The sequence below is a fragment of the Qingrenia yutianensis genome, assembly GCF_014385105.1.
GTDB lineage: Bacteria > Bacillota > Clostridia > UMGS1810 > UMGS1810 > Qingrenia > Qingrenia yutianensis.
In genome coordinates, this window is sequence record NZ_JACRTE010000009.1 from 1 (window position 1) to 57,671 (window position 57,671).

At 43.9% G+C, this 57,671-nt stretch carries 41 protein-coding genes (1 of these 41 running past the window's edge); 26 read left to right on the plus strand and 15 right to left on the minus strand.

Going from position 1 to position 57,671, the window contains the following annotated elements; all coding sequences use genetic code 11:
* From rpmE (H8706_RS08120) to H8706_RS08165, 10 genes are all read left to right on the plus strand, one after another.
* Positions 1–96 (plus strand): 50S ribosomal protein L31 (gene rpmE / locus H8706_RS08120; RefSeq protein ID WP_262432252.1); only part of this gene is annotated, 96 nt, incomplete at its 5' end.
* Positions 59–208, plus strand: coding sequence for a hypothetical protein (locus H8706_RS08125; protein ID WP_262432204.1), 150 nt, complete (start codon positions 59–61; stop codon positions 206–208). The genes rpmE (H8706_RS08120) and H8706_RS08125, both read left to right, overlap by 38 nt.
* A 90-nt stretch (positions 209–298) precedes the next feature.
* Entirely contained in the window at positions 299–502 is a 204-nt protein-coding gene (gene rpmE / locus H8706_RS08130; protein ID WP_178348307.1) for a 50S ribosomal protein L31, read from the plus strand.
* 195 nt (positions 503–697) lie between these two features.
* Positions 698–1,390 carry a response regulator transcription factor gene (locus H8706_RS08135; protein ID WP_178348308.1) on the plus strand — a complete coding sequence of 231 codons (693 nt, stop codon included), beginning with the start codon at positions 698–700 and terminating at the stop codon, positions 1,388–1,390.
* The gene (locus tag H8706_RS08140) at positions 1,387–2,787 is read left to right on the plus strand and encodes a sensor histidine kinase (RefSeq protein ID WP_262432205.1); all 1,401 of its coding nucleotides are present in this window, start codon (positions 1,387–1,389) and stop codon (positions 2,785–2,787) included. Before H8706_RS08135 ends, H8706_RS08140 begins: the two co-directional genes overlap by 4 nt.
* Before the next feature lie 37 nt (positions 2,788–2,824).
* Positions 2,825–4,678, plus strand: coding sequence for an efflux RND transporter periplasmic adaptor subunit (locus H8706_RS08145; protein WP_262432206.1), 1,854 nt, complete (start codon positions 2,825–2,827; stop codon positions 4,676–4,678).
* A 30-nt stretch (positions 4,679–4,708) separates the two neighbouring features.
* The gene (locus tag H8706_RS08150; RefSeq protein ID WP_178348311.1) at positions 4,709–5,446 is read left to right on the plus strand and encodes an ABC transporter ATP-binding protein; all 738 of its coding nucleotides are present in this window, start codon (positions 4,709–4,711) and stop codon (positions 5,444–5,446) included.
* Positions 5,443–6,627 (plus strand): ABC transporter permease, encoded by a 1,185-nt coding sequence (locus H8706_RS08155; RefSeq protein WP_262432207.1) that lies wholly within the window; start codon positions 5,443–5,445, stop codon positions 6,625–6,627. The genes H8706_RS08150 and H8706_RS08155 overlap by 4 nt, the downstream gene beginning before the upstream one ends.
* 31 nt (positions 6,628–6,658) lie before the next feature.
* Entirely contained in the window at positions 6,659–8,968 is a 2,310-nt protein-coding gene (locus tag H8706_RS08160; protein ID WP_262432208.1) for an S-layer homology domain-containing protein, read from the plus strand.
* A gap of 172 nt (positions 8,969–9,140) precedes the next feature.
* The gene (locus H8706_RS08165; RefSeq protein ID WP_178348314.1) at positions 9,141–10,316 is read left to right on the plus strand and encodes a glycoside hydrolase family 130 protein; all 1,176 of its coding nucleotides are present in this window, start codon (positions 9,141–9,143) and stop codon (positions 10,314–10,316) included.
* A 63-nt stretch (positions 10,317–10,379) separates the two neighbouring features.
* On the opposite strand, the gene H8706_RS08170 is transcribed toward H8706_RS08165, so the two are convergent.
* Positions 10,380–11,735 carry an aminopeptidase gene (locus tag H8706_RS08170; RefSeq protein WP_262432209.1) on the minus strand — a complete coding sequence of 452 codons (1,356 nt, stop codon included), beginning with the start codon at positions 11,733–11,735 and terminating at the stop codon, positions 10,380–10,382.
* 136 nt (positions 11,736–11,871) lie between these two features.
* Between H8706_RS08170 and H8706_RS08175 the strand changes: the two genes are divergently transcribed.
* Positions 11,872–12,510, plus strand: coding sequence for a DUF975 family protein (locus H8706_RS08175; protein WP_262432210.1), 639 nt, complete (start codon positions 11,872–11,874; stop codon positions 12,508–12,510).
* A gap of 56 nt (positions 12,511–12,566) precedes the next feature.
* Here the strand turns inward: H8706_RS08175 and dut are convergent, their stop codons facing one another.
* The 11 genes from dut to H8706_RS08230 form a co-directional block, all read right to left on the minus strand.
* Entirely contained in the window at positions 12,567–13,007 is a 441-nt protein-coding gene (gene dut / locus H8706_RS08180; RefSeq protein WP_262432211.1) for a dUTP diphosphatase, read from the minus strand.
* Positions 13,008–13,030: 23 nt separating this feature from the next.
* Complete coding sequence (locus H8706_RS08185) at positions 13,031–14,899, minus strand: ABC transporter ATP-binding protein (protein ID WP_262432212.1); 1,869 nt, start codon at positions 14,897–14,899, stop codon at positions 13,031–13,033.
* Positions 14,900–14,911: 12 nt separating this feature from the next.
* Entirely contained in the window at positions 14,912–16,627 is a 1,716-nt protein-coding gene (locus H8706_RS08190; protein ID WP_262432213.1) for an ABC transporter ATP-binding protein, read from the minus strand.
* Complete coding sequence (gene ybaK / locus H8706_RS08195) at positions 16,624–17,106, minus strand: Cys-tRNA(Pro) deacylase (protein ID WP_262432214.1); 483 nt, start codon at positions 17,104–17,106, stop codon at positions 16,624–16,626. Before ybaK ends, H8706_RS08190 begins: the two co-directional genes overlap by 4 nt.
* A 133-nt stretch (positions 17,107–17,239) precedes the next feature.
* On the minus strand, positions 17,240–18,376 hold the full coding sequence (dnaJ, locus tag H8706_RS08200) for a molecular chaperone DnaJ (protein ID WP_262432215.1): 1,137 nt from the start codon (positions 18,374–18,376) through the stop codon (positions 17,240–17,242).
* Positions 18,377–18,774: 398 nt separating this feature from the next.
* Positions 18,775–20,634 carry a molecular chaperone DnaK gene (gene dnaK, locus H8706_RS08205; protein WP_262432216.1) on the minus strand — a complete coding sequence of 620 codons (1,860 nt, stop codon included), beginning with the start codon at positions 20,632–20,634 and terminating at the stop codon, positions 18,775–18,777.
* 47 nt (positions 20,635–20,681) lie between these two features.
* Entirely contained in the window at positions 20,682–21,233 is a 552-nt protein-coding gene (gene grpE / locus H8706_RS08210; RefSeq protein ID WP_262432217.1) for a nucleotide exchange factor GrpE, read from the minus strand.
* 15 nt (positions 21,234–21,248) lie between these two features.
* Positions 21,249–22,274, minus strand: coding sequence for a heat-inducible transcriptional repressor HrcA (hrcA, locus tag H8706_RS08215; RefSeq protein ID WP_178347494.1), 1,026 nt, complete (start codon positions 22,272–22,274; stop codon positions 21,249–21,251).
* A gap of 256 nt (positions 22,275–22,530) precedes the next feature.
* Positions 22,531–23,952 (minus strand): NADPH-dependent glutamate synthase, encoded by a 1,422-nt coding sequence (gene gltA, locus H8706_RS08220; protein WP_262432218.1) that lies wholly within the window; start codon positions 23,950–23,952, stop codon positions 22,531–22,533.
* 1 nt (position 23,953) lies between these two features.
* A complete protein-coding gene (locus H8706_RS08225) occupies positions 23,954–24,808 on the minus strand; it encodes a sulfide/dihydroorotate dehydrogenase-like FAD/NAD-binding protein (RefSeq protein ID WP_178347496.1) in 855 nt (284 codons plus the stop codon).
* Between the two features lie 163 nt (positions 24,809–24,971).
* Positions 24,972–26,189 carry an iron-containing alcohol dehydrogenase gene (locus H8706_RS08230; protein ID WP_262432219.1) on the minus strand — a complete coding sequence of 406 codons (1,218 nt, stop codon included), beginning with the start codon at positions 26,187–26,189 and terminating at the stop codon, positions 24,972–24,974.
* A 172-nt stretch (positions 26,190–26,361) separates the two neighbouring features.
* Here H8706_RS08230 and pyk point away from each other — a divergent pair, with 172 nt between their 5' ends.
* From pyk to H8706_RS08245, 3 genes are read left to right on the plus strand one after another with little or no spacing between them, the layout of a single operon-like run.
* The gene (gene pyk / locus H8706_RS08235; RefSeq protein ID WP_178347498.1) at positions 26,362–27,795 is read left to right on the plus strand and encodes a pyruvate kinase; all 1,434 of its coding nucleotides are present in this window, start codon (positions 26,362–26,364) and stop codon (positions 27,793–27,795) included.
* 18 nt (positions 27,796–27,813) lie between these two features.
* Entirely contained in the window at positions 27,814–28,914 is a 1,101-nt protein-coding gene (locus H8706_RS08240) for a sodium ion-translocating decarboxylase subunit beta (protein ID WP_178347499.1), read from the plus strand.
* A 21-nt stretch (positions 28,915–28,935) separates the two neighbouring features.
* Positions 28,936–29,070, plus strand: a complete 135-nt coding sequence (locus H8706_RS08245; RefSeq protein WP_262432220.1) for an oxaloacetate decarboxylase — start codon at positions 28,936–28,938, stop codon at positions 29,068–29,070.
* A 66-nt stretch (positions 29,071–29,136) separates the two neighbouring features.
* Here the strand turns inward: H8706_RS08245 and H8706_RS08250 are convergent, their stop codons facing one another.
* A complete protein-coding gene (locus H8706_RS08250) occupies positions 29,137–30,315 on the minus strand; it encodes a glycoside hydrolase family 130 protein (RefSeq protein ID WP_262432221.1) in 1,179 nt (392 codons plus the stop codon).
* Positions 30,316–30,341: 26 nt separating this feature from the next.
* On the minus strand, positions 30,342–32,630 hold the full coding sequence (locus H8706_RS08255; protein ID WP_262432222.1) for a helix-turn-helix domain-containing protein: 2,289 nt from the start codon (positions 32,628–32,630) through the stop codon (positions 30,342–30,344).
* 299 nt (positions 32,631–32,929) lie between these two features.
* On the opposite strand from H8706_RS08255, the gene H8706_RS08260 reads away from it, so the two are divergent.
* The 5 genes from H8706_RS08260 (at position 32,930) to H8706_RS08280 (ending at position 42,534) form a co-directional block, all read left to right on the plus strand.
* Complete coding sequence (locus tag H8706_RS08260) at positions 32,930–33,886, plus strand: ABC transporter permease (protein WP_262432223.1); 957 nt, start codon at positions 32,930–32,932, stop codon at positions 33,884–33,886.
* 1 nt (position 33,887) lies between these two features.
* A complete protein-coding gene (locus H8706_RS08265; protein ID WP_262432224.1) occupies positions 33,888–34,769 on the plus strand; it encodes a carbohydrate ABC transporter permease in 882 nt (293 codons plus the stop codon).
* A 74-nt stretch (positions 34,770–34,843) separates the two neighbouring features.
* On the plus strand, positions 34,844–36,367 hold the full coding sequence (locus H8706_RS08270; RefSeq protein WP_262432225.1) for an extracellular solute-binding protein: 1,524 nt from the start codon (positions 34,844–34,846) through the stop codon (positions 36,365–36,367).
* 24 nt (positions 36,368–36,391) lie between these two features.
* A complete protein-coding gene (locus tag H8706_RS08275; RefSeq protein WP_262432226.1) occupies positions 36,392–40,105 on the plus strand; it encodes a DUF6273 domain-containing protein in 3,714 nt (1,237 codons plus the stop codon).
* 20 nt (positions 40,106–40,125) lie between these two features.
* Positions 40,126–42,534 carry a hypothetical protein gene (locus tag H8706_RS08280; RefSeq protein WP_262432227.1) on the plus strand — a complete coding sequence of 803 codons (2,409 nt, stop codon included), beginning with the start codon at positions 40,126–40,128 and terminating at the stop codon, positions 42,532–42,534.
* Between the two features lie 29 nt (positions 42,535–42,563).
* Here the strand turns inward: H8706_RS08280 and H8706_RS08285 are convergent, their stop codons facing one another.
* Complete coding sequence (locus H8706_RS08285; RefSeq protein WP_262432228.1) at positions 42,564–42,743, minus strand: hypothetical protein; 180 nt, start codon at positions 42,741–42,743, stop codon at positions 42,564–42,566.
* A 25-nt stretch (positions 42,744–42,768) separates the two neighbouring features.
* Here H8706_RS08285 and H8706_RS08290 point away from each other — a divergent pair, with 25 nt between their 5' ends.
* The 7 genes from H8706_RS08290 to H8706_RS08320 all read left to right on the plus strand — a co-directional run.
* Positions 42,769–43,584, plus strand: a complete 816-nt coding sequence (locus tag H8706_RS08290) for a GDSL-type esterase/lipase family protein (protein WP_262432229.1) — start codon at positions 42,769–42,771, stop codon at positions 43,582–43,584.
* Positions 43,585–43,714: 130 nt separating this feature from the next.
* Positions 43,715–46,780 carry a hypothetical protein gene (locus H8706_RS08295; protein ID WP_262432230.1) on the plus strand — a complete coding sequence of 1,022 codons (3,066 nt, stop codon included), beginning with the start codon at positions 43,715–43,717 and terminating at the stop codon, positions 46,778–46,780.
* A gap of 18 nt (positions 46,781–46,798) precedes the next feature.
* Complete coding sequence (locus H8706_RS08300) at positions 46,799–48,430, plus strand: S-layer homology domain-containing protein (RefSeq protein WP_262432231.1); 1,632 nt, start codon at positions 46,799–46,801, stop codon at positions 48,428–48,430.
* A gap of 11 nt (positions 48,431–48,441) precedes the next feature.
* On the plus strand, positions 48,442–51,108 hold the full coding sequence (locus tag H8706_RS08305) for an S-layer homology domain-containing protein (protein ID WP_262432232.1): 2,667 nt from the start codon (positions 48,442–48,444) through the stop codon (positions 51,106–51,108).
* 12 nt (positions 51,109–51,120) lie between these two features.
* Entirely contained in the window at positions 51,121–55,329 is a 4,209-nt protein-coding gene (locus tag H8706_RS08310) for a DUF6273 domain-containing protein (RefSeq protein ID WP_262432233.1), read from the plus strand.
* A 57-nt stretch (positions 55,330–55,386) separates the two neighbouring features.
* Positions 55,387–56,505 (plus strand): family 43 glycosylhydrolase, encoded by a 1,119-nt coding sequence (locus H8706_RS08315; protein WP_262432234.1) that lies wholly within the window; start codon positions 55,387–55,389, stop codon positions 56,503–56,505.
* 54 nt (positions 56,506–56,559) lie between these two features.
* Positions 56,560–57,671 carry the 5' portion of a glycoside hydrolase family 28 protein gene (locus H8706_RS08320; protein WP_262432235.1) on the plus strand. The gene runs 256 nt beyond the window's last position, so the window shows 1,112 of its 1,368 coding nt (coding positions 1–1,112); its start codon is at positions 56,560–56,562; the stop codon falls past the right edge of the window.

A 57,671-nucleotide genomic window follows, 5' to 3' on the forward strand; every position in this document is an offset into this window, starting at 1 on the left:
TCGAAATGTCATCCTTTCTATACCGGAAAACAGAAGTTGGTTGACACCGGCGGACGTGTTGAAAAGTTCAGAAAGAGATTTGGTATGGACAAATAATGTTTTGTTTTTCAAAACAAATAAAGATGCGTCTTTTGTGCTTTCCGACATAGAGTCAACGCTCGAAAACACCGCGCACGACTATATTATAAAGAGATTTTTAAAAAAATAGCGATATTTTAAAAATAATGCTTGCTTTTTTAAAAAGTTTGTGATATACTAATTATTGCTTATTTGTAAATGTATGAAAGAGGTGAAACAAATGAAGGAAGGAATTCATCCCGAATATAAAACCGCTGTTGTAAAATGTGCTTGCGGTGAAACGTTTGAAACACGTTCTACAAGAGAAAAAATCAATGTTGAAATTTGCTCGAAATGTCATCCTTTCTATACCGGAAAACAGAAGTTGGTTGACACCGGCGGACGTGTTGAAAAGTTCAGAAAGAGATTTGGTATGGACAAATAATGTTTTGTTTTTCAAAACAAATATTGTATTTTTTATTATTAAAAAGCGATTTAAAGGAAATTGGCAAAAGAGTTCTTTGCCAATTTTTTTTAATTTTATCACGTTTTTATCACAAAAGTGTATTATCATAACGCTTGGAAAAATGCAGACTTGGTTTTAAAAATCAGGCGCAATTACCGAAAGGCGGTGAACAAAATGAAAAGAATTCTCGTTGCGGACGATGAAGAAAAAATCAGAGAAGTTATTAAAGAATACGCGCAGTTTGAGGGATATGAAGTTGCCGAGGCGGAAAACGGTATGGAAGCGGTTGAAATGTGCCGTCAAAACGATTTTGACGCCGTTGTGCTCGATGTTATGATGCCAAAGCTTGACGGTTTTTCGGCGTGCAAGGAAATCAAAAAGCTTAAGGATATTCCTGTTTTAATGCTTTCTGCACGCGGTGAGGAATACGACAAACTTTTCGGCTTTGAAATAGGCATAGACGACTATGTTGTAAAGCCGTTTTCGCCCAAAGAGCTTATGGCTCGTCTTAACGTTATTATCTCGCGCAACAACAAAGCCGAGGAGAAAAAAGACCTTCTCGAATACGGCGGACTTGTTATCGACATACCTGCGCGGAACGTTTTTGTGGACGGCGTGAGAGTTGACCTTACGCCGAAAGAATACGACTTGCTTTTCTATTTTGCGAAAAACAAAAATATAGCCCTCTCGCGCGAAAAACTTTTGTGTGACGTCTGGGGATATGATTTTTACGGCGATGACCGAACTGTTGACACTCACATCAAAATGCTTCGCAGCCGTCTCGGAAAATACCGCGACTATATTGTTACGTTAAGAAGCCTTGGATATAAATTTGAACCGCAGGAAGGGGGAGAATTTAAAAAATGACGCATTCCGGAAAAAACGAGCAGAGCATAAAAATAAGAATGTGGAAATACTTCGCGGTATTCACAATGCTTATTCTTTGTCTTTTGTGGATACTTCAGATTATACTTTTCGGTACGTTCTACAAAACTATGAAGGGCAGGGAAATGCGCGAGAGCGGAAACGAAATTAAGGTTTCGTGCAAAACGCTTTCGTCGGAGCATATTGCCGAATACATAGAAAGAAAGTCGTTTGAACAGGGTATTTCGATTTACGCGTTCGACAAAGACGGAAATGTGCTTTCAACGCGCAAGCATCCGCGTCCCGAATGGATAAACGACAGCGAAAAAAACGAAGTTTACAAAGTCTTGGAAAACAGGGAAGAGGCAATTTACCGCCACACCGAACAAAATTTTAAAATGAATGTTGCGTCATATGCGACGAAAATATATGACGCCGACGGCAATGAATTTTATCTTTATATGAAGTCACCGCTTTTGGCGCTCAATTCCACCGCGAAAATTCTGCGGACGCAGTTTTTCATTGTTTCTGTTCTGTCACTTGCAATCGCGCTGGTACTTTCGTATTTTACCGCAAAGCGGTTTACACAGCCGATTGTGAAAATCACAGAAACGGCAAACGAGCTTGCCGCGGGCAACTACGACGCGCATTTTGACGGCGGAGGATTTAGGGAAATAGAGGATTTGGCAGACACGCTTAACTTTGCGTCGTCGGAGCTTAAAAAGACCGATGAACTTCGGCGCGACCTTTTGTCGAATGTGTCGCACGACCTTAAAACACCGCTGACAATCATAAAATCGTATGCCGAAATGGTGCGCGATTTGTCGGGCGAAAACAAGGAAAAACGGAACGAGCATTTGAGCGTTATTATAGACGAAACCGACCGTCTTACATATCTCGTGGGCGATATTCTGGATTTGTCCAAAATGGAGGCGAATATCGACACGCTTGAGCGCGAAAAGGTCGATTTGAAAGAAATTGTAAACTCGGTGCTTAAAAATTTTGCGGTGCTGGAGCAAAACGAAGGCTATGAGTTTATCACCGAAATTGAGCCGGACTGTGTGATTTTTGCCGATTACTCAAAAATTTATCAGGTGGTATACAATCTTTTGAACAACGCCGTAAATTACACCGGCGACGACAAAACGGTGAAAATAAGAATTACACAAACGGGCGGGAAAGTGCTTTTCGAGGTTATCGACACCGGAGACGGCATTGCGCCCGATAAAATAGATAAGGTTTGGGACAGATACTACAAAACTGGAAAAAACCATAAACGCGGTGTAAACGGCACGGGAATAGGACTTTCCATAGTTAAAAATATTCTCATTCTGCACGGCGCGGAATACGGTGTGAAAAGCGAGGTCGGACACGGCAGCGATTTTTGGTTTAAAATGTAGCACATCATAATTTCGGCTAAAGGAAAGGGGTAGAAAAATGGCAGACGAAGCAAAGGTAAAAAAAGCTCCGAAAGAGGCGGTATCCGAAATTGCCTCAAAAGCAAAAGACGGAGCAAAAAATTTGTTTCAGAAGAAAAACAGGAAAAAGCTTATATCAATAACCGCGGTGCTTGTGGCACTGGTGCTTATAATAACGCTTTTCAGAGGGTGCGGAAAGAAATCCGACAAAAGCGAACTTAACACCGACACGGTTTCAAAAGGCGACGTTACCAAGATTATCGAGGGTTCGGGCACCATTGAGGCAATCGACCAGTACGAGGTTACAAGCGTCGGCATTAAAGGCGAAATCGTTCAGTGCAACTTCGAGGAGGGCGACGAGGTTAAAAAAGACCAGGTTCTTTACGTTATCGACTCCAGCGATATGCAGTCCAGCATAGACAGGGCGAATTTGTCCATTTCAAACGCTGAAACAAACTACGAGGACGCGGTTAAAAAATATAATGATACAAACGAGGATATGACTGTTACCGCACCGACGTCGGGCGTTATCACGTCGCTCAATGTTGAAGAGGGCGACAAGGTCAACGGCGGCACACAGGTTGCGACGATTAAAGATAATTCAAAAATGAAGCTTACCATTACGTTTATCGCAGAAGATGCGGAAAAACTCCGCACGGGCGAGGGCGCAAAGGTAAATCTTGAAAACTCGTACTCCACGGTAAACGGCACGGTTACACATATCGGATCGGGCACAACCGTTTCGGACGAGGGTTCGCTTGTAAAATACGTTGAAATCAGCGTTGACAACCCCGGCGCGATAAAGGACGGCGACAAAGCTACGGCAATGGTCGGCAACATTGCGTGCAATGATTCGGGAACGTTCAAAAGTTCGGCAGAGCAGACTGTTACCGCAAACCTTACGGGCGACGTTTACGCGCTTAATTACAAGGTCGGCGACCGTGTAAACAAGGGCGACGTTATCTTCAGAATTGATTACGACAATTCATATTCGAGCGTTAAAAACGCGAAAAACAGTTTGAGCGATGCAAGAGAAAATCTCAAGAGCCTGTATGACGATTTGGAGGATTACAGCATCAAAGCGCCGATAGACGGCAAAATCGTTCAGAAAAACTACAAGCAGGGCGAGAAAATCGACAACAATTCCTCGTCGAGCACAAAACCGCTTGCAATTATTTCGGATTTGTCAATTCTCACATTTGATATGAACATAGACGAACTTGATATTGCGAATATTGAGGTCGGTCAGGAGGTTTCAATTACCGCCGACGCATACGAGGGCGAAGAATTTTCGGGCATTGTCGACAAAGTAAGCGTTGTCGGCACAAGCTCGCAGGGTGTAACAAGCTATCCTGTTACGGTTATCGTAAACAGCGACAACAAAGATAAGCTTATTCCCGGTATGAACGTAAGCGCAAGCATTGTTATAGAAAAAGTTGAAAACGTTTTGAGAATACCCGTTTCGGCACTCCGACGCGGAAACGTTGTTATAGCAAAAACCGACTCGGACGGCGTTGAGCAGAAAATGCCGTCGGGCGCAAACGGCGCACCCGATACAAACGGCGCAAAATCGGACGGCAAGGGTAACGGCAAAGGTCAGCCGGCATCAAACAGTGACAGTCCTTTCCTCCGAAATCTTGATATTCCCGACGGATACAAGGCAGTATTCGTTGAAACGGGACTTACCGACGACGATTATGTTGAAATCAAGGCAGGTCTTAACGAGGGCGACACGGTAGTTCTTCCCGATGTAACCGTATCTTCCGGCTTCGGAATGATGATGGGCGGAGGCGGCGGCGGTCCCCAGGGCGGACCTCCCTCGGGCGGCGGTGACGGCGGTCCCGGAGGCGGAGGCGGCGGTCCCAGAGGCTGATATTAAAATAATGTCATAAGGGAGAGGCGTATGATTGAATTAAAACACGTTTTTAAAATATACACCGACGGCGACAGTGAAATACGCGCTTTAGATGACGTTTCGCTGTTCGTCGGTCAGGGAGAATTTACCTCTATCGTCGGCTCGTCCGGCTCGGGTAAATCCACTTGTATGAACATTATCGGCTGTCTTGATATTCCGACGAGAGGAGAGTATTATCTCCACGGAAACGACGTAAGCAAAATGAGCGAAAAAGAGCTTGCTTACATACGCAACAAGGAGTTGGGATTTGTTTTTCAGCAGTATAATCTTATCCCGAAGCTTAATCTTATAGAAAACGTTGAACTTCCGCTGATATACCGCAGAATGGCACCGTCCAAAAGGCGGGAGCTTGCAAAGGCGGCGCTCGAAAGGGTAGGACTGGGCGACAGGCTCACAAAATATCCTTCCCAGCTTTCGGGAGGTCAGCAGCAGAGGGTTTCCATAGCGCGTGCGCTTGCAGGCAGTCCGCCGGTAATTCTTGCCGACGAGCCTACCGGTGCGCTGGACTCAAAAACGGGCAAAGATGTTCTTGCACTTTTGAAAAAGCTTAATCTTGAGGGCACAACAATAGTGCTTATCACGCACGATAATTCCATTGCGGCGCAAACCAAGCGCACCGTGCGTATTCAGGACGGCAAAATTATATCCGATGTTGTCAATGAGGATATTGTTGCGGAAATGAAACTTGAAAAGGAAAAATTAAGCGAAGGAGCTGATGCGGTTTGAGTATCAAACAATCGCTGACACTGGCTGTAAAAAGCCTTATGGGCAGTAAAATGCGCTCCTTTCTTACAATGCTCGGTATAATTATCGGCGTCGGCGCGGTTATAATAATCGTCGGTGTAATCAACGGTATGACGCAGATGGTTATGGACGAATTTGAAAGTATGGGCGCGACGAACATTATCGTTTCGGTGCGCGGACGAGGCGGAAACAGAAGCATTGATATTGACGATATGCAAAATCTTGTGGACGAAAATCCGACGCTTTTGTCGGGTATGACGCCGTCGATAAGCATTTCGGGCGCAGTGGTGAAATCGGGTTCGGAAAATCTTGATACAACCTCGGTTACCGGCGTAAACGAAAACTATTCCGCCATTGCCAACAAAAAAGCCGAATACGGCAGAGATTTGCAGTATCTCGACTGCCGCGACCGTCTTTTAAACTGCGTTGTCGGTACATATGTCGCAAACAGTCTGTACGGCACGGCGGAAAATGCAATAGGCAACGAAATTAAAATAAACGGACGCAATTTTAAAATTGTCGGTGTTATGGAGGAGCAGGCAGACAGCACCGAGTCATCGGAGGACGACGCGATAATTATTCCGTACACCATAGCACAGAAGCTTTCGGGCACGTTTGCAATAAGCGCATATACCTTCTGCGCGGCGAATAAAGACGTTGCAACCGAGGCACAGGCGGCAATAGAAAGTTATCTTTACAAAATATTCAACGACAGCGACGCATACAACGTTATGAATATGTCAAGCCTTGTTGACACAATAAACGATATGACAAGTAAAATGAGCCTTATGGGCGCGTGCGTTGCAGGTGTATCACTCTTGGTAGGCGGTATAGGAATTATGAATATTATGCTCGTATCGGTAACGGAAAGAACGCGCGAAATCGGCATAAGAAAATCGCTCGGCGCGGCGCCGTGGGATATAATGAGCCAGTTTGTTGTTGAGGCTATCACAACAAGCTCGATAGGCGGAATACTCGGTATTCTGCTTGGCGTGGTCGGGTGCTTTGCACTGCGGTTTGTGCCGGATTTAAGCCCCGTTGTGTCAATTCCGTCGGTGCTTTTGTCCTTTACGGTTTCGGCGCTCATCGGCGTAATGTTCGGATATTTCCCGGCGAAAAAGGCCGCGGCGCTCAATCCTATTGACGCTTTAAGATACGACTAACATACCACCCCATTCGGAAGGAGAAAGGTAAATGATTAAGAAAAGTATTTCGGTAATTCTTGCGCTCTGCATTGTTTTGTCGTCGGTTTGTGTTTTCGCGGACGGTGAGTTAAACGAGGCTGATATTGAGAATTACATAAGCTTTATTTCAAGCTTTAACATTATAAACGGCGACCCCGACGGAAATTACCGTCTTGACGACCTTGTGACAAGGGCGGAATTTTCAAAAATCGCGGTTGCCGCGTCGGAGCACAGAAACAGCGTTGCCGCGTCGCTTTCGGTTTCGCCTTTTAAAGACGTCCCGTATACACACTGGGCGGCGCCCTACGTTAAGGCAGCGCTTTCAAACAAGTATGTCAACGGCTATGAGGACGCAAGTTTCCGTCCCGACCAAAACGTGCTTTTTGAGGAGGCAATAACGGTATTTTTAAAGCTTCTCGGCTATGAAAATTCCGATTTCGGCTCTTCGTGGCCGTACGGTCCTTACGGCATTGCAAAAAATATAAATCTTGTTGACAATATGCAGTCGCAGATTGGCTCGTATCTCACAAGACGCGAGGCGGTTATTTTGGTTTACAACCTTTTAAACTGCAAAACAAAATCGACTCCCGTTTCGTCAACCGAGAAATATATGAGCGTTTTCAACTGCGCGGTAAAAGAAGATATTATCCTTGTTGCAACGTCGAAAGAGGATTCGTCTGTCGGCGCAAACAAAATTGCAACCAGCGGAGGAACGTATAAAATCGGCAAAGGTTTAAACCTTGATATGCTCGGCAAAAAGGGCGACGGAATTATAAAAGACGGCGACGAGCTTATTGCGTTTATGCCGAACACGGAGTATACCACAAAAACATATGCGGTTTATTCTGTGCTGGACGACAAGGTGCTGGTTCACGACAACGGAACCATAAAGGAAATCACCTTCAAAGACGGTCTTGACGTTTACGAGGGCGGAAAACAGAGCAGTTTTTCGGCGGTTAAGGCAAAGCTTGCAATGGGTGACGAAATAACCGTCCGATACGACGATTTCGGCGCGGTGGATTACCTTATCTATAATGAGGGCACGCTGCAAGGCCCCGTTACCGTTTCAAATACGGGCTGGGCGTCAAGCCTCGGCGTAAGCGACATTTCAAGCGCGTTTATCGTGCGCGACGGTGTAAAATGCACGTCAGGCGACATCAAGACGAACGACATTGTATATTACAGCAGGGGCGTAAATATGGTGCTTGCATACTCCAAAAAGGTTACCGGCGTTTATGAGGACGCGTCGCCCACGCGCGACAACCCGACAAGCGTTAAAATTTCGGGCGTGACATATGAACTTGAGGGCGCGGCCGCATACAACAAACTTTCGTCGTCGGGAACACTTAAATTCGGTGATACAGTTACCGTTCTTATCGGCAGAAGCGGAAAAATTGCTGACGCAATCTCGGCAGGCAGTGTATCGTCGAGCGTTGTGGGATACCTCACCGAAACGGGCAGTAAGATATACAAAGACAGCAACAACAACGATTATTCAGCATTTTATGCGAAAATCGTTACCACCGACGGTGTTGAAAACGAATATAAAACCGACAAAAATTATTCGGCGCTTAAAAACACAGCGGTTAATATGACATTTGCAAACGGTGAGGGCAAGGCAACGAGAATTACAGTTTCCGAGGCGCTCGGCACGGTTAACGCAAGCAAAATGAAAATAGGCAAAACCGCCGTTTCGGAGAATGTTCAAATTCTCGACGTAAGCACAACATATGAGGACGAACCCACGCTTTACGCTAAAGTTTATCTGCAAAGACTCGACGGCGTTGACCTTTCGGCAAGCAATGTTGTTTATGTTGAAAAAAGCGCCGCCGGCGAGATTGAAAAGATGATTCTAAAAGACGTTACGGGTGATATGTATACCTACGCGGTGACTGCAAAGGTTAAAACCTCAAAAGACGCTGACGGCAAGGTTGATGTCCGCGGTTATCAGTATACATTTGACTCGAACGGCACAACTTACACAGATACGGGACGTTCGCTCCCCGTATCGGCAGGCGAGGGCGCAAAGCTTGTGCTTTCGGGACAGACGGTTGACAACGTTAAGTCTATGAACGCAATCACGGGTAATGTGAGAGAGCTTACAAGCTCGAGCATTACCGTCGGCAACACAAAATATGCGCTCGCAAGCGATGTTATTGTTTACACAATGACCTACGACAACAGCGGATATAAATATCTTATCACACCGATAGACACCGTTGCGGAAAATCTCGCAAGCTACAAGGGCATTTCGGTTTATGCCGACAAAGCAGAGTCGAAAGGCGGCAGAGTAAGAATTATCGTCGCGAAAAAAGTATGATGTTTGAAAAATAAAAAAAAGACCATGCATATCACTCTGATTTGCACGGTCTTTTTTTGTGCAAAAAATTTTTGGAAAACGTAATATTTGCAACAAACTAGTTGATTTGGTTATATTATACATTATTTTTGACTGATATAATAGCGGTATAATAAGAATTACGGAGGTAAAAATGAGCAGAGAATACTTTGAAAACAGAATAAAAGAAGTAACCGAAAATCACAGAGCGGTTACGGGACGGAAAAACAGAAAAAAATTCAGCATAAACGGCGTTTTTAACCGCTACGAATACCCTGCGCTTATGCGCGAGGACATTCCGCTCAACTGGAGATTTGACTATTCATATGAGCGAAATCCTATGTTTCTCGAAAGAATAAGAGTAAACGCCATTCTCAACGCGGGCGGAATTTTCTTAAACGGAAAATATGTGCTTGTTGCAAGAGTTGAGGGCAACGACAGAAAATCGTATTTTGCGGTTGCCGAGAGTGACAACGGCATTGACGGCTTTAAATTCAGAGAAAAACCCATTAAACTGCCCGAAACCGACGAAATGGACACAAACGTTTACGATATGCGTCTTACAAAGCACGAGGACGGCTGGATTTACGGACTTTTCTGCAGTGAAAGAAAAGATTTCAGCGTGGACGATACATCTTCCGCGGTTGCAAAATGCGGTATAGTCCGCACAAAAGACCTCGACAGCTGGGAAAGACTTCCCGATTTGAAGTCGCCTACACAGCAGAGAAACGTTATGCTCCACCCCGAATTTATCGACGGAAAATATCTTCTTTATACCCGTCCGTCCGACGGATTTATCGACGTCGGCAGCGGCGGCGGTATCGGTGCCGCGCTGGTTGACAGTATGGAAAATGCCGAGATTAAAGATGAAAAAATCATAGACGCGAGAATTTATCACACCGTTAAAGAGGTTAAAAACGGCGCGGGCGCAACGCCTATCAAAACAAAAGACGGCTGGCTGCATATAGCACACGGCGTGCGTATGAACGCGGCAGGCTTGCGATACGTTCTCTATTGCTTTATGACCGCGCTTGACGACCCCACAAAGGTTATTTACAGCCCCGGCGGATATTTTATCGCACCTAAAGGAAAAGAGCGCGAGGGCGACGTTTCGGGCTGTGTATTCTCAAACGGCGCGGTTGTTGACAACGACGGCAATATTTTTATTTACTATGCGTCCGCCGACACTCGTTTGCAGGTTGCGTCCACAACGGTTGACAAAATGGTTGACTACTGCAAAAACACTCCTGCCGACGGCTTTAATACGCACGAGAGCGTTAAGACGATTTGCCGTCTTATAGACGATAACAAAGATTTTTACAACGAATAATTTTTAAAATACATAAAAAAACGGTACGCGAGTTTCACCTTGCGTACCGTAATTTTTTATATTTTACTTGCTTTCCAAAAACGCTTTGTAGCCGAGATAACCCATATAAATATCAGCCTTTGAAGCAAGTTCAAACGGCGAATGCATAGACAAAATCGGCACACCGCAGTCGAGCGTTTCAATGTTCATATTTGCAATGTACTGCGCAACCGTTCCGCCGCCGCCCTGGTCAACCTTGCCAAGCTCGGCAATCTGCCATTTAACGTTGTTTGAATTGAAAATTCTTCTTATTTCGCCCACAAATTCAGCGTTCGCATCGGAGGTTCCGCTCTTTCCGCGCGCGCCCGTGTATTTGCAAATGCACAAACCGCCTCCCATATACGCGCTGTTTTGTTCTTCGCACACACTCTTGTAGTTGGGGTCGTAGCCTGCCGTAACGTCCGCAGAAAGGCATTTTGACGCGCTGAAGCAGTCTTTCAAATAAAGCTCGTTGTAACCGCCCTTAACCGAATTTATAAGATGAGCGACGAACGTTTCCAAAAATCTTGATTTTGTTCCCGTCGAGCCCATACTTCCGATTTCCTCTTTGTCCGCAAGGTAGCAAACGCAGGTTTTTTCGGGATTTTCAATGTTCAAAATCGCCTCAAAAGATGTGTATGCGCACACTCTGTCGTCCTGACCGTAGCTTCCTACAAAAGAGGAGTCAAGACCTACGCTTTTTGCCTTGAACGACGGCACAAACACAAGCTCGGAGCTTATGAAATCTTCTTCGTCAATACCGTATTTATCTTTTAAAAGCGCAAGAATTGCACCTTTCACCTTGTCTTTTTCGTCGCCGTTCGGGAGCGAGCCGAGAACCGCGTTCAAATCTTCGCCCGACATAAACTGTCCCATTTTCTTGGACATCTGGTCAGCCGCAAGGTGGGGGAGAAGGTCGGTGATTGTGAATACGGGGTCGTCATCGTCCTCGCCGATGTTAACCTCAACAATTTCGCCGTTTTCTTTTACAACCGTGCCGATAAGCGAGAGCGGAATGGTTGTCCACTGGTATTTTTTAATACCGCCGTAGTAGTGGGTTTTTGCCATTGCAATGCCCAAATCCTCATAAACGGGGTTGGGTTTTAAATCGAGCCTGGGCGAGTCGATATGCGCCGCCACAAGGTTAATTCCGTTTAAAATATCGTCTTTTCCGATAATCGCAAAAACAATGCTTTTTCCGCGGTTTACGGCATAAACCTTGTCACCGGGTTTTAACGTTTTTGCGTTGTCAAGCTCGGTAAAACCTTTTTTCTCCGCAAGATAAAGGCTGTAATCGGTGCAGAGCCTTTCAGTTTTCGATTTATTTAAAAAAGTAATGTAGTCCGACGCGAAATCATATGCTTTTTTGCGGTCGATTGTGTTCCATACAGTTTTTTCCATAGTTATCAGTCCTTTCTTACTATATTGTAATACAAAATGAAAAATTTTACAACATTTTTTATAAAAAATTTGTAATTGACAATTTATCGCATAAAATGTATAATGAAAAAAAGAATTTAAAAAGGTGGTTTGGTGTATGGAAAGATTTACATTAAAAAGCAATGCAAGGTCACAGCTGCGCGGAAACATAGGTGTGCTGTTTGTGTGCACGCTTATTATGGGACTTATAACCGCAGTATGCGTTGCGTTATCGTACGGTATTGCATCGCTTCTTGTTGTACCGCCGTTTGAGCTTGGTATGACGATGATTTATCTCGGCTTGACCGAGGGCAGAGAGGCAAAGGTTGAAAAAGTGTTCGGCGGATTTAAGGTTAATTTCGTTAAATCCATTCTGCTTTATTTGCTGATGGGCATATTTATAGCTTTGTGGTCGCTTTTGCTGGTAATTCCGGGAATTATAAAAGGTTATTCATATTCAATGGCGCCGTACATACTTGCGGAAAATCCCGAAATGTCACCGCTTGACGCGATAACACAGAGTAAAAGAATGATGCACGGTCATAAATTTGACTTGTTTGTGCTTTATCTTTCGTTTATACCGTGGTTATTTTTGGTTTATATAACGCTCGGCATTGCAGGAATTTATGTTGGTCCTTATATGAACCTTACAGTTGCTAATTTCTATAAAAGTTTGTCGGGCGGTTATACAAATATGTATCAGGGCACGGCAACCGAAACCGCGTCTTCCGACAGCGGTGCGTTTTACGAAGAGTAAGATTAAAAAAATAAAAGGCTTGCACACAGCAGGCCTTTTATTTTTTGCTTAAATTATTATTTTCTTCCCGTCGAGCCGAAACCGCCCTCACCGCGGACTGTTTCGGAAAGCGCGTCGGATTCGATAAATTTCGCCGTGATATACGGTATAATAACAAGCTGTGCAATTCTTTCGCCTTTTGCGACAACCTGCGTTTCGCCCGACTGATTATAGAGCGAAACCATAATTTCACCGCGGTAGTCCGAGTCGATAACGCCGACTTTGTTCGCCGGTGCAAGACCTCTTTTTGTTGCAAGACCGCTTCTTGCAAACACAAATCCTCCGAAACCCTCGGGAATTTCCATTGCAAGCGCGGTGTGCACCATAACGGTTTTTCCCGCGCCGATTTCACATTCCTCCGACGCATAAAGGTCTGCGCCCGCGCTGTACTGCGTGCCGTAGGTCGGAACAACTGCGTTTTCGTTCAGTTTAATAAATTTAACTTTTGTCTTTTCCATTTTGTCCTCCATAGTGCAAAAATTTACGATAATTCAAACGCGCCGGTATAAAGGCTGTAATATTTGCCTTTTTGTGCTATAAGCTCCTCGTGGTTTCCGCGTTCTATAACAGAGCCGTTTTCAAGCACCATAATTGCGTCGGAATTTCTGACCGTTGAAAGCCTGTGCGCAATTACAAACACCGTTCTGCCGTGCATAAGCGAGTCCATACCTTTTTCGATAAGGCTTTCGGTTCGTGTATCAATCGAGCTTGTCGCCTCGTCGAGCACAAGCACAGGCGGATTTGCCACCGCGGCGCGCGCGATTGACAAAAGCTGACGCTGTCCCTGGCTGAGGTTCGCGCCGTCCGACGAAAGGTGAGTGTCATAACCTTTCGGAAGGTGCATTATAAACGAATGAGCGTTTGCAAGCTTTGCCGCGTTTACAACATCCTCATCGGACGCGTAAAGATTGCCGTAGCGAATGTTTTCTTTAACCGTGCCCGTAAAAAGGTGGGTGTCCTGAAGAACAAACGCGAGCGAACGGCGCAAATCGGCTTTTTTTATTTTGTTGATGTTAATTCCGTCGTAGGTGATTTTGCCGTCGGGAACGTCGTAAAACCTGTTTATAAGGTTCGTAATTGTGGTTTTTCCCGCGCCCGTCGAGCCGACAAATGCGATTTTCTGTCCCGGTTTTGCATAAAGCGAAACATCGTTAAGGACGGTTTTGTTTTCCTCGTAGCCGAAAGTAACGTTGTGAAATCTTACGTCGCCTTTAAGCCTGATATACGAAAATCCGCCCGTTTTTTCGGGGATTTTCCACGCCCACATTCCTGTATATTTATCCGACTCAACAATTCTTCCGTCTTTCTTTTCAGCCTTAACGAGAGTAACGTTTCCGTTGTCATCCTCGCTTTTTTCGTCCAGTACCTCAAAAATTCTCTCTGCGCCGGCAAGTGCGGAAAGAACCGAGTTAAACTGCTGTGACATCTGCGTGATAGGCTGTGAGAACGAACGCGTAAACTGCAAAAACGACGCGATTGTTCCGATATCGCCGATAACGCCTTTTATCACCAGAAACGCGCCTGCTGCGGCGGTGATTGCATAGTGCATATACGAAAGATTTCCCATAATCGGCATAAGAATGTTTGCACAGGTATTTGCGCTTGTGGCGGCATTGCAAAGGCTTTCGTTTATAACGTCAAAATCGTCTTTTACCTTGCTTTCGCGGCAGAAAACCTTTACAACCTTCTGACCTTCAATCATTTCTTCGATATATCCGTTAACCTTGCCGATTTCGCGTTGCTGTTCTTTAAAATAAACCGAGCTTTTTGCGCCGATTTTCTTGATTACTGCAAGTATCAAAAACAGCATTGCGATAACGAGAAGAGTTAAAATCGGGCTTAAAACAAGCATTGCCGTAAATACGCCGATTACCGAAATTACCGACGTAAAAAGCTGGGGAATACTTTGACTTAACATTTCGCGCATAGTGTCGGTATCGCTTGTAAAACGGCTCATAAGCTCGCCGTGCGTATGCGTGTCGAAATATTTTATCGGCAGTGACTGCATATGCGTGAAAAGCTGAACTCTTATTTTTTCGAGCGTGCCCGACGAAATGGTGAGCATCAGCCTGTTATACATAAACGTTCCGATAATTCCGAGAGCGTAAAATGTGCCCATCAGAATAAGTGTTCTTACAAGTTTCGGAATATCTGCCGAACTTGTTAAGTTGTTTATAACCGGTTTTAAAAGATAAGTACCTGCAATTGAAGCAACGGAGCTGAATATTATTCCGATTACAACAAATACAAGGTGGATTTTGTAGTCTAAAAGATAAGTTAAAATTCTTTTTATCGTCTTGCCCGCGTCCTTGGGTTTTCGCACGGGTTTTGTATTTCTTGACGGCGGCATATTATCACTCCTTTACTTTCTGTTTTGAAGTTCGTACAGTTCTTTGTAAATTCCGTCCTGTGCAATAAGCTCCTCGTGCGAACCCTGCTCGGCAATTTTGCCGTCGTCCAGTACGATAATTTTGTCTGCCTCGCACACCGACGTAATTCTTTGCGCGATTATTATAACGGTGGTGTCCTTCTGCTTTTTGAAAGCTTCTCTGATTTTCGCGTCGGTCGCAGTGTCCACCGCGCTTGTGGAGTCGTCCAGAATGAGGATTTTAGGTTTTTTCAAAAGTGCGCGCGCAATGCAAAGACGCTGTTTCTGACCGCCCGAAACGTTAACACCGCCCTGACCCAAATCGGTATCGTAGCCGTCGGGAAAAGATTTTACAAAATCATCTGCCGCGGCATCCTTACAGACCGCCTCAACCTCGCTGTAGGACGCGTTCAGGTCGCCCCATTTGATGTTGTCAGAAATACTTCCCGAAAAAAGTGTATTTTTCTGCAATACCATTGCAACCGCACTGCGCAGATTTTTGATTTTGTATTTTCTTACGTCCTCACCGCCAACCAAAACCTCGCCGCCGTTTACGTCGTAGAGGCGCGGAATAAGGCTGACGAGCGTGGTTTTTGCACTTCCCGTACCGCCGATAATTCCCACGGTTTCGCCGGGATTTATTTTAAGGCTGATGTTTTCAATGTTGTAATTTTCGCTGTCCTTGCCGTATTTGAACGACACGTTTTTAAATTCAACCGAGCCTTCTTTTACGGTGAGATTTTCGTCGTTTTCATCATCTGTAATGTCGATTTTCTCGCCGAGAACCTCAACAATACGCGAGATTGACGCTCGCGACATAACAAGTCCGACGAATGCGAACGAAATCATCATAAGCGACATAAGAATTTGCGTAACATAGCTTATAAAGCTCATCAGCTGACCGGCTTCCATAGTTTTGGAAATAATCATATTTCCGCCGAACCACGAAATGGAAATCATACAGGAATACATTATAAACTGCATAAAAGGCGCGTTCATAATGATAAGTTTTTCCGCGCCGACCTGCGCGTTTTTAAGACTTCTTGCGCTGTCCGCAAACTTTTTGTTCTCGTAGTCCTCTCGTACATATGTTTTTACAACGCGGATAGAGGTTAAATCCTCCTGAACCGACGAGTTCATAAAGTCGTAGCGTTTGAGCATTTCTTTAAAACGCGGAAACGCGCGCGTGCTGATGAAGATAAGAGCAACGGCAAGAATAGGAATTGCAATAAAGAAAATCATTGCAAGACGCGAATTTATGCGCACTGCCATAAAAGTTGCGCCCACCAGCATAACGGGGGAGCGGACAAGCATTCTCGTAATCATCATAAACGCGTTCTGAAGGTTTGTTATATCGGTTGTAAGACGTGTGATAAGCGACGGTGTGGAATATTTGTCGATATTTGAAAACGAAAATTCCTGAAGCTTATAAAACAATGTCTTTCGCACGTTTTTGCCGAAGCCCATACTTGCAACTGCGGCAAAACGTCCCGACATCGCACCGAAAAAGAGTGCCAAAAGCGACATCAAAATCATCAGTCCGCCTATTTTTGACACATATGCCATATCGCTGTTTTTTATGCCGACGTCAATGATTTTAGACATAAGAAAAGGAATGTATATTTCGAGAACAACCTCAAAAATAACAAATAGCGGTGTTAAAAACGCCGCGGTTTTATATTCGCCAACAAGGCGCATAAGCTTTTTCATTCACATTCCTCCATAGTGAGAGAGTTAATTTTTGCGTTGGTGAATTTTGTTATATCGCTGGTGTTAAGAAGAAGCTGACAGCCTCTTACGCCTGCCGAAACGGTGATTTTTTCAAAGTTTTTGCACGTTTCATCAAAATACGTGTCAAATTTTTTCTTCATTCCGACGGGCGAACAACCGCCTCTGATATAACCGGTAAGACCAAGCAGGTCTTTAACGTGCACCATTTCGATTTTCTTGTTTCCGCTTATTTTCGCCGCTTTTTTGAGGTCAACCTCTTTTGCAACGGGTATGCAAAACACAAGATAACCCGTTTTGTCGCCTTTTGCGACGAGGGTTTTGAAAACCATTTTGTCGTCGAGGTTTGCTTTTTTTGCGATTGTCACGCCCGACAAATCGTTTTCGTCAACCTCGTATTCAATGGTGTCATATTTGATTTTTGCCTTATCGAGAAGGCGCATTGCGTTTGTTTTTACCATGTTTTTCACTCCAAATTTGCATTGTTTACATTATATTCCTGTTTTGTGATAGGTGCGTGAAATATTTTTGAAAATATTTTATAAACAATTTCAGGCATAGAAAAATTTTTCCTATGCCCAAAAGTTAAAATATTTATTTTTTGAAATTCTCTTTTACCTTGTCAAAAAAGGTTTTCTGCTGTTTGTGATTTGTGTCGTTTGTAAGCTCGCCGAATTTTTTGAGCGCCGTTTTCTGTTCCGAATTAAGACGCTGGGGAACTTCGACAACGATTTCAATAACCTGGTTTCCCTTTATGCCCGTGCGCACGTTGGGTATTCCTGCGCCTTTAATGGTAAAGCGCGTGCCGTTTTGCGTACCCTCGGGAATTGTCTGTTTAACCTTGCCGTTTAGGGTGGGGACGTCGATTTCCGCACCGAGCGCCGCCTGAACGAACGTTATCGGAATTTTGCAGAACACCTCCGTGCCGTTTCGCATAAACAAATCGTGGCGTTTTACAACGACCGTTACAAGCAAATCGCCTTTCGGACCGCCGTTAAAACCGTGATTTCCCAATCCGCGGAACGATACCGTTTCGTTTGTGTCAATTCCCGCCGGGATGTTGACCTCAACCGTGCAGGCGCGTTTAACCTTGCCTTTTCCGCGGCATTTCTGGCACGGATTTTCAACAACCGTTCCCGTACCTCCGCAGGTATTACACGTCGCGGTGTTAACCATCTGACCGAGCATCGTGTTGGTGACGCGTCTTATTTCGCCCGTACCGTGGCAGGTGGGGCACTGCTTGCGTTTTTTGTCTTTTGAACCCGTGCCGGCGCACACGTCGCAGTCCTCAACACGGTAGATTTTGATTTTTTTCTTTACGCCGAAAGCCGCCTCTTCAAACGTGAGCATAATTCTTTCTTCAATGTCCGAACCGCGTCTCGGCGCATTAGGATTGCGTCTGCGCGAGCCTCCGCCGAAGAACGAACTGAAAATATCGCCGAAATCTCCGAAATCGGAAAAACCGCCGAAACCGCCCGCACCGCCGTATCCGCCTTGCGTCTGGTCGAACGCCGCGTGACCGAACTGGTCGTATTTCTGCCTTTTTTCCTTATCTCCCAAAACCTCGTATGCCTCGTTCGCTTCTTTAAATTTTGCCTCTGCCTCGGCATTTCCGGGGTTCAGGTCGGGGTGGTATTTCTTGGCAACTTTTCTGTATGCTTTTTTTATTTCATCGTCGCTCGCGCCTTTTGATACACCGAGCACTTCGTAATAATCTCGTTTTTCCGCCATATAGAATTCAATGCCTTTCCTTGTTTTATGTAATATGCAAAAGCAGAAAACCGTATGTTACATACGGCTTTCTGTAAAATGCACTCAGGCATAAGAGATTCAAACCCCGTATGCCTAGCCGAAAGAAAGTAATCCGAACTCCGATTTTGAGAGGCGGATTTTCGCTTTCGACTTTGTTAAAATACTCGGCAATCCGTCAGGATTACCTGCGTTTTTGCCTTGCGCAACCAAAAATCCGCTCTCTCAAAATTCTTCGACCTGAAAAGAATAGAATTTTGAGCAGATTTTGGTGCGGAAGATGAAGCAAGGCTGACGCCTTGCAAAGATGACAAGCCAAAAGATGCCGAAATTATGCCTTTTCAGGCGGGTTCGGATTACTTTCTTTTGGCTATATTATATTACTTTTTGTCGTCATCGTCAACTACTGTGTAGTCGCCTTCGTAATTTCCGCCGTTTGCACCGCCGTTTTGCGCACCGCCCTGTGCGTTGGGGTCAAAGCCTGCGCCCTGTGCGCCCTGCGCACCGCCGTTTTGCTGATATACTTTTGAAGAAACATCATAGAATTTCTTCTGCAAATCTTCGGTTGCCGATTTTATAGCCTCAACGTCTGTGCCCTCAAGAGCCTTTTTAACTGCGTCGATTTTGGTGTTAACTTCGGTTTTGTCTGCCTCGTCAATCTTGTCGCCAAGGTCGGTGAGAGCTTTCTGGCACTGATATACAAGAGTGTCGGCGTTGTTTCTCGCGTCTACCGCCTCTTTGTTTTTCTTGTCCTCTGCGGCATATTTTTCAGCCTCTTTAACCGCTTTGTCAATATCTTCTTCCGAAAGATTTGAGCTTGCGGTGATGGTGATTTTCTGCTCGTTGCCGGTTGCCATATCTTTAGCGCTTACGTGAACGATACCGTTTGCGTCGATATCGAATGTAACTTCAATCTGCGGCACGCCTCTCGGAGCCGGAGCAATGCCCGAAAGCGAAAATCTTCCGAGGGTTTTGTTATACTGTGCCATTTCGCGCTCACCCTGGAGAACGTGAATGTCAACGCTTGTCTGGTTATCTGCGGCAGTCGAGAAAATCTGACTGTGTTTTTTAGGAATGGTTGTGTTTCTTTCGATGATTTTTGTAAATACACCGCCCATTGTTTCGATACCGAGCGAAAGCGGAGTAACATCGAGAAGAAGAAGGTCTTTAACTTCGCCTGCAAGTACGCCTGCCTGAATAGCCGCGCCCATTGCAACACACTCGTCGGGGTTGATGCCCTTGTGGGGTTCTGTGCCGATTAAGCGTTTAACAGCCTCCTGAACGGCAGGAATCCTTGACGAACCGCCGACCAAAAGCACTTTGTGAATATCCGACGGATTAAGACCTGCATCGGAAAGAGCACGTCTTGTCGGCTCCATTGTTTTTTCAACGAGGTCTGCGGTGAGCTCATCGAATTTGCTTCTTGTAAGTGTGATGTCAAGATGTTTCGGGCCTGTTGCATCTGCCGAAATAAACGGAAGATTTATGTTAGAGGTTGTAACGCCCGAAAGCTCGATTTTAGCTTTTTCAGCCGCCTCTTTAAGGCGCTGGAGAGCCATTTTGTCGGCTTTTAAGTCAATGCCGTTTGCCTTTTTGAATTCATCTGCAAGATAGTCTATAATTCTCTGGTCGAAGTCGTCGCCGCCAAGACGGTTGTTACCGCTTGTTGCAAGAACTTCAAATACGCCGTCTCCGATTTCAAGGATAGATACATCGAATGTACCGCCGCCGAGGTCGTAAACCATAATTTTCTGCTCATTGTCTTTGTCCATACCGTATGCAAGCGCCGCCGCGGTGGGCTCGTTTATGATACGGAGAACCTCCAAACCTGCGATTTTACCTGCGTCTTTTGTAGCCTGACGCTGTGCGTCCGAGAAGTATGCCGGAACGGTGATAACCGCCTGTGTAACGGGTTCGCCGAGGTAGCTTTCCGCGTCCGCTTTAAGTTTCTGCAAAATCATTGCCGAAATTTCCTGCGGTGTGTACTGTTTGTCGTCGATTGTAACCTTTCTGTCGGTACCCATATCTCTTTTAATTGAGCTTACGGTGTGGTCGGGGTTTGTGATTGCCTGTCTTTTAGCAACCTGACCTACCAGTCTTTCACCCGTTTTAGTAAAAGCAACCACCGAAGGAGTTGTTCTTGCACCTTCGGGATTGGGGATAACAACGCTTTCTCCGCCCTCCATAACTGCAACGCAGGAGTTTGTTGTACCCAAATCAATACCAATAATTTTACTCATAATGTATTACCTCCGATTTTAAATAAAATTCAAAACACAAAAATGTACTAATTTGCAACTTTAACCATACTGTAGCGAAGAACTTTGTCTTTATAAGTATAACCCTTTTGAAATTCTTCAACCACGGTGTTTTCGGTGACGTTTTCGTCCTCAATATGCATAACCGCGTTATGCAGTTCGGGGTTAAATTCCTCGCCGACGGCTTTGGTTTCGCAAACGCCGAGCTTTTTGAAAATTTCCTCGGTCTGCTTATAAACCATTTCAACGCCTTTGTAAATATCGCTTTCCTTGTCGGAAATACTGCCTATCGCGCGCTCCAGATTGTCCATAACGGGTAAAAGCTCTTTAATCGCGTCCGCCGCCGCGTCAATGTAAATTGCCTCTTTTTCGCGTGCAGTGCGCTTTTTAAAGTTGTCATACTCGGCGCACAGCCTTAAATATTTGTCGTTTAATGCGTTTATTTCTTCTTTCGCCTTTTCAAGCTCGTTTGTTTCGGGCTCGGGGGCAGGCTCGTTTGCTTCGGAATTTTCTGCGTTTTCGGCATTTTCCTCTGCTTTTAATTCTTCATCTTTCAAATTTTTCTTCTCTTTATCAGCCAATATAAGTCATCTCCTTTAACGGGTGTCGGTTCCGTCCAAATACTTGTCAAGGTTTTTCTTGAGATAATCAAGCGTTGCGACAACCTTTGAATAATCCATTCTTGTAGGACCTACAATCGCAATTCCGCCAATCATACCGTCCTTGATTTTGTAGTTTGAAATTACCATGCTCAATCCCAAATCTTTAAGATGCGGATTTTCGTCGCCGATAAGAATATTGATTTTATCGTCGGCAATTTTTTCTTTCAAAAAGTTTTTGTCGATATTTCTTACAAAATCAAAAAATTCTTTCGTTCGGTTAACATCCTTAAATTCGGGATAGTTCAAAATGTTTGCCTGACCGTCCGCCGATATGTCAAATCCCGTGAAATCCTGTAAAACTTCGGACAAAAAGCCCATTACGGGGTTCATAATTTCGTCGGGCAGAGGCATAATCTCTTTCTGCGCGAGGATAAATTCGTTTGTAATCGCGCCGACCTCGCGGTCGCAGAAGGTGAGGTTTAAGTAATTTCCCAGCCTTTCCAAAACCTTTGCGTCCACTCCGCCTTTTGCCGTTATGGTAGTATTCTTGACAATTCCTCCGCTGTTTACAACAAGCATTACAAAGCTTTTTTCGTCAAGCGGAACAAGACGTATGCTTTTTAATATGTTTGTTGCAACGCACGGTGTTGAAATAAGCGTCGTATAGTTTGTAAGATGCGCCACGGTATTGGAAATATCCTTTAAAATATTGCCCAGCTCAAGATAGCTTTTTTTGAGCGAGGCGCGCATTTCTTCAATTTCGCGCACTGTAAGGGTGTAGCGCTGCATAAGTTCGTCTACATAAACCCTGTATCCGAGCGACGACGGCACTCTGCCGGCCGAGGTGTGCGGTTTGTCAAGATAACCCGTTCCCTCAAGCTCCGCCATCTCGTTTCGGATTGTTGCCGAGCTTATTCCCAGCTTGTGCCTGTTTAAAATGTAAGACGAGCCGACAGGCTCTGCGGTGCGGATATAATCGTCTACAATCGCTCTTAAAATACGGCGTTTTCTGTCGCTCAATTCCACGAATATCCACTCCTTTTAAATTTGTTTGGTATTTCTTTATAAAATTAGCACTCAAAGTCCTTTAGTGCTAACAAATATAAAATACCACTATTTATTTGGTTTGTCAATAGCTATTTTCAAAAAAAATTAACAATTTACGCATTGAGATTGCTAATTTTTTTGAGCAGTTTTAAAATTTGATATAAAAATCCCGTTATAAAGCCAAAAACGGGACACCGAACATTCGGTATCCCGTAAAAATTTTTATAAATTATTTGCTTTGAATATATTCGTCAATCGCTTTTGCGGCAATTTTGCCTGCGCCCATCGCCGAAATAACCGTTGCCGCGCCCGTAACCGCGTCACCGCCGGCATAAACGCCCTCTTTTGTGGTTGCGCCGTTTTCCTCGACGATAATTCCTCCGCGTCTGTTAACTTCAAGACCTTTCGTTGTGGTTTTGATAAGCGGATTGGGGGAGGTTCCGATTGAAATTATAACCGTGTCAACGTCGAGCACAAATTCACTGCCCTCTATCGGAACGGGACGGCGTCTGCCGTTTTCGTCAGGCTCGCCGAGTTCCATTTTAATGCACTTCATACCGGTCACAAAGCCATTTTTCGGGTCGCGTCTGTCATCGGGGTTGTGATAACCCAAAATTTCAACGGGATTGTTCAAAAGCATAAATTCAATGCCCTCCTCAATCGCGTGTTCAACCTCTTCTTTACGCGCGGGAAGTTCCTCCATTGAACGGCGGTAGACGATATAAACTTTCTCCGCGCCCAGCCTTAACGCACTTCGCGCCGCGTCCATAGCAACGTTTCCGCCGCCGACAACCGCAACCTTTCCGCCTTTCATAATCGGCGTTACAGGGTCGCTTTCATATGCTTTCATAAGGTTGCTTCGTGTTAAAAATTCATTTGCGGAATATACGCCGTTGTACGATTCGCCCGGTATTCCCATAAAGTTGGGAAGTCCTGCGCCCGAACCTATAAATACTGCCTCAAAGCCCATATCGAAAAGTTCGTCAACCGTGAGGGTTTTTCCTATTATAATGTTCGTTTCTATTTTAACGCCCATTTCTTTGAGGTTTTCAACCTCTTTTTTAACGATTGCTTTAGGAAGTCTGAATTCGGGAATTCCGTAAACAAGCACACCGCCGGCTGTGTGAAGTGCCTCAAACACCGTCACGTCGTAGCCTTTTTTTGCAAGGTCGCCGGCACAGGTGAGTCCCGACGGGCCCGAGCCTACAACCGCCGCTTTATGGCCGTTTTTCTCGATTTTGTTCACAGCGCCGTTTGCGTGCGCGTTGTGCCAGTCGGCAACAAAGCGTTCAAGCCTGCCTATTCCGACGCTTTCGCCTTTTATGCCTCTTACGCATTTAGCCTCGCACTGCACCTCCTGCGGACAAACTCTTCCGCAAACCGCAGGAAGGGACGACGATTTGTTTATAACCTGATATGCGCCCTCAAAGTCGCCCTCTTTTATTTTTCCGATAAATTCGGGAATATGAATGTTTACGGGACATCCCGAAACGCACGGCATATGCTTGCACGAAAGACAGCGCAGTGCCTCGTCGATTGCGGTTGCCTCGCTGTAGCCGTAGGTAACTTCGTCAAAATTTTTGCCTCTTGCCTTTGCGTCCTGCGCCGGCATAGGATTTCTCTCGGGGTTCATATTTATTTTTGCCGCCATATTATTTGCCCTCCTTTGCAAAAAGATTGCACGTTTCTTCATATGCGTGTCTTTCAAATTCGCGGTACATTCCTCCGCGCGCCATAGCCTCGTCAAAATCAACCTCGTAGCCGTTAAAGTCCGGACCGTCGACGCACGCGAACTTTGTCACTCTCTTTCCGTCCTCGATAAGCGTAAGACGGCATCCTCCGCACATACCCGTTCCGTCAATCATAATCGGGTTCATAGAAACGGTACAGGGAATACCCGTCTTTTTTGTCGCCTCAACGACGAATTTCATCATAATGAGCGGTCCGATTGTGATAACCATATCAAACTTTTCGCCGGCGTCAAACATTTCGTTGAGCGGTACGCAAACGTTGCCCTCTCTGCCGTATGAACCGTCGTCGGTCATAACGTAAAGCTTTTCGGACGCTGAATTAAACTCGTCCTCCAAAATGAGCAGGTCTTTTGTTCTGAAACCGATAATCGAGGTGACTTCACAGCCGTTTTCTTTAAGTTTTTGCGCAATGGGGAGTGCAATGGCACAGCCGACTCCTCCGCCCACGATACAGACTTTTTTAAGTCCGTCGGTGTGGGTTGCAACGCCCAGAGGACCTGCGAAATCTTCAATATATTCGCCCTCGTTTTTCATATTGAGTTTTTTTGTGGTTGCGCCCACAATCTGGAAAATTATTTTAACCGAGCCTTTTTCCCTGTCGTAGCCTGCAATGGTAAGAGGTATTCTCTCGCCGTTTTCGTCTACGCGTAAAATGATAAACTGTCCCGGTTCTGCTTTTTTTGCAACAAACGGAGCGTAAATGTCCATCATTGTCACAGTCGGGTTAAGTTCTTCTTTTTTTAGAATTTTATACATTCCGATTGCTCCTTTTTATAAAAAGATATATTAAAAAATATATGATGTCTGCCACATAAGCTTAATTATAACGTATTATGCGCGAATAGTCAAATAAAAATTTTGGACAACATACCAAAAAAATAACGGTGAATTTTGTTTTCACCGTTATTTTTAACAAATATTAAAAATCCACTTCGGTATCGTAGTAACAGCATTTTAAAAGCTTTTCCATCTGTTCGGGCGAAATTTCGCGCGGATTTGAAAGCGTACAGGCATCGGCAACCGCATTTTTGGCAATGTCCGACACTCTCTGCAAAAATACGTCCTCCGAAACAAATCCGTTTTCGGCAGGGCAGGAGTCCGCACCGTAATTTTTTATGCAAAGCGGAATGTTCAGCGTTTTTTGAAGTTCACGCAGTCTGTTTATAAGATTTTGCACCTTTTCGTCCGCGCTTGTACCGCCGAGATTTATAAGGTCGGCAATTTCGCAGTACCGCTTTTTCGCCTCGGCATTTTTTGCGTTGAACGCGATTACTTTCGGAAGATACATAGCGTTTGCCGCGCCGTGTGTGATGTGCGCGCCCTTGTCGGCAAACGCCGCACCCGTTTTGTGCGCCATAGAGTGAACAATTCCCAAAAGCGCGTTTGAAAATGCCATTCCGGCAAGGCACTGTGCGTTGTGCATCTTTTCGCGTTTTTCCAAATCGCCGTTATACGAACCCTCCAAATCGGCATTTATCATTCGTATGGCATGCAGTGCAAGGGGGTCGGTATAGTCGGTGTGCGCAGTGGAAACATATGCCTCGATTGAATGGGTCATAGCGTCCATACCTGTGTGCGCGATAAGCTTTTGAGGAAGCGTTGCAACAAGGTCGGGGTCGACAATCGCAACATCGGGAGTGATTTCAAAGTCGGCAATGGGATATTTTATGCCCTTATTATAGTCGGTTATGATGGAAAACGCCGTTACCTCGGTAGCCGTTCCCGAAGTTGACGAAACCGCACAGAAATGCGCCTTGCGCCTTAATTTCGGTATTGCAAAAACCTTGCACATATCTTCAAAAGTTATATCGGGATATTCGTATTTTATCCACATTGCCTTTGCCGCGTCGATAGGCGAACCGCCTCCGATTGCAACAATCCAGTCGGGCTTGAACTTTTCCATTGCGTCCGCGCCTTTCATAACCGTTTCAACCGACGGGTCGCTCTCTATTCCCTCGAAAAATTCAACCTCCATACCTGCTTCTTTAAGATATTTCTCCGCTTTGTCCAAAAATCCCGATTTTCTCATCGAGCCGCCGCCCGACAGTATCATTGCGCGTTTTCCCTCAAAGCCTTTAAGCGCTTCAAGCGCGCCTTTTCCGTGGTATAAATCTCTCGGCAGAGTAAATCGTTTCATAACAAAATCTCCTTTAGAATTTTTTATTATGCTTGCCTTTTTTACAAAAAATTATGCGTTTTGTAAAATTTTGAATAAATTTATATAAAATTTGGAAAAATATATTGATTATTGAGTAAAAAAGTGGTAAAATAATCAGAGTTAATTATAATGGGGAGATGTTTTGAAAAAAATGAGGAAGACAAAGATAGTTTGCACCATAGGTCCTTCGTGCTGCAGTGAGGAAATGATTGAAAAAATGATTTTTGCAGGTATGAACGTTGCCAGACTTAATTTTTCACACGGCGACCACGATTATCATAAAGATAATATAGAAACCGTCAAGAAAGTGAGAAAGCGTCTTAACAGTCCCGTTGCGCTTATGCTGGACACAAAAGGTCCCGAAATCAGGGTTAAAACCTTTAAAAACGGCAGGGTGACGCTTAAAGACGGCGATATTTTCACGCTCCGTTCAAATGACGTTGAGGGAAATGAAAAAGAGGTCAGCGTAACGTATGCAAAGCTTCCGTCACAGCTTGCCGAGGGCACAAAAATCCTCCTCGATGACGGAAAAATCGAACTTTGCGTGGTTAAAGCAGGCGAGGATTTTGCGGAGTGCAAAGTTGTGTGCGGAGGTGTTTTGTCAGACAAAAAGGGCATAAATCTCCCTAATGTACCGATTTCAATGCCGTATTTGAGCGAACGCGACAAGAGTGATATTTTGTTCGGAATTGAAAACGACGTTGATTTTGTTGCCGCGTCGTTCGTGCGCAATAAAGATGACGTTATTGCACTGCGCAAATTCATAAACTACAACGGCGGACATTCGATAAAAATTGTTTCAAAAATAGAAAATTCCGAGGGAATAAGCAATTTTGATGAAATTTTGGAGGCGTCGGACGGCATTATGGTTGCACGCGGCGACCTCGGCGTTGAAATTGAATATGAGCTTTTGCCCGGTATTCAGAAAAGATTTATAAAACAGTGCTACAAATCGGGAAAAATGGTTATCACCGCAACGCAGATGCTCGATTCAATGATGTCGTATCCCACACCGACGCGTGCGGAAATCACCGACGTTGCAAATGCGGTTTTTGACGGCACTTCGGCGGTTATGCTTTCGGGCGAAACCGCGGCGGGAAAATATCCGATTACGGCGGTTAAGGTTATGGCAAAAATCGTTGAACAGGCGGAAAAAGACGCCTTTGGTATGAACGTTTACGACGGTGTTGACTACGACCTTGATACGTCGGACATCACAAATGCGGTGTGCGACGCGGCCTGCACAACAGCGCGCGATATTAAAGCGCAGGCGATTGTTGCGCTTTCAAAATACGGTCAGACGGCGCGCAGAATGTCGAAATTCAGACCGGCACAGCCGATTATAGCGCCAACACCCGTTGAAAAAACGTTTAATCAGCTATCTCTTTCGTGGGGAGTTTACCCCGTGCTTTCGCGTTTCCAGAAAACCAGCGACGAGCTTTTCTGCCACGCTATCGACTGCGCAAAACAAATAGATATGGTGTCGGTGGGTGACAGGGTGGTAATTATCGCCGGAATACCTCTCGATACACCGGGCAACACAAACATTATGAAAGTTGAAATCGTCAGCAACGACGTAAAATAAATTTTTAAGGAGAAAAAAATGAGCGACATTTTAAACAATCTGGCAAGCATTTCAATAGGTCAGATTATTATGTGGATAATCGGCGGAGTGCTGATTTATCTTGCAATCAAAAAAGATATGGAACCGACACTGCTTTTGCCTATCGGCTTCGGCGCGATTTTGGTAAATATCCCGTTTTCGGGCGCAGTGGGCAGTGAGGGCGCACTTACAACGCTTTACAACGCAGGTATCGCAAACGAACTTTTTCCGCTGATTTTGTTTATCGGAATAGGTGCAATGATTGATTTCGGACCGATTTTAACAAATCCGAAGCTTATGATTTTCGGCGCAGCGGCGCAGTTCGGCATATTCTTCACGCTGTGCACGGCGTCGGTGTTCTTCGATATAAACGACGCAGCGTCAATCGCGGTTATCGGTGCGGCAGACGGCCCCACGTCGATAGTTGTCGCTCAAATGCTCAATTCAAAATATCTCGGCGCGATAATGGTTGCGGCTTATTCGTATATGGCGCTCGTTCCCATTATTCAGCCCCCTGTAATCAAGCTTTTGACCACAAAAAAAGAGCGTATGATAAGAATGGAATATCAGCAGAAAGACGTTTCAAAGCTTACGAGAATTATTTTCCCGATTGCAATTACTGTTGTTGCAGGTATAGTTTCGCCTGCGTCGGTGTCGCTCATAGGCTTTTTGATGTTCGGCAACCTCATAAGAGAGTGCGGAGTTCTTAACTCGCTTTCCGAAACGGCACAGAAAGTGCTTGCGAACCTCGTTACGATATTCCTCGGTATAACAATAGCGTCGCAAATGCAGGCGGAAAGCTTCTTGAGGCTTGAAACACTGCTTATTTTGGGACTCGGACTCGTTGCGTTTATCTTTGATACCGCGGGCGGTGTGCTTTTTGCAAAGTTTTTGAACCTTTTCTTAAAGAAAAAAATCAATCCGATGATTGGCGCGGCGGGTATCTCCGCATTCCCGATGTCGGGCAGAACGGTACATAAAATAGGTCTTGCCGAAGATAAGCAAAACCATCTTCTTATGCATTCAATCGGCGTCAACGTTTCGGGACAGATTGCGTCGGTTATCGCGGGCGGTTTAATTCTTAATTTCTTTATGAAATAGAAATTTGAAAGGAGAAAAATTATGAATATAAATCCTATGAATTTTGTTTTCAATCTTAAATATATGCTTTTCGGTATGCTGACGATTTTCGCCGTGATAGGCATTATCGTTATAATAACAATGCTTTTGAACAAATTTTCGCACGGCAGAGAATAAATAAAAAATTTAACCCGACTGTTTATACAGTCGGGTATTTTAATGCCTTTTTATAAGTTTTAGTGTCTATTTTGCTTTGTACGGATATTTTCTTGCCTCCGATACAACAATGTTGTAATCAAGCTCGATTATGCACGCTTTTTCGTCGCACGCACCGTAAGCAACAATGATTTTGTCACCGCATTTTACCGAATCTGTAAAGAAAATTGCAGGTATCGCCGCTTTGTTCGGCATTTCAAAATCCGCCTCGCCCTCAATCCATTTTTCGGGGCAAAGATACGTAATTTCGGGAAAATCGTTGTCCTGTTCCTTTAAAATCATAAACGACTGACCGTAGCCGATTTTATCGTTTTTCTTGCCGTGATAGTTAAGGAGCCACTCGCCGTTTCCCATATCAATCGGCGGTGTGCTTCCGCCTACCTTTTCCTCCTGCCAGTCCTCGGTCGGAGAATAAATAATTTTCCTTTTTGACGCATTTTCCGCAAAAGAATAAAAATCTTTCGACGCCGAAATCATAATTGACGGCTTTTCGGGATTGCTTTTTGAATAATTCTGCGGACAGTACGGACGGTGAATCATAACATACTGCATTTCGCCGTCGATTTTCATTTTCTTGGGGAAAAGGAAAACATCTCTGTCCTCGCCGTATAAAGGCGACGTGAGGTTTGTAACGTATGTAAACGCGTTTTTGTAGTCTTTTTTCGAGAGAAAATCCAAATTCACACGGTATAAAAGAGTAACGGTGGGGTTTTTCTGCGTGTTAAACGGATTTTCGTCCGATTTTGCCCATTCGGGCATACACTGCTGCGGGTCGTCGTGTTCCCAAAACGGTCCGGGAGGAAACATTCTGCACGCAACGGTCAAATATAACGAGTCCTCAACCCAAAACAGACGTGGGTCCTCAATGCACCCGTTCATATATGCAGGCACCTTTTCACCGCGCATATCAAGAGTCATAAGGCCGCAAAGTTCGGTGTTAAGCATAGGCGCAAGCGCCGGAGTGTCAAAATCAAATTCAAAATTTTCGCCGTCGTCCGAATACGCATACGCGAGAAAAATCGGGTAGGGGAGCGGTTTTCCCTCGGTCTGCTTTTCGGGAAAAGGCCCGGTTGTGCGTATCAAAAGGTGCGTCCTGTTTGTTTTCGGGTCAATGATTATCGCAGGGTTGAGCACCATTTCGCTTGCCCACGATATGCCCTCGGGCGGTGTTAAAATACATTTTCTGCTCAAAACGGGATTTTGCATTTTTGTGTGTCCTTTCAAATGTAAATTTATTTTTTCGAGTGCATACTTCGGTATTCACTGGGAGTGTAGCCGACGTATTTTTTGAAAATTCTCATAAAGCTTATCTGATTGTCGTATCCCACAAGCGACGAAATATCGTTTACCTTGTGCTGGCTTGAAACAAGCAGTTCTTTTGCCTTTTCAATGCGTTTGTAAATGAGATATTCCATAAATCTTTTGCCCGTGGACGCCTTAAATACACGGCTTAAATGCGAGTCGCTCACGTCGAATTTTTCCGCCGCGGCGTTGAGGCTTGTGTTCGGGTTCATATAGTTTTCGTTGATATATTCAATCACCTGTGACGCGAGCGCATTCTGCGAATATGTTATGTTCTGGCTCTGCTTGTAGGTTTCAAGAATATCCGAAAGAATTTTTTCCATATTGTCCACCGTTGTTTTAACGTCGGTGCACGAGTCGATAAGCTGGTTTGAATTAAGATATTTTCCGCTTATCTGCGAATGTGTGTAAACCTCGAGCGGTTTGATGTACTGGTTTACGATAAGCATTATCGTCTGAAGAACAAACTGCCTGCAAATTTCAACCGTAATGTGTTCGTCCGTCATTTTTTTGAGGATTGACTTGCATTTTTCACGCAAATCGTCCTGTGAAAAGTTCTTAAATTCCTTAACAATAACGTTAACCGCATCGGAAATTTCTTTTAAATTTTCGTTTTCTTCGTAGTTTGTAAGATAGTTGTCAATCATCAAAATGGAGTTGCCTTGGTTGATAGCTTTGTATTTCATAGCGCAGACTGCTTCGTTATATGATTTGTGCAGTCCCGAAACCTCCTCGTAAAATCCGCCGATGCTCGCGCAGACGGTGTATTCAAAACTTTTTTTGGAAAATTCTATAAGGTCGTTTGCTATTGAAATTGCGCAGGATACATTCTCTGCCTCGGAGTGGTTTTCAAAGCTTATAACCGCAAATATGCTGTGGTCGCCGACAACACAGCTGCAGCCCTTTGTTTCCTGTGTTATAAGATTGTCGAGTTTTTGGTGGATAACGTTAAACACAAGTACAAATTCGTCGCTTTTAAAATCTTTAAAATCGTCCTGCGGACTTATGTCAAACATCACAACCACGAAATTGCGCGGATAAAGCGAAATATTCGTCGTTTCAAGTGTTGCAATGAATTTGTCGTAGTTTGTGTCAAATCCGAGAAGCATATTCATAATGATGTTCCAGCTTAATGCCTTGGCATTTTTCTGATATTCCGACTGCAAAACTCTCTGTTCTTCAATCAGGTCGGAAAGCGTCTTTTCAAGGTCGTTTAACGTGCCGAAATTCTGCCGTATCTGCTCGGGCGAGTGGTTTTTGGTAATGGACGTTGCAACCGAATGAACAAATTTGTCCACGGGTTTATACATTTTTTTAACAAGAATGTATGCAAGCGTTACCGAAATTAAGAAAATCAGCGACGATAAAAGATAAATCTGAATTTTACCCTTGTTAATGGGCGTCATAAACATTGAAACAGGTATTGCGCTGGTGTATGTCCAGCCCGTATAGCCCGAACGTCCCGTAAACATAAGGGTTTTCTGGTTCATATACATTGTTTCGTAAGGCTTGTCCGATGATTTTTCCGATAATATGTACTGCGTATATTTTTCGGTCGCAACATTTGTGCCGATATACGCCTTGTTGCTGTGCGAAAGCACTATTCCTGCGCGGTTTATAACGAAAAACGTACCGTTTTTGTTTTCTGTGCGGTATTTGCTGATTGCTTCATACAAAAGTGTTTCGCTTACCGTAACCGCAATAACGCCCTTTTTATTGTAAAGTTTTTTTGCAAAAACAAGGCTTCCGTTTGTGTTTTCCACATCAATCCAGCCCTGTTTTTCCTCCGAAAGCACACTGCTTATCACGGAATACAAAAAATCGGAACTTTTTGTCGACGTAAACGGTATAAATTTTCCCGTTTCGCCCGAATATATGAAAATTTCGCTTATCATTGCGTTTTTGTCTTTCGCGTCGGCAACAATCTGCGCAACGTCAAATTTTGCCAGCGGGGCGGGCGAAGGATTTATAATATATTCGTTTATTGTCCTGTCTTTCGCAAGGTTTGACACATACATATCAATATTTTTAAGCTGTGAATCTACATTTTGCATTGTCTGATACAAAATCGTTCTGTTCGCAACGGAGAGCTCGCTGTATAAAATGTCGGTTACCGTGCTGAAGCTTATGGAACTGACCGCGAATATAACAATCAGAAACAACACCGAATTTGTAATTGCCGTCAGCCTGAAAAGCTTGTTTACATTATTACTGTGCATTATAACCATTCCTTTTAATTTTTAGCACCAAAATCAGCTATGATTATATTCTACCACAAAAACAAAGCTTTGTAAATTAAATATATTTGATACTTTTTATGTGCCATCGGGTGCTCTTATTTGCACTGAAAATGCCCTAAAACAGCGCGAAAACAAAAAAACGTAAGTTAAAATCAAAAACAGTCAGTGCAAAAATCAAAAAAGAGATTTAATAGCAAATATTTCAAGTTGAAACGTATAGTGTTTGGGTGTTATGATGGAAACAGGAAAAATGAGAAAGGAAGTGCGAAGAAAACATTATGAGAAATAAGCACAGAACAAAAAAAGAGCCAACGGTGCGCGCACTCGGTTCGGAAAGCGTTATGAAGTGCATACGCAGAGATATTTGGCTGTATGTGTTTTTAGCGCCGGCGCTGATTTATCTTCTTATATTTAAGTACGCGCCGATGCTCGGTATGGTAATCGGTTTTAAAGATTATTCAATCGGAAAAGGAATACTCGGCAGTGAGTGGGTCGGTTTTGACAACTTTGTAAGACTTTTTAAAACTCCGAACTTTTTTGTAATTTTAAGAAACACAATCGGTCTTAACATTTTAAGCCTTGTTTTCGGATTTCCGGCACCTATCATTTTGAGTATTCTTATAAATGAAGTAAACTGCAAATCATACAAGAAAACAGTGCAGACGATTTTATACATTCCGCACTTTGTATCGTGGGTTATCCTCGGCGGAATAATAATTCAGCTTACATCAATGAACGGCCCGATAAGCATAGTTCTTTCAAAGCTTTTCGGAATGGCACCGAAGTCGTTCATCACAGACCCGTTTTCGTGGGTTGTAATTTACATAGCGTCGGGCATCTGGCAAGGCGTCGGCTGGGGAACAATCATCTACCTTGCGGCGATAACAAACGTTGACGCACAGCTTTACGAGGCGGCGAAAATTGACGGCGCAAACAAATTCCAGCAGATTATAAACGTAACAATTCCGTGCATAAGCGGAACAATCGTTACAATGCTTATACTTAGAATGGGCAGTATGCTTTCGGTAGGATTTGAACAGATTTATATGCTCCAAAACAGTGCGGTGTTCGACGTTTCGGACGTTATCAGCACATACGAATACAGAGTCGGACTTGAACAGCGTCAGTACAGTATCACAACTGCGTTGAGTTTCTTTAAAGGCGTTGTAGGACTTATTCTCGTGTTCGGCACAAATTCAATAGCGAAAAAACTCGGCGAAGGAGGTTTGTGGTAGTATGCAGAAAAGAATAAGCAAAGGCGAAGCGGTATTTATTGTGGTAAACTACATATTTCTTTTCTTGTGCGTGCTTATCACACTTTTGCCGTTTGCAACAATCATAGCAAAATCGTTCTCCGACTCGGCGGCGATTGAATCGGGAAAAGTTTTCTTGTGGCCGGTTGATTTTAACACGCAGGCTTACAAAAATCTCATCTCGGACGGTCAGCTTTTAAGATCGATGAAAAACACGGTTATAATAACCGTTGTGGGAACCTTCCTTAATATGGTATTCACAACCACCGCGGCATATGCGCTCTCCAAAAAACGTTTACTCGGCGGTAAAACAATAATGAAGCTTATGACGTTTACAATGATTTTCAGCGGAGGTACAATTCCCTCGTTTATCGTTGTAAAAAGTCTTGGACTTATGAACAAGTACGGCGCACTTTGGCTTCCCGGACTTATAACGGTTTACAACCTTATAGTTATGAAAACATTCTTCGAGCAAATGCCCGAAAGTTTGGAGGAGGCGGCGCGGATTGACGGCGCGGGCGATATTCTTATTTTCTTCAGAATAGTTCTTCCGCTTTCGCTTGCGACAATCGCAACAATTACGCTTTTCTATGCGGTTGCATGGTGGAACGAATATTTCAACGGTATGATCTACATTTCGTCGTCGGCGAAAATGCCTCTTCAGGTTAAACTTCGTCAGATGATTGCGACGGTCGGCGAGGCACAGCTTACCGAAACGGACGGCGAGTCACCCGACAAAAAACTTGCAAAAGACGCGGTTCAGGCGGCGGCAATGGTAATTTCAACAATTCCGATGCTCTGCATTTACCCGTTCTTGCAGAAATATTTCGTAAAAGGCGTTATGGTCGGCGCGGTAAAGGGCTGATGATACGCGAAGTTAAGTTTGTTGATAAATTAAGTTTATCATATAAAATTAAAAATTTAGGAGGAGTAGAAAAAATGAAAAGGTTTATTTCAATTTTGTGTTTGATTGCAATCGTAATCGGTTCGCTTTCGCTTGTTGGCTGTAAAGACAACTCGGCGGAAAAAAATTCCATTTCGGTTGCTATAATGGCGCCTGATGTTGCGTCGTCCGAAGGCACGGCGGAAAACAACAGATGGACAAAGTACATAGCGGAGCAGACAGGTCTTGACATTACCTGGGTGGCAATTCCGCAGAATGAGATGAAAACAAAGCTTAATACGCTTTTGGCGGCAGGCGAAGCGCCCGATATGTTTGTTGAATATTCAAATGCATATTTCCAGGGTCTTGTTTTCGACGGTATGCTTATGGAACTTGATGACCTCATCGAAAAACATTCTACAGAGTACAAAAAATACATCGAAGAAAACAGCGACCTCAAAACCTGGACAATGCTTGACGGCAAAACATATGCTTTCACAAACAGACGTCCGGCGGACAAAATTTTGTCATTCGGTATGTGGATAAGACAGGACTGGCTCGACAAGCTTGGTCTTAAAGCTCCCACAACAATCGACGAATTTGTTGAAGTTGCAAAAGCATTCAAAACTTTGGGCGATGACATTGTTCCGCTCGCATATCCGTATCAGTTCATCAACACAATCTACAACGCCCACGCTCAGTGGTATGAAAAAGATGACGGAAGCGGCTTGGAATACGGCGTTGTTACAAAAAGATACGCAGATTCTATTGCAATGCATAAGAAAATGTACGAAGAAGGCATTGTGGATAAAGAATATTTTGTTGACAAGGGCGGCTCAAAACAGTATGAACTTTGGAACTCGGGAAAAGCCGGAATTATGTTCTCCAACTGGGATTCTTCTGTAAACCAGACTCTTTTGAAAAACGATCCCAACGCGAACCCCGTTCAGCTTGAAGCATTCTCGACAAAATACGGCACAAACGGTATGTTTGTTGAAGCTCCTCCGCAGCTTTACGTTATGATGAACAAAGACTGCAAAAACCCCGAAGCAGGTATGAAGCTTGTTGACTGGCTTATCGGCGGCGGATACAAAAATCTTATGTTCGGTGAAGAAGGCGTTCACTACAAAATGGACGGCGAAATTCCCGTTACAATCTGCGATAGAGATACGTTTACTCGCGAAGTTGAATATGCAAAAAGATATGCTGTTTTGGGCAGCTTTGTTTTGGATCCCGAATGGATTCCCAAAATGGCAAATCAGGACGAACTTTCACAGAAATTGGCGGCTGAAAAGGTTGACGCTATGAACACAATCAACAAGCACCATTACAGACGTGATGTTCCTTACAATCCGCCCGAGAGCAGAGTTTCGTCAATAGTTTCCGACTTCTCGTCAAGTATCAACGCAATTACGGTTAAATATATCACAGGCGGAAATCAGTATGACGAAAACTGGTGCGAAACAGAACTCAGACGCGAGTGGGAACTTGCGGGAGGAAAAGAAGCTGAGGAACTTGCAACTAAGTGGTACAAAGACAACATTGATATGATTAAAGCGTTCCAGGCTGAAAATAAATAAGTCATACAGAACAGAAGGTGCAAAATGTGTAAGAAAATAATTTCATTGGTATTATGCATATTTACGCTTGCAAATGCCGCGGCAATAAGTGTCGCGGCGGCACATCTGCCGATAACCGAAACGCTCGAAACACCGCTTGCGTGGGTTTGGTCGGACAGTTCTCTCGGGATTGACTCGTCGCTGAGATTGGCGCAGACACCCGAAGAATATGTTTTTTCGATGTCGGACGGTGCGGATAATAAAAAATATATCCTTTTAAAAAATGTCAACGCGAAAGAAAATGACGGATTTTTTGTGATGACCGACGGATATACCGAATACGGGATACCGTATGATTCAAACAATTACAGCATTACAGATACCGACAAAAAAGGTACAAAAACTGCGGAAAGTCTTGTGTATGACCCTGAAAGAAGCGGATCTGTTGCACAAAGACTCAATGACGAAAGTTATATGGCGAAACATTTTCCGCATATGAAAGATTACATCAACACGCACACCTGGTACACCGAAAGAGGATGTAAAACCGAAAATGGGTATGAAATTGAGCCTTACAAAACCGACTGCAAAATTTCGCTTTTGTCGCTTACGGAATATAAGGCGAATTTTGACAGAATAGGCTATAAACCGAACGGCGAAGAAATGCAGTGGTGGCTGCGTTCGCCTCACGGAACATCGAAAGATTACGGTGTATGGGATTTTTTGACCGATGGAAGAATAAATTGCATACTTGATGTCGGATCGACTTATTCAAGGCTCGTTGTGCGCCCGTGCTTTTATATAAGCGCAGATTTTTTCAGAAATGTTAAACTCGACACGCAAAATCTCGGCGGCGAAGTAAAAAAAGCAATTCTCGAAAACGTTACATACGAACAGGCGGAAAAAATATATTCCGATATTGAACTTTCGGATATAGGCTACGATGTTCACAATATTAGATTTGACAATCCGAGTTTAAAAAAGATTGGCAACAAAACGGTATTTAAAGCGTTTGTATCAAATCATTTGCGAAACGAGCAAACTTTTAAGCTTATAGCGGCGGTTTGCGAAAACGGTGCTCTTGCGGAAATCAGCCAAACGGACTACACACTTTCGGGCAGCGAAAGCAGACGTGTCGTAAGCGTGAGTGCAGATTTGAACAATGTGAAAGATTTATCCTCTGCCAAGATTAAAGTTTTCGCGTTTTTGGATTACAAAACCCTCATACCGCTTTCAAGCGTCGTTATGAACGGCGAAATTGACAAGCTTTTGGCGGCAGAACCCGAAAAATACGAAAAAGCGGAAATAACAATTCCCGACGCGTATCAAAATATCTACAATCAAGAGGACGCATATTTTGATGTTTCGGTTGTTTATGCCGGAAATTCTCAAAAAACATATACGGTGTCGTATACGTTTGACGATTGGAAAACGCAGACGGACGAGAATATCACGGTGTCAGATATAGAAAACTTGAAAAAGCGCATTAAGGTAACAAACGCGCCGCTGGGCGAAAATGTTATCAAAATCAAACTCACCTCGGACGACGGCGAAAAAGCTCAAAAAGAAAGCAAATTTTCGGTGATAAAATTTTACACCGAAAAGCCGCTCGACAAATATTACAACGTTGCCACAGGTGAACCGTTTGATTGGTATACCATTCCGAAAGATTATGTAACGCTTCTTAAAAATTTCGGATTTACCGCATTAAGAACCACACCGTCGTGGAATGTTGCCGAGAGGGAAAAAGGCAAGCTTGCAATAGCTGAAAATTCAAACGCTGCAAACAATATCGAAACGTATGTTGAAAACGGCATAAACGTTTCAACGCTTACTGTGGGATACGGCAATAAATATTATACCCATAATACCGCAACATCGCGGCCTGATATGCAGCCGCCGATAGAAAAAGATGAAATCGACGCTTTTGCAAATTACGCCGCAAACGTTCCGTCGCTTTTGAAATCGAAAGACGGAAAAACACTTTCGTTTAAACGCTATGAAATTTGGAACGAACCCAATATTTCCACATATTGGGGATATGAAGAGGGCAGCGTTCCCGATCCGATACAGTATGTATATATGTTAAATCATACGGCTGCAAAAATAAAGCAAGCCAACCCCGATGTAATCATTGCGGCAGGTGCACTTGCGGCAGGCAATATGAACGATTACACCGACCACCAAAATTATCTTAACATTATGTACGACTTGGGAATGTTGAAATATGCGGACGAATACTCGTTCCACCCATATATGTACCCCAAAAATCCAGATACGGGCTACCGCTCGAACGGCGTGAGCGTAAGCATTACAAACGATTATGTTTACAACCTCAATTCACGTTACCTTGCACCGCGCAAAGCGCACGGCGGCTGGATTGAAGCGGCAGTTTCCGAAGTCGGCTGGTCAACATATGTTGATTCCTCAAATATGAACGAAATATATGACGGAATGGGCAGAAGCGGCACAAGCGAGGACGACCAGGCAATATTTATAATCAAAGCGCTTGTGTATAATAATTACCTTGATATAAGCCATACCGATGTTTTTACTGCTTATGACAGAGGCACCGATATAAATTATGTCGAACACAATTTCGGATTTATCCGAAACGATTACAGTGTAAAACCTGCCGGATATGCGCTTTCGCAGTACAATAACACCTGTTCGTCGGCGCAGTATATCGGCAGAGTCGAAATAGCCGAAAATGTTTACGGCTATGTGTATCAGAGCCTTACAAAACCGTTTATGATAGTGTGGAAAAAGATGATGAACGCTAAAACCGAAACACCGTATACATACACACTTCCGAGCGGTGCGCGCGCCGAGGATATGTTCGGCAATGCGATAAGCGGCGAAAATATCAAAATCGGCACAGAGCCGGTTTACATCTACGATATACCGCTCACGCTTGTTAAAGACGCATTTGACGATTTATCGCTTGACGCGTTTAAGGATTTCTCGGCATACAGCACATACAAGGCAAAACTTGACAGTTATATTGCACTTAACACAATGCCGACGGCAGAAAGACAGCTTGAAATGCTTAACGATTTGTATGCATTTGGCAAGGCAGTGATAGCCGAGAAAAAATCTAATCCGTCGATTATGGACAACAACGATTTTATGTACGCATTGTTTGAGGTTTACCAAGCTACCAAACGAATGGCGGCGGCATATGCAATGTATGACGCGAAATACGAAACGTCCGATTCGGCGGTGGAAAGCTTAAACGCGGCGATACTTGCAAAAAAAGATAATCAGTCCGAAACCTCGCTTTTGTTTACCGATGCGATAATGCGTTACGCAAAACGTTATAACAAAACGGCAAACGAGGTAAGGCAAGCTGAAAACTTTACGGGCAAAACGGGATTTACCGCAATGAATGATTATCTTGCAAAAAATCTCTGCTCGTGGGCAAACGAGATTATGAAAACAGAAAATGTTGATATATCGCGTGCGCTTTTGCCGTATGCAAAATCGAAGATAGAAACAAACGCAAATGAAAGTTATGTTGTAAGCTTTACGCTTGACAGTATGCTTACCGTTCCGTTTAATTCGCTTGTGTATATCACAGATGAAAACGGAATTGCAAAAAGCGGCAAGCAGCCGCTCAATGTGGAGGCAAACTCAGGCGCAAGCGCAGATATAACAGGAAATTCCGTAAGTACCGCCGGTGAATATACGTATTACATCGCGGTTGAGAATAACGGAAAAGTAACTATTAAACAACCGTTTACGCTGACGGTTAAATAAAAAGAAAGGTGAATAAAATTATGAAAAAACTAATCTCATTATTTTTGTGCATCTTGATGGCATTATCCGTTGCGGCACCGGCTTTTGCCGCGACAACAGATTTGACAGAAGAAGAAATGAACGGTTTAACGACGCCGGTCAGCAATGTACCTTCAACTGAAGGCTTTATGGTTAATGGTGTTAATACAATGATTGCCGACACACCCGCAAAATATATATTTAAACCTGCAAGCAGCGACACAAAATCTTATATTTTGCTTAAAAATGTAAATGCCGGTGAAAATGACGGATATTTTGTAATGGTTCAAGACGGCGGTTTAAGGGCTGATACTGCCGATAGCGCTATCGCAAAATTAAAAAAAGTTTATCCCGGCACTTCTTCCGACGGAACTACACAAGCACCTACCGTTGTTTTTGACAAAGATGACAAAAAATCCATTGCATATTATTTGAATACTTCGGATTATATTGACGCTCAATTTCCTGTAATGAAAGATTACATCAATGACCATACTTGGTACACAGAGGGTACTCGTGGGAATGAGATAAAGCCTTATAAAACCAATGCTAAAATCGCTTTGCCTTCGGTAACAGAATATAAAGCTAACGTTGACAGAATTGGTGTAAACAGTGTCGCGAAAGGTCAATCGTCAGCATTTAGTCCTGTTCACTTTATGCTCAGAACCGCACATCCCGGTTGGATAGACTCTAAACATACATCGAGTAAATATACAACCAAGGCAGTTTGGCTTGCAAAAAACAATACTGACGGTACTCTGCAAATGCAAAACGGCGTTGCGGTATTTTATTGGCAGACTGTAGAACGTCCTTGCTTCTATCTCAGCAAAGACTTCTTTAGAAACGTTAAGCTTGATATGTCGCTTTTAACAACGGCGGACAGTGAAGCGGCAAAAATCATAAAAGAGATTGCAGCGGAAGAGGGCGGCATTGCCACATTAAAGAATGCCGGCTACACAGAAAGTGGCCTTGCTGAATTAGGAATAGCGGTAGGTAATGTTAAAATTACATCGGCAGCAATCAGCGGCAGCGGCAAATGCGGCGAAACAATCACCGCAAACGTTGTAACGGAGGGTACTGCGGATAAGACAGAATATGAGTGGTGCGGCGTTAAAGCAGACGGCACAAAAGTATTGCTTACTGATGATAAAACTTCTAAGACATACACAATAAAATTTGCAGACCTTGATTATGCGAAAATCACCTGCTTGGTTAACGTTTATAGCGGTACAACACTTTCGCAGTCAGCTTACGCAAACGAAATCACACTTGAAACAAAACCGACGTTTGAAAAAGCACCGTTAACAACAGGTACTTCTAACTGGAACTCCACAGCTGTTACAAATGCGGTTGCTACAACTGATGGAAAATATGACTTTGTTGTAGACGGAAAGGAATATATCCTTTTAAAAAGTGTTAATGCCGGCGAAAATGACGGTCAGTTTGTTACACTTGCCTCAAGTTTTCGTGATGAATCTATTAATTGGTACACAAATTATAATGAAGAAATAGGATTTATTTATGATCCGAAAGATGAAAAAAGCATTGCATACAAACTTAATACAAAACAATATTTTGATAAAGTTGTGCCTGCTAAAATGGCAGATTACGTAATTACGCACCGTTGGTGGAATGAAGCATTTGGCAGCTCGAATACAGGTTATCAATCTCAAGAAGCATATGCAACGGAAAGCAAGTTGGCTCTTTTGAGTTATACAGAGTATGTTGCAAATGCCGAGAGAATAGGATACAGTGATTTTGGAAGAAACGCATTGCTTAGAACACCTCAATACGATTGGAACTGCCCAAGATTGGGAAATCCGCGTGTTTTGATGATTTCAAATACTGAACAAAAGATTACTTGTTTGAATCCGACTTCCGGAAAACTTGCTAATTACGGCGGATGGCATTATAAAACGGTTGGTTTCTACCTCAATCCCGACTTCTTTGCAAATGTAAAGGTTGATTTCACACTTGCAAACACAGAAGTGGTTACGATTTTAAGAGAAAAACTTGCAGACAAAACAGTCGACGATCTTCGCAAAATAGGCTACTCGCTTACCGAAATCAAAGAGTTGTTCCCCGATAAGGTTGCCAACCTCGGCAAAATTGCAATGATTGATTTCAGCAAGGACGGCAACAATGTAAAATTCACTTGCGTGAACTTGTCGGACGGCAGCATCACATTCAAACCCGTTGCTGCGGTATACGCGTCAGACGCTATGGTTTGCTCGAATATCGGCGAAGAAATTACACTTGCGTCGGATGCAAGCAAAGATGTAAATGTAACTTTGGACGTTGGAACATCAACTCCCGACACGCTCAAAGCTTTTGCTTGGAACGTTGCGACATTAACACCGTTTGCACCCTGCAAAACTGTTAACTACGCCGCACTTGCTCCCGAAACCTGAATTGCCCGGTCGAGTGACAACAGATTAACTTATTTCGGAAGATGGCAATTTGTTAAAAACGACGACGAAACGACAAGCGCGCTGGCAAACTGGCACGACCCGTATGTTAAATTTAACTTTACGGGCACAAGCCTTGCCGCCGTGTTTGACGGCAGTGTTTCGGGCAAATGCACAATAGATGGAGCGGAAACGTCTTTTTCGGCAAACAACAATAGAGTAACCTTTGCAAGCGGTTTGGAAGATACAGAACACACTGCGGTTATTAAGGTTACAAGACCCGGCGGCAAAAGCGGTTTGAAATATGTTGAAACGTCGAAAGGCGGCAGTTTTACAAAAAGCGAAAAAGATAAAAAATACGTTCAGTTTATAGGCGATTCAATTTCGGAGGCTTCAAGCAGTTACACATTTACAATTCCGAAAGAATATAACCTTGATTACTCGGTTATAGCGTACTCGGGTATCGCACTTCAGGACGGCGCAGGCTGGTATTTCGGTTCAACGGGTACTATATGGCGTCCGACCTCCGATGATACTCCAAAGCTTAAACGCGAGGACTGCGTTGGTATGGAAAGCGCATACTTCAGCGTGAAACGTCCCAAAGAGGCATACTACCTCGACGAAAACGGAGATTTGCATTACGACAACCCTGCGTTTGACGTTTCCTCCGACAACGCACCCGACGCGATTGTTATAGGCATCGGCACAAACGACAGTACATACATAAGAGATAACGTTGCGGGAGTTAACGGTGAGAATTTCACAAAAACGTATATTGAATTTGTGACAAAGTTAAGCACTGTTTACCCGAACGCGCAGATTTACATCATAAGACCGTTTAACAATGTTGCCGAATACTCGCCGTTGTACGACGATTTGAGAGCGGCGATTGTTAACGCGGTGAACGGACTTAAATCAAATGCCAACGTACATTATATTGATACAACTTCGTGGAACGTTGAAATAAGCGGTGATAAGGTTCACCCGAGTGAAAAAGGTTACGCGGATTTACGCGACTTGGTTTACAACGAAATTAAAAGTTCATTAAATTAAAATTTGAAAAAAGCTTTATTTTGTATTATAATAAGGCTTGACGGCAAAACACAACGGCATATACGGCAGGTAAGGCTTTATCTGCCGTATACGTGCCGAATAAAATTTTGCAGACGAAAGGCGAAATTATATGAAAAAAATATTATCATTATTATTATGCATCATGATTTTCGTTTCGGTTATTCCTCCGGCTTTTGCAACGGCGGTTGATTTGACCGACGAGGAAATTAACGGTTTAACGACACCGGTCAAAAATGTGGCTTCAACTGCCGACTTTAGAGTTGATGGTGTTAACACAATGATTGCCGACACACCTACAAAGTATTTGTTTAAACCTGCGAGCGGCGACGAAAAGACATACATTTTACTTAAAAATGTCAACGCAGATGAAAGTGACGGATATTTTGTAATGGTTCAAGACGGCGGTTTAAAGGCTGATTCTGCCGATAGCGCTATCGCAAAATTAAGAAAAGTTTATCCCGGCACTTCTGCCGACGGAACTACACAAGCACCTACCGTTGTTTTTGACAAAGATAACGAAAAATCCGTTGCATATTATTTGAATACTTCGGATTATATCGACACTCAATTTCCTGTAATGAAAGATTACATCAATGACCATACTTGGTACACGGAAGGTACTACTAAAAACGAGGTAAATCCTTATAAAACCGACGCAAAAATCGCTTTGCCTTCGGTAACGGAATATAAAGCTAACGTTGACAGAATCGGTGTAAACAGTGTCGCGAAAGGTCAATCGTCGACATTTAGTCCCGTTCACTTTATGCTCAGAACCGCACATCCCGGTTGGATAGACTCTAAACATACATCGAGTAAATATACAACCAAGGCTGTTTGGCTTGCAAAAAACAATAAAGGCACTTTAACTATGCAGAACGAATCTGCGGTGTTTTATTGGCAGAATGTAGAACGTCCGTGCTTCTATTTGAACGAAGATTTTTTCAAAAATGTGAAGATTGACGAAAGTTACTTCACAGACGACGCGCTTGTTACCGAAATAATTAAGGGTTTTGACGTTGATACTCTCAAAAATGCAGGGTACAGTGACGCTCTTTTGGTAAAACTCGGAATTTTGAAAGGTTCTACCGAGATTGCAACCCTCACTGTTGACGGCGAAACGCAGGTCGGCTGCACTCTTTCGGCTGAATATGAGCTTGCAGACGGTTTTGAACAGTCGGAATATACAAAATTTTCGTGGGAATATTCCGACACACAGGACGGCGGTTTTACTGCCATTGACGGTGCGGATAAAAAATATTTTACCGTTACCGCAAATTTGAACAAGAAATATGTGCGTGTTAACGTTACGCTTGGAAATATAGACGGACAGGGCGAAACGTATACATCGGACGCGGTGTATATTGAAACTTTGCCGCCGGTTATCGAAAACGTTAAAATAAGCGGTGAAGCTTTCACCGGCGGAAAGCTTACGGTTAGCTTTGACACCGTAAGCGGTGCGCCCGATATGACAAAATCGCGCGTTATATGGTATTGGTCGGACGAAAAAGACGGTGAATTTACCGTAATTGACGGCGAAAACGGCTTTGAATACACAATCGGCGACGAATACGGCGACAAATACATCACCGCGGCGGTTATTCCGGCAAACGTTTATGAAATTTTCGGCGACGAAGTAAGAAGCGAAGACGTTTTGAGAGTTATCACGGCGGTTGATGAATCGAAACTCGAAACAAAACTTACAAACGTTTATTCAACACCGAAAGATATAACAATCATCGACACCGCATCACCGTCGAAATATACATTTAAAATTGCGGAGGGTGTAACCACTGCGGACGGCAAAGCCGACAAAAAATCTTACATACTTCTTAAAAGCGTAAACGCAAAGGAAGACGACGGATATTTTGTTATGCTTGATGACGGCGGAGTTGATACAACCGAAGAAGGTTCGGCGGTAAACGAGCTTAAAAAATACTACCCTGGCACATACAGCGGCACAGACGCGGCTATTATCGCGAAAAACTACGAAATGCCGACAAGAACGTTTGATGCGTCAAACAAAAAATCGATTGCGTATTACTTGAACCGCGACGAATATATGAAAGCGCAGTTCCCCGTTATGCACGAGGGCGGCTATATAAAAGACCATACTTGGTACACCGAAGCCGGAATTTTGGAGAGCGGCGAGGTTGCTTATGCGTCAAAGAGCAAATTAGCGCTTATTTCGGTTACTGAATATTTGCAGAATGTTGAAAGAATAGGCACAGTAGGCGCGTCGAGAAAATGGAGTGTTACAAACTTCCAGACGAGAACTCCCCATCCGACGGTTGCAACCGCAAAACATACAAGCAGCACATACACCGTACCGGCAACTTGGCTTGTATCATCAGGCAAATCATTCCAGGCGCAGGGCGTTGTTTACATTTGGCAGACGCTCGAACGACCCGTATTCTATCTTGATAAAAGCTTCTTTAAAAATGTTAAAATAGAGGCAGGCGCAAACAGTGCGGTTGCGGACGTTTTGAAAGAAATTATGCCGTATGAGGATATGCTCAAAATGGGTTATACAAAAGATGAGCTTACAAAAATGGGCATTTCCGAAAACTATCCCACAGGCAAAAATGCGGTTATAAAGGGGCATTTGGCGTCGGGAGATGTAGTTTATGCAGACTATGATTTTTTGCATACGGGCGCAGACGGCAAAGAGGGCGCAACGCAATATCAGTGGTATATTTCAAACGGTGACGGTTTTGAAAAAATCGACGGCGCAACAGGCGAAACATATGTTTTGACCGATAATGAAATCGGCAAAACCATAAAGGTTGAAATTACACCGCACGACACCGACGGGAATATGGCAAAAACAATTTCGGCAGAGGGCGCGTTTAAAGTTTCGCCGAGTGCGGATATAAGCTTTACGGGCGCGGACATCGGCGGAATAACAAATATCGACACGGTGACAAGCATAAATGCGTCGTTTGCGGTAAATGCAAAATCGGCGGTTAATGTGCGTTTTTATGTGGGTGTTTATGACAAAGAGACAAACAAATGCGTTGCGATAAACAATCCGACAGATACTGCTCTTTCCATCGGAAACAGCATTTATCCCGTAACGCTCGGCGGAATTAAAGCGTCGGCAAACAACTACATTAAGATGTTTGCTTTCTCGGAGGATGACAGACCGCTTTTCACCATTGAATTTTTCAGACGGTAACAGGAGGTGCATATAACAATGAAAATAAACAGAATTTTATCATCGGCACTTTGCGCTGCCGTACTTTGCGGTACTGTTTATGCCGACAGTGTGAATGTTTCGTACAACCCCGAAACCGAGCTTATCAATATAAACGGCAGTTTTGACAAGCTGAGCGAAAGCACGGCATATTCGGTTCAGGTTAAAAAGCTTTCAGACGATACTGTGGTTTACACAACGTTTGATTATGCAAAAGGAAATGCTTTTGACTTTTCGTTTATGCTTGACGGCGTTGAGTCGGACGAGTATTATGTAAGCGTTATGCCTTATACGGGCGACGGCGCGAACAGTAAGGAAAACCCGATTTTCATAAGCTCGGCAAGCGAAAAAGACAACATTTTAAAGAACGTTTTGTCAAATCAGACGGATAAATCCGTTATGGCAGGCTTGCTTGATGCTAACTTGAAATATTTCGGATTGAACAAAAACAACTGCGATTACTTTAATTTAAGCGCGTCATCAAAACAGGCGGCGGCTGAAAGAATGCTTAACAAAAGTTATTCTTATGACAAATACGGCGAATTTTTGGATTTGTTAAACCTTACCGCCGGCATAGAAATGCTTGACAATGCGGATGAAAGCACGGTTACGGCGGTATTTGAAAAGTATTTTACATACTTTGATTTAACGGGCGAGGTTTGCTATCCCATTTATTCGGGCAGTGACAAAGGCGTTAAAAATCAGACCGCGGTTAAGGCAATGGCGGTTAAAAACTTTGTCGGAAAAGATTTGACCGACCTTAAAGCGGTAAAGAAATATTTTAACGAAAATCTTCTTTTGGCGGCAATATCAAACATTGTAAGCCCCGGCGAAATTACAACGCACATAGAAAACTACAAGACGGCAATTCCGTTCTCGCTCGACGTTTACAATTCGACCGACAAGGCAAAAACGGCGTCTTATATTTCGGGACTTAAAAGAAGTTACACGCTTATGTCAACGCTTGAGAGCGATATAGTAAGCGCGAAAAACGCACAGTCAGGCGGAGGTCAGGGCGGCGGTTCGTCGTCCGGCAAAGGAAGCGGCGGAAGTTCGTCATCGGGCGGATTTTATTCTCCCGGTGAAACAAACGGTCAGAACGAGCAAAAGGGAAGCTTTAACGATATGACAAGCGCGCACTGGGCATATGAAACGGTTGAGGCGCTCAAGGCAAAAGGCGTTGTATCGGGCGACCAAAACGGAAACTTTAACCCCGAAAACAACATTACGCGTGAAGAATTTGCAAAAATGATTGTTTTGGCGTTCGGTCTTTACGACGAAAACGCGGAGTGTGCGTTCGCCGATACAAAAGACCACTGGTCGTACAGATATGTTGCGTCGCTTTACAAAAACGGCATAACAAACGGCATTGACGCGGACACCTTCGGTGTGGGAATTAAAATCACGCGCGAAGATATGGCAACGCTTTGCGCAAAAGCGGCAAAGCTTGCGGTTAAAGAAGGCGCCCTTTCGTTCGCAGACGCGTCCGACGTTTCGGACTACGCATCGGGCTATGTTGTGTCGCTTTGTGAGAGCGGTGCTGTAAAGGGCTTTGAGGACAACACATTCAAGCCGAAAAACAATGCCACAAGAGCAGAGGCATCATCAGTGATTTACAGTTTGATTAAATAGGGGAGGAAAATATGAAAAAACAATTTTATAAAATAATTGCGTTTGCACTTTGCATTATGCTTTTTGCCTGCCCTGTTTCGGCTTATGAAAACAAAGTTGTGCAGGCGGAAAATCCGCAAAGTACATATGACGAAAACATTGAAACAATTTCGGCGCTCGGTATTCTCGATTGGGATACCGACACATTCTCGGCATCCGAAAACGTTACGCGCGGAGAGTTTACGCGCCTTATAACGAACATTGTTTCAAACGGAGTTTATTCAACCGACAGCGTTATGAGTGTTTTTGCCGACGTCAGTGCAGACAGCGAGCTTGGCAAAATTCTCTATACCGCAAAGAGCTTCGGTATCGTTTCGGGCGACGGCGAGGGGAGTTTTTATCCCGACCGTCCGATAACATATGAAGAGGCATACAAAATTTTGGGTTCGGCGCTCGGATACGACGCGGACGCAAAAGCAAACGGCGGTTATCCCACAGGCTATGTTATGTCGTGTATAAAAGCAGGTTTGAAAAGCGACAGTATAGAACCGCTTTCCGATAAGCTCACACCGTCGGGCGCGGCAAAGCTTATCGTTGACGCCTTCGAGTGCAATGTTATGAAGGTTAAGCTTGTAAACAATAACACCGAATACGAAATCGACCGCGACGAGGATTGGATTTACACCGCAAAGAAAATTCTTATTTCGGAGGGTGTTGTAACCGCAAACAGTATCACCGCATTGCAGAGTTTTGATACTATAGACCAAGGCTTTGTAAGCATTGACGACGTAAGATACAAATGCGATGAAAATTTTGATTTGTATTTGGGTTACAATGTGAAATTCTATTACACCGAGGAAAACGGAAACTGCGACAGAGTGCTCCATATGACAAAGCAGTATAACGACGAACTTTTGATTGACGCAAACGACATTGCGGACGGTGTGCTTTCGTCGGACAGAAAAATTGAGTACTATACTGCGAACGACGACACCAAAAAGGTGAAAATCCCCGTAAACGCAAGTATAATTTACAACGGCAGAGCGATAAACACATACGGCGAGAACATCTTTAACATAAGCTACGGATTTATCAAGCTTACCGACAACAACAGCGACGGAATATATGACGTTGTTTTCCTCAGCGAATACAAAAATATGATTATCGGCGCGGTGAATACTGTGGATAAATCGGCGGCTGATAAATATAACGGCAATGTTATAAACTTTATGCCGTACGAAAAAGAGAAAATCATACGCATATATGATGAAACAGGCAAAGAAACCGACTTTTCAAAGCTTGCGGCGGGCGACGTTTTGAGTTATGCCGAGAGCGAGGACGGAAAGATTTTGACAATCTACGTTTCCAAAAAGAAGATAGAGGGCAAAATTGAGTCGGTAAGCGAAGTAAGGAGCAAAAAATACTACGGTATCAAAGGCTCTGAAACAGCACTTGCCGCAGATGCGTCGTTTGATACATCAAGCGTTAAACTTAACGCAGTCGGAATTGCGTATCTTAACGCGTTCGGCGAAATCACAGATTTTGTGTCGGGCAACGAAATTGACAATCTCGTGTGCGTAATCGACGCGTATATTGACAAAGACCGTGCGGCAAACGCACTCAACATCAAGGTTATGGACAAAAACGGCGATGTTAAAACCTTGGAGTCGCTCAAAAGCGTAATGCTCAACGGCACAAGAGTTAAAAACATTATCGAAAACGACACCGTTCCGGCGGTTATCACGGCGGCAAAAAGTGGTCTTGCTCTTATCGAGCTTGATGAAAAAGGCCTTGTAAAGAAAATCGAAACTCCCGACGCTGTCGGCAGCAAGCTTCATACTTTCGGCGCAGAGGCGGATTTGTGCTATTACAGTGCAAACAAAACCTTTGGCGGAATATGGTATGCAGACCCGAATGCGGTTATATTTATAGGTCCCAAAGAGGCTGAAAGAGCGGACGACGCTGAAGTATACAGAATTACGACAATGAACGAATTCTGGAGCAATGTTACCTACAGAGTAACGGGCTACACGGTCGGCGACGGTTCGCACTATGCAAAAGCTATTCTCTTTAAAGAGGACAACGATTTGAAAATCACCGGAAACGAAGCGCACGTTATAAAAGCAATCACAAAAACGGTAAACGCAAAGGGTGATACCGTAAACGTGCTTGAAACCGCAAGCTATGTCGGCGGTTTGAGAAAATACGAAACAAAGGACGAAACAATTCTTGCGGACGCAAAAGTAGGCGACATTGTTCTTATTCACATTGTAAACAGTGTTATAGATAAGGGCGAAATCGTGCTTTACGCAAAGGATTTGTCCTTTAACCCCGATAGTGAGTTTGTTAAAAAACATTCGACTTTGACGTATGCGGCAGGTTCAAACTACAAATACGGCAACGTTCTTTTCAGAAACAACACGCTTATTTTGCTGGTTGACGACGACGGCCTTGAAAAAGAAATAGCAAAAGGCAAAAACATCAGCGACTATAAATATTCCGATTTTTCGGAAATCGGCTATACCGACCTTACAAGTGCAACGGTTTATGCGGTTGACAGAACCGTTCACGACAAAAACGATATGGTATACAGAGCGGATACAAACGCGATAAAAGATTACCTCACCTTCGGCGAGGCGTCAAAAATATTTATCTACACAAGAACGGGTTATCCGCGTCTTGCGGTTGTTTACAAATAAAAGGAGGCAAATATGAAAAAGCTTATATCTCTTTTTACCGCGATTGCGGTTTTGATAACATCTTTTGCCTGCTTTCCTTTGTCTGTCGGTGCGGTGAGCGTGCCGACGACAAAGTTTACGGATTTTTGGACATATCCGGTTTACGAAAATATTTTTACGCTTGAGGACGATTTGAACACGGAATTTGTTCTTCTCGACACTTTGTCCGACGGATTTCTGGTTATGACAAACAAGGTGTATCAGGCGCGCCCGTTTGACGCGGACAGTACGCAAAAGTTTGACCCGACCGACGAAAACAACATTGCGCATTATCTTAACAATGAGTTTTTTAATGAGAATATACCCGAGAGTATGCGCGCATACATTGCGGAAAGAAACTGGAAAACCGAGGGCGGAAATGCAGGCGGATTATGCCCCGGTACTTATACGGCAAATTGCAGAATTTCGCTTTTAAGCTTTGAGGAATACAATAATTATTACAAAAAATTCGGCACCGTAGACCACGACAACGAGGTTGACTGGTGGCTTAGAACAGGCGACGGCAACAAAAAGGGCAATGTTATAGCAGGCGGCGGTGTTTACACAAATTGGGGCAAGTTTGTATCGACAGATGCATCTGCGACTGCAGGCGTACGTCCGATTTTTGTGCTGACGAAAGAATTTTTTGAAAATGTGAGAATTAACACTGTAAAAATCGGTGAAAACGTAAAGAGTGCGGTTATCAAAAACCTTAACGCGTCCGAAATGGAAAAAGCCGGATACAGTGCGGAAAAATTAAGACGTCTTGGCTATGAGAGCGTAAAAGGCGCGGACGAATATGCGGATATTACAATCCCCAACGAGCCTTATTATATGCAGGATCACAAATATTCGTATTTTGAGGTTGATATTTCGCACACCGACAGTAAGGCGCGCGATTACACAATCGTTTATAAGTGCGGCGACGACGAAAGAAAAATCGAAGTGACTGTTTCGCCGAATAAGGCGTACAGTGAAAAGATTTCTTTAAAAGATGAGAAAAAAGGCGTTTATAATCTTGATGTCAAGGTTATGCGCGGCGGTGAAATCATAGGATATGACAGTGCGAGAGTGTGTCTTATCGACTATTACGAAAGAACACCTCTCGACATCTATTCGCGCATCGGTCTTGGTATGCCGTCGTGGCACAAAGAAGAACCCGGCAGTACAAAACGCGTCACTGCCGATTCGTTTGTTGAATTTGTTCCGAGAGTTGCCGAGGCAGGTTTTACAAAGGTGAGATATTCGCCCGAGTGGACTTGGATTGAAAAAGAGCGCGGCGTGTATAAGTTTGACGACGCGAGATACAACTATACAAAAGCGGTAGGGGATAACGGACTTTCTGTTGCACCGTTTAAAGTCGGATTCGGCAACAGGGTTGTTACAAACCGCAATACCGACCAGAAAATGGCGGCGCCGAACACGCGCGACGGTATCGAGGGCTACGCGGATTACGCAATCGGAGCCAAAAAGCTTTATGACAGCGTTATGAATCCGAAAGGCGAAGTGTCGGAATTTGAGCTGTGGAACGAGCCGAGTCTTAACAACTACTGGTATCCTGAGGTTAACTTTTTGGAATATACGCAGATGGCGAATGCCGCGTCGTATAAGATAAAAAAGGAATACCCCGACAACATCGTAATGATAGGCTCTATGACGCCTGACAAGATGGATGAAAACTATGACATAATGCTGCGAAACGGCGCGCTTATGTACGGCGATGAGATTTCAATTCACCCGTATACATATCCGTTCGACCCCGATCAGCGACTTATAGTCAGGGTTCCGGACTATCTTAAAAAGATTGAAGAATTCGGCGGTTGGTTTGACATTGCGGTAACCGAAGTAGGCTGGCCGACGTGGGAGTCGTATAACACGACATCTCTTGAACAGCAGATGGTTTATATGGTTAAAATGCTCGTTTTAAATGACGAAATGGGCTTTGCAATGACCGATATTTTCTCGGCGCGTGACCAGGGACTTCAGAAAACTTATGTTGAACACGGATTCGGTCTTTTTGAATACAACGACCGTCCGAAACCGTCGGTTGCGTCGCTTTCGTTCTACAACAACAACGCAAACGACGCGCTTTATGCAGGTGAATTTGAAATCACTGAGGGTGTTAGGTCGTTCCTTTACAAAAAAGGCGGAGTTAAAAATCCGTTTGCAATATGCTGGGTTACCGAGGAGGGCAAAGAAAAAGAGTATACTTTAAAAGACAATCAGTATGCAACAGACCTTTTCGGCAACAAGCTTGAGGGCAAAACAATCACAATAGGCAAAACACCCGTTTATATTTTCAATTTGTCCGACAGTGTTTATATGAAAGCCATTGCACACGATATTTCGGGAATTTACACCGAGCTTACCGAAAAACTCGGCGATAAATTCGACTTTGCACCTCTTGCCGATTTGGCAAACGAGGCGGCACAGTCCAAAGGAAGCTATTCCGACACCAAAAAATATCTCGACAAATATTTTGATTTGGCGCAGTCGTTTACCGACAGTGCTATGCAGAGCGACAAATGCACAGACAAAAATGCGGCGCTTACAGCGTATATAATGTTTAAAAAGGGCGAGTCGATGGCGGCGTCGCTTGAAAATATGCGCCTCGGCACATCGCTCGGAATTACGCATTATCAAAATTCGGCAAAATCGGCATCAGACAAAAAGGGTGACGAACCCGAAGCGTCGCTTTTCTTTACCGACGCAATGCTCCGTTATGCAAGACGCTATACAAACCGCATAAACGAAATCAAAAAAATGGGAAGCTTTAACGGCGATAAAGAAAGAATGGGATATTATTCTTATCTCTCCGACAAGGTTTGCAATTTGGCGGACGTTATGCAAAAATATGAAACACCCAATCCGTCAAGAGCAATATTTACATATTCCGAGCAGACAAGACAGACTATGTATAAGGGCAAAACCTACACGATTAAAGCGGAATTTGAAAATTTAAGAAACAAAGACTTTGACGGCACCGCGGTGCTCGTTGACGAAAACGGCAATCCGATAGGCGAGGAAGTGAGCGTCAAAGCAAAATCGGGCGGATATACCGACGTAGAAGTGAGCGGAACCGCACCGAAAAACCACGATACGGGAACGTTCTATTATAAAATTCTTTATAAAGAGGACGGCAAGGCTGTAAAGGAACAGGAGATTGAAGTTATATTAAAATCGCTTGTTGATATTGACCTTAAAGCGGCGGAAACTACACTTTCAAATCTCGGCGCGATAACGGTTGAGGTTAAAAACACGTTTGATTTGTCTGTTGAGGGCAAATTAAAACTCACCGCACCCGACGGCTGGGATATGGAAACCGAGAAAGAAATAAACGTTCCGAGTGGAGAAACACAGAACATTGAGTTTAAGATTAACTCTTACAAGAAAGTTCCGTTCAACGAGTATTGCTTTAAGATTGACGTTTTGGATTCGGACGGCAGTGAACTTGCAAGTCAGGAAAAACTGCTTGATTTCAGAATTATGACGTATGACGAAAATAATTACAATCCTGCGAAATTTGACGGCGACATCACAGGCTGGGAGGACGCATATCCCATCTATATCGAAGCGCCCGAAAATCCGAGCGATATAAATTCGTGGAGCGGTCTTAACCGTTCGCTTAAAGTTCTTATGAAGTGGAACAAAGACAACATCTATGTTATGACTGACGTTTATGACGCGGTGCAGAACAACACCTTCACAGGCTATGACCTGTGGCAGGGCGACTCGGTTCAGGTTGCGATTGATACGCTTATGAACGGTCTTGCGGAGGGCAAAACGTCGGGCTATCAGGATGATGACTACGAGTTCGGCTTCGGTCTTACGCCCAAGGGATTGGAAACGTATCTCTATCAGGCATCCGACGCTAAAACAGGAAGTATCGAGGACGAACAACTTGTAAGCGTTATAAGAAACGACAAGCTCAAACTCACACGATACCTTATGAAAGTGCCGGGCGGTTATATGAAAAAGGTTAACCTTGCAAACGGCACGAAATTCGGCTTTAACATTGCGGCAAATGACGCGGATATTCTTCTTCGTGAGGGATACAGCCAGTACACAAGCGGTATCTGCGACAGAAAAGACCCGTCCAGGTTTAAAGCGTTCACGCTTGTTTCAGGTGACGGCGCGGCAACCGAGAGCACAGACAAAATTGCTTTTTATCAAAAAGTCGAAACATTAAGACAGGGTAACTGATATTTAATTTAACAGGGGCTGCCGCTCGGCAGCTCTTGTTAAGAAAGGGAGATTTTTATGAACACAAAACGATACGACAGATTTTATCCCGGCAAAGTGTGGCTCGATACCGAGGGAAAACGTATTCAGGCGCACGGCGGTTCGATAATGTATACAAACGGCAAATATTATCTCTACGGCGAAAACAAAGAAAAAACACTGCCCGGAAGCGAAGTGTGGCACTGGGGGGTAAGGCTTTATTCGTCCGACGATTTGTATAACTGGACAGATGAGGGAAATATTTTTGAGCCGTCGCACGATGAAAAAAGCCCTGTGCATTTTTCGCAGTACCTTGACCGTCCGCATATAATTTTCAACGAGAAAACAGGCAAATATATTATGTGGATTAAGATTATGAAAAAAGAAAAAATGTGCGATCAGATTATGGTTGTAGCGGTTGCCGATAACATCACAGACAAATTTAAAATGATTTCGGCAAAGACGATTTTGGGCTTAAGCTCGGGCGATTTTGACCTTACGATTGACGAAAAAACAAAGCGTGCGTATATTTATTTTGACAAAGTTCACGATTACAAAACAAACTGCGACGATTATTCCAAACAACATACCCATATCGTTTGCGCGCCGCTCAATGACGATTATACAGATGTTTGCGGCACGTATACCGAGCATCTTGAAACGCGTGGAGGCTCATACGGCAGAGAGGCGCCGTCGTTTTTTGAACGAAACGGCAAAAAATACCTTTTCACCAGCGCAACAACGGGATATATTCCCAATCCCACCGAGTGTGCGGTGTGCGATACATATGACGGCGACTGGAAAAATATCGGCACGGTGCATATAAACGATACCGAAAACACGTCTTTCAGAAGTCAGATTTCATCGGTATTCAAGCATCCGTTCAAAAAAGATTTGTATATAGCGGTTGCGGACCGCTGGCTTGTGAATATGCCCGATGATTTTCCGAATAATTTTTACGACGTTTTAAGAAGCAGAAATGACCCTGAGAGAGCTCAGCTTATGTCCGATGAGGAAATTGAAAAAATAAGAAGCTGCAACAAACCCGATGTGCGAAACACTTCCATTGCCGATTATGTGTATTTGCCTATTGAATTTGACGGCGATAAGCCCGTTATAAAATGGCGCGACGAGTGGAAAATCGAGGATTTTGAGTGATATTTCTTTGAATTAATATAAAATATTTAAAATATAAAACTTAAGGAGTGTATTATGAGCAGATTAACGGTAAGCGTAACCGATTTTGGAGCAAAACCGAATGACGATGCCTTGCAAACCGATAAATTTCAAAAAGCGATTGACTATTGCTTTGAAAAAGGCGGCGGCGAGGTAACCGTTCCCGAGGGTGAATATCTTATAGGCGATATTCGTCTTCGCAGCAACATCACTTTTCACCTTTTGAAAAATGCGGTGATAAAAGGAAGCAGAAATTTTGAAGATTTTTACAATATCGAAAACGATAAGTACGATCCGATTAAGATAGACAATACCCTTGTGTGGAAAAGTCCGTCGAACAGAACACCTGAATATGCGAATTTGTGGCTTTATTCGGGTGTGTCGAAATGGAATGTCGGTTTAATCAGAATTATGAACTCGGAAAACGTTGAAATCATAGGCGAGGAAGGCTCTGTTATTGACGGTCAGAACTGCTATTGTCCCGGCGGCGAGGAAAATTATCGCGGAGCGCACGGAATCAGCGTGCAGTTTTGCAAAAATCTTCGTTTTTCCGGTTACACCATTCGGCATACGGGCAACTGGGCGCACTGCATATCTGACAGTAAAAATATAATTACCGAAAATCTTACCGTTCTCGGCGGTCACGACGGTGTGCATTACCGCGGCTGCGACAATGTTGAAGTGAAAAACTGCAAAATCAAAACGGGTGACGACGCGGTTGCCGGTTTTGACAACATAGATGTGCATATTACCGATTGTGAATTGGGCAGCGCTTGCAGTGTTTTCAGATTCGGCGGACGAAATGTCCTTATTGAAAACTGCACGGCTTGCGGTCCCTGCGAATATCCTTTCCGCGGTTCTATGACCGATGAAGAAAAGTCAGCCGGTGCATATACCTCAAAAACCGCAAGGTATAATACAAACGCATTCTTTATATATTTTGTTGATGAAACAAGAAAACTGCGTGAAAAACAGGGCAACATCATTGTGAGAAACTGCAAGGTTAAAAATATTGACAGACTTTTGAGAATTAATCTTTCGGGAATTGAAACGTGGCAAAAAGGCACTCCTCCAGATGATATAACTTTTGAAAACATCACTGCGGACGGTATGGCGAAATGGATAAACGCATACGGCAACGACGAGTG

What these genes read in the sequence shown, in the direction of transcription:
- rpmE (WP_178348307.1), top strand. Translation starts at nt 299, where the DNA reads ATGAAGGAAGGAATTCATCCCGAATATAAAACCGCTGTTGTAAAATGT.
- H8706_RS08135 (WP_178348308.1), top strand. Translation starts at nt 698, where the DNA reads ATGAAAAGAATTCTCGTTGCGGACGATGAAGAAAAAATCAGAGAAGTT.
- H8706_RS08140 (WP_262432205.1), top strand. Translation starts at nt 1,387, where the DNA reads ATGACGCATTCCGGAAAAAACGAGCAGAGCATAAAAATAAGAATGTGG.
- H8706_RS08145 (WP_262432206.1), top strand. Translation starts at nt 2,825, where the DNA reads ATGGCAGACGAAGCAAAGGTAAAAAAAGCTCCGAAAGAGGCGGTATCC.
- H8706_RS08150 (WP_178348311.1), top strand. Translation starts at nt 4,709, where the DNA reads ATGATTGAATTAAAACACGTTTTTAAAATATACACCGACGGCGACAGT.
- H8706_RS08160 (WP_262432208.1), top strand. Translation starts at nt 6,659, where the DNA reads ATGATTAAGAAAAGTATTTCGGTAATTCTTGCGCTCTGCATTGTTTTG.
- H8706_RS08165 (WP_178348314.1), top strand. Translation starts at nt 9,141, where the DNA reads ATGAGCAGAGAATACTTTGAAAACAGAATAAAAGAAGTAACCGAAAAT.
- H8706_RS08170 (WP_262432209.1), bottom strand. Translation starts at nt 11,735, where the DNA reads ATGGAAAAAACTGTATGGAACACAATCGACCGCAAAAAAGCATATGAT.
- H8706_RS08175 (WP_262432210.1), top strand. Translation starts at nt 11,872, where the DNA reads ATGGAAAGATTTACATTAAAAAGCAATGCAAGGTCACAGCTGCGCGGA.
- dut (WP_262432211.1), bottom strand. Translation starts at nt 13,007, where the DNA reads ATGGAAAAGACAAAAGTTAAATTTATTAAACTGAACGAAAACGCAGTT.
- H8706_RS08185 (WP_262432212.1), bottom strand. Translation starts at nt 14,899, where the DNA reads ATGCCGCCGTCAAGAAATACAAAACCCGTGCGAAAACCCAAGGACGCG.
- H8706_RS08190 (WP_262432213.1), bottom strand. Translation starts at nt 16,627, where the DNA reads ATGAAAAAGCTTATGCGCCTTGTTGGCGAATATAAAACCGCGGCGTTT.
- ybaK (WP_262432214.1), bottom strand. Translation starts at nt 17,106, where the DNA reads ATGGTAAAAACAAACGCAATGCGCCTTCTCGATAAGGCAAAAATCAAA.
- dnaJ (WP_262432215.1), bottom strand. Translation starts at nt 18,376, where the DNA reads ATGGCGGAAAAACGAGATTATTACGAAGTGCTCGGTGTATCAAAAGGC.
- dnaK (WP_262432216.1), bottom strand. Translation starts at nt 20,634, where the DNA reads ATGAGTAAAATTATTGGTATTGATTTGGGTACAACAAACTCCTGCGTT.
- gltA (WP_262432218.1), bottom strand. Translation starts at nt 23,952, where the DNA reads ATGGCGGCAAAAATAAATATGAACCCCGAGAGAAATCCTATGCCGGCG.
- H8706_RS08225 (WP_178347496.1), bottom strand. Translation starts at nt 24,808, where the DNA reads ATGTATAAAATTCTAAAAAAAGAAGAACTTAACCCGACTGTGACAATG.
- H8706_RS08230 (WP_262432219.1), bottom strand. Translation starts at nt 26,189, where the DNA reads ATGAAACGATTTACTCTGCCGAGAGATTTATACCACGGAAAAGGCGCG.
- pyk (WP_178347498.1), top strand. Translation starts at nt 26,362, where the DNA reads ATGAGGAAGACAAAGATAGTTTGCACCATAGGTCCTTCGTGCTGCAGT.
- H8706_RS08240 (WP_178347499.1), top strand. Translation starts at nt 27,814, where the DNA reads ATGAGCGACATTTTAAACAATCTGGCAAGCATTTCAATAGGTCAGATT.
- H8706_RS08245 (WP_262432220.1), top strand. Translation starts at nt 28,936, where the DNA reads ATGAATATAAATCCTATGAATTTTGTTTTCAATCTTAAATATATGCTT.
- H8706_RS08250 (WP_262432221.1), bottom strand. Translation starts at nt 30,315, where the DNA reads ATGCAAAATCCCGTTTTGAGCAGAAAATGTATTTTAACACCGCCCGAG.
- H8706_RS08255 (WP_262432222.1), bottom strand. Translation starts at nt 32,630, where the DNA reads ATGCACAGTAATAATGTAAACAAGCTTTTCAGGCTGACGGCAATTACA.
- H8706_RS08260 (WP_262432223.1), top strand. Translation starts at nt 32,930, where the DNA reads ATGAGAAATAAGCACAGAACAAAAAAAGAGCCAACGGTGCGCGCACTC.
- H8706_RS08265 (WP_262432224.1), top strand. Translation starts at nt 33,888, where the DNA reads ATGCAGAAAAGAATAAGCAAAGGCGAAGCGGTATTTATTGTGGTAAAC.
- H8706_RS08270 (WP_262432225.1), top strand. Translation starts at nt 34,844, where the DNA reads ATGAAAAGGTTTATTTCAATTTTGTGTTTGATTGCAATCGTAATCGGT.
- H8706_RS08275 (WP_262432226.1), top strand. Translation starts at nt 36,392, where the DNA reads ATGTGTAAGAAAATAATTTCATTGGTATTATGCATATTTACGCTTGCA.
- H8706_RS08280 (WP_262432227.1), top strand. Translation starts at nt 40,126, where the DNA reads ATGAAAAAACTAATCTCATTATTTTTGTGCATCTTGATGGCATTATCC.
- H8706_RS08295 (WP_262432230.1), top strand. Translation starts at nt 43,715, where the DNA reads ATGAAAAAAATATTATCATTATTATTATGCATCATGATTTTCGTTTCG.
- H8706_RS08300 (WP_262432231.1), top strand. Translation starts at nt 46,799, where the DNA reads ATGAAAATAAACAGAATTTTATCATCGGCACTTTGCGCTGCCGTACTT.
- H8706_RS08305 (WP_262432232.1), top strand. Translation starts at nt 48,442, where the DNA reads ATGAAAAAACAATTTTATAAAATAATTGCGTTTGCACTTTGCATTATG.
- H8706_RS08310 (WP_262432233.1), top strand. Translation starts at nt 51,121, where the DNA reads ATGAAAAAGCTTATATCTCTTTTTACCGCGATTGCGGTTTTGATAACA.
- H8706_RS08315 (WP_262432234.1), top strand. Translation starts at nt 55,387, where the DNA reads ATGAACACAAAACGATACGACAGATTTTATCCCGGCAAAGTGTGGCTC.